Here is a 55,554-nt window from a genome sequence, read left to right on the forward strand (position 1 = left end):
CATCGCCGCCAGCAATCTTGAAGTTGCTGATGGTGATGGTGGTGATGGGCAGTCGGAATGCATCGTCGGTGCCCGCTACGGCGGTGGCGTTACCCAGCGGAATCACCTGCACACCGGCCACGGAGAACGAATCCATGGCTACGGCGGAGAACTTCTGGACCGAATCGGCCACCAGGAAGTTGGTGGGAATGGTCAAAGTGAGTGCCTGAGCGCTCAGCGATGCGGCGGCCAGGCCAGCGGCGAGAACGAAAGGGCGAAGTGCGGAAACCTGCATGGACAACTCCTGTTGAGATCAGTTTTAAGAACCAGTCGTCAGGCTTTACAACTTCGCCTGACTTGTGGTCATGATGACCGTCCGAACACACATGCAGCAGTCGGTGTAATGCCTGATCCCTGACGCGATCAGGCAAAAACCCGGGTAAGCGATGACTGCTCAAACAACCGCGTTACCCGGGGTTCCACCAGGGAACCGACGTTTTCCGGATTACGGTTGATAGGGCGCGGTCGGCACCGACTTACGGAAGGTGACCTTGATGTCCTGGGTCAGCGAACCGAAGGTGGTGATGGCATCCAGCGCCCCGATCTCGAAGGCGCGCAGTTGCAGCGCGTCGATCTGGGCCTGACGCGACTCGGGGGTCAGCGTCAGTTGATCCAGCACTTCGCGACCCGTCACGGTCAGGGGGAACTTGTACTTGATGCCCAGGGGGGTGGCCACGTTGAAGTTGAACAGGCCCACCTTCTTGGCAGTCACGCCTCCGATCGGGGTGAAGTCGGCAAACACCTTCTTGGCGTTGTAGTCGATGGCAAAGTTAGCCAGCACAATGCCGACTTTCTGACCAGCAGACGGGGTACGCGGCGGAGCGATGCGGGCGATCTCCAGTGCCGAACCAGAGGCCTCGCCACCGGCGATGTGCAGCTTCGAGTCCACCGTGATCGAAGTGATCGGGAAGGCAAAAGAATCGGTGGTGTTCGCCACGGCCTTGGCATTGCCCAACGGCGAGATGGTGACGCCGGTCAGCTCGAAGCCGTCCATGGCTTCTTGAGAGAACTTCTGCACCGAATCCGCCACCAGCGCATTGGTGGGGATGGTGAGCGCGCTGGCAGCGGCACTGGCAACCAGCAAGGCGGCGGCGATGGCGGTGCTACGGACGTTGAGAACTCGCATGAATCAGCTCCTTTGGAATTCGCCTTGCAACGCGCAAAGCGGTGTTGACGTGTGTTTAATGTTGCCCGCATCGCGTTCTGTGAACCCCCCGCGGATCAGGGGGAGATGGGAGCAAAATGGGATCCCGCCACGACAAACCGAGGGAAAACTAGGAACGGGTGATTCCCCAAGGGGATCCGGGATACCACCATATGTCGCATTCACACCCCACCTTTCACCACATACGCCCCATGTGCGCGGCCGACTTGCGTGCCGTGATGACCATTCAGGCTGCGTGTTACCCACAGGAATACCTGGAGCCACCCGCATCGTTTGCGAACAAACTGATCAACGGCTCAACGTGCTGGGTCGCCGAAGCCGAGGGTCAAGTGGCGGCTTATCTGGTGGCACTGCCCACGCACGAAACCGCACTGCCGGCGCTGCATGCGGACGATTGGCAGCCGCCGGCCCACCCCACGCTGCTCTACCTGCACGACATGGCCGTGGGGCCAGCACTGCGTGGCATGGGCGTGGCGCACAGCCTCCTGGACGCCGCCCGGCGCGCAGCGCGACAAAGGGGCCTAGCCGAGCTGGCGCTTGTGGCTGTACAGGGCTCCGTCCCGTTCTGGGCGCGCCATGGCTTCGTCGTCGACCCGGCACCAGCAGCATGGGTACGAGCCAAGCTGACCACCTTTGGCGGCGATGCCCGGTACATGACCCAGCCGCTCATCCTTGAGGCGCATCAAGTGCCATGACAACGCGCGGGGGACAATGTCCCACAAGATGTCGCGACATCGCTTCGAGGAATCTGCATGCCGCATACCCGCGCCGCGAGCCTGAGCCCCTCCCCTGCAGCCGTGCCCGATTGGACACAATGGACCCAGGCACTGGATCGCCACGCCCATGCACTGGTCGGCCAGGCCGTCAACGGCATTTCGCCCATCCAGACCGGACTGGTCTACCTGGACTGGCTGTCCCACCTGTTGATCTCGCCAGGCAAGCAGCTGGATCTGATCAAGCAGGCAGCAGAAGACGCCGGTGGGGCTGCGCAGCGCCTGATGCAAGCTCGCGCCGGATGTTGCGACCCGTCTGCACCAGACGACCGGCGATTCCGCGCACCCGAATGGCAGCAGTGGCCGTTCTCGGCCTATGCGCAGGCCTTTCACGTGTTGGAGCGCAGCTGGGACCGCGCCACCCGCGACGTGCCGGGGCTGACCCATCGCCACGCGGACATCGCCCACTTCGCCGCGCGACAGTGGCTGGATGTGTTCAACCCCGCCAACATGCCCTGGCTCAACCCGGAGGTGCTGCGCGCGACCGCACAGGAAGGCGGCGCCAATCTCGTGCGTGGCGCCATGAACTGGGCCGACGACCTGCAGCGCCTGATGCGCGGTCTGCCCCCTGCCGGGACCGAGGCCTACCGCGTGGGCGAGAACGTGGCGGTCACGCCGGGCAAGGTCGTGATGCGCAACGAGCTGATGGAGCTCATCCAATACAGCCCCGCCACCGAACAGGTTCATGCCGAGCCGATCCTGATCGTGCCAGCGTGGATCATGAAGTACTACATCCTTGATCTGTCGCCGCACAACTCGCTGGTGCGTTACCTGGTGTCTCAGGGGCACACGGTCTTCATGATCTCGTGGAAGAACCCCACCGAAGAAGACCGCAACCGCACGCTCGATGACTACCGCAGGCTCGGGGTGATGGCCGCCCTGGATGCGATCAACCGCATCGTGCCGGATCGCAAGGTACACGCCACCGGCTACTGCCTGGGTGGCACGTTGCTGATGATTGCTGCCGCCACGATGGGGCGCGACGGCGACGAGCGCCTGGCCTCGATGACGCTGTTTGCCGCGCAGGGCGACTTCACCGAAGCCGGCGAGTTGCTCATGTTCATCAACGAGAGCGAGGTCGAGCTGATCGAAGCCATGATGGCGCAGCAGGGTTACCTGAAGGGCTCGCAGATGGCGGGCACCTTCCAGCTCCTGCATGCCGATGACCTGATCTGGTCGCGCGCCATGCGCCACTACCTGCTCGGCCAGCGCGATCAGCCCAATGACCTGATGGCCTGGAACGCCGACACGACCCGCATGCCCTACCGCATGCATTCTGAATACCTGCACCGGCTGTTCCTGCACAACGATCTGTCGCAGGGGCGCTATGAGGTCGACGGTGAGCCCATCTGGTTCACCGACATCCGCGTGCCCTGCTTTGCCGTGGGCACAGTGACCGACCATGTCGCGCCCTGGAAGTCGGTCTACAAGCTGCACCTGCTGCCGCTGGACCTGACTTTCGTGCTGACCAGCGGCGGACACAATGCCGGCATCGTGAGCGAGCCCGGCCACAAGGGCCGCCATTTTCAGATCCACCATCGGCCGCCCACCGAGCCCTACAGCTCGCCCGATCGCTGGCAGGCCGAGACCCCCCACAGCGAGGGTTCTTGGTGGCCGTCCTGGCAGGCCTGGCTGGCTGAACATTCGTCGGGCCTCGTGCCACCGCCGCGCATGGGCCTGCCCGGCGGACGCCGCGGTGGCAAGCTGCCCGATGCGCCGGGCGACTACGTGCGCCAGTCCTGAAACGGCACAGGCCGCGAAGGTTGCCCCTCGCGGCCTGCTCACAGCAACGGCCCGAAGGCCGTCTGCGGTGTAGATCAGTTCTTCGACTGGTCGACCAGCTTGTTCTTGGCGATCCAGGGCATCATGGCGCGCAGCTCGGCACCCACGGTCTCGATGGGGTGAGCGGCGTTCAGGCGACGGCGGGCCGTCATGCTCGGGTAGTTCGTCTTGCCTTCCAGGATGAACATCTTGGCGTATTCGCCGGTCTGGATGCGCTTCAGGGCGTTGCGCATGGCTTCACGCGACTTCTCGTTGATCACCTCGACGCCGGTCACGTACTCACCATACTCGGCGTTGTTCGAGATGGAGTAGTTCATGTTGGCGATGCCGCCTTCGTACATCAGGTCGACGATCAGCTTGAGCTCGTGCAGGCACTCGAAGTAGGCCATCTCAGGCGCGTAGCCGGCTTCCACCAGGGTTTCGAAGCCCATCTTCACCAGCTCCACGGCGCCGCCGCACAGCACGGCCTGCTCGCCGAACAGGTCAGTTTCGGTTTCTTCGCGGAAGTTGGTTTCGATCACGCCACCCTTGGTGCCGCCGTTGGCAGCGGCGTACGACAGGGCGATGTCCTTGGCCTTGCCCGACACGTCCTGGTACACAGCGATCAGCGAAGGCACGCCGCCGCCCTTCAGGTATTCAGAGCGCACGGTGTGGCCAGGGCCCTTGGGGGCGACCATGATCACGTCCAGGTCAGCGCGGGGCACGACCTGGTTGTAGTGCACGTTGAAGCCGTGGGCGAAAGCCAGCGTGGCACCCTTCTTGATGTTGGGCGCGACGTTGTTGTTGTACACCTCGGGGATGTTCTCGTCGGGCAGCAGGATCATGACCAGGTCGGCGGCCTTGACGGCCTCATCGACCTCAGCGACCTTCAGGCCAGCGCCTTCGGCCTTGGACCACGATGCGCCGCCGCGACGCAGACCGACGGTCACGTTCACGCCGGAATCGCGCAGGTTCTGGGCATGGGCATGGCCTTGCGAACCATAGCCCACGATGGTGACGTTCTTGCCCTTGATCAGGCTCAGATCGGCGTCCTTGTCGTAGTAGACCTTCATGTTGTTTGCTCCGTCGGTAAAAGGGGTGGCCTGAAGCAGGCCGAAAGGGTTGGATGGCGGGAAAGGGTGATCCGGCGGCTGCCGGATGCGTCAGACGCGCAGGATGCGCTCACCGCGCCCGATCCCGCTGGTCCCGGTGCGCACGGTTTCAAGAATGGCAGCGCGGTCAATGGCTTCCAGGAAGGCATCCAGCTTGGCCGCGTCGCCAGTGAGTTCGATGGTGTAGGTCTTGTCGGTGACGTCGATGATGCGGCCACGGAAGATGTCGGCCATGCGCTTCATCTCTTCACGCTCCTTGCCGACTGCCCGCACCTTGATGAGCATCAGCTCACGCTCGGTGTAGGGGCCTTCGGACAGGTCGACCACCTTGACCACCTCGATGAGGCGGTTGAGGTGCTTGGTGATCTGCTCGATCACGTCGTCCGAACCGCGTGTGACCACGGTCATGCGCGACAGAGACGGGTCTTCGGTGGTGGCCACCGTCAGGCTCTCGATGTTGTAGCCGCGAGCGGAGAACAGGCCCACGACGCGAGAGAGGGCGCCTGCTTCGTTTTCGAGCAGCAGGGCGATGACGTGTTTCATTTGGATCGTCCTTTCGGGGCTCCTGGGCCAGACGGCGGTAACCGGCAGGCTGTGGCCTCGGGTGCGATGGATGCGGGTTGAGTCCTGACCTGCCGCTCAGGGCGCCTGCCCGACGCGACCCCGGCAAGGGTCGGCCTGCAGACGCCGGTTGCGGCTGGCCGTCGGTTGGAGTGGCGCTTCAGAGTTCCTCGGAGCCCAGCAGCATCTCGGAGATGCCCTTGCCGGCCTGCACCATGGGCCACACGTTTTCGGTGGGGTCGGTGCGGATGTCCAGAAACACGCTGCGATCCTTCAGCTTGATGGCCTCGCGCAGCGCGCCTTCGACATCGCTCGGGCGCTCGATCAGCATGCCGACGTGGCCGTAGGCCTCCGCTAGCTTGACGAAGTCGGGCAGCGCATCCATGTAGCTGTGCGAGTAGCGGCCGCCGTAGTCCAGCTGCTGCCACTGGCGCACCATGCCCAGGTAGCGGTTGTTGAGCGACAGCACCTTGACCGGGGTGTTGTACTGCAGGCAGGTCGACAACTCCTGGATGCACATCTGGATCGAGCCTTCGCCCGTCACGCAGAACACGTCGGCATCCGGCTTGGCCAGCTTGATGCCCATGGCGTAAGGCAGGCCCACACCCATGGTGCCCAGGCCACCGGAGTTGATCCAGCGACGCGGCTCATCGAAGCGGAAGAACTGCGCGGCGAACATCTGGTGCTGACCTACGTCGGAGGTGACGTAGTAGTCGGTGCCACGGGTCAGCTCCCACAGCTTTTCGACCACCATCTGGGGCTTGATGACCTCGTCGGAGTGCTTGTACTTCAGGCAGTCACGCTTGCGCCACTCGTTGATCTGGCTCCACCAGGCGGCCAGTGCGTTCTGGTCGGGCTTGAGCTGCGATTCCTTGATCTGTGCCAGCATCTCCTGCAGCACGTCCTTCACGTCGCCGACGATGGGGATGTCGACCTTGACGCGCTTGGAGATCGACGAGGGGTCGATGTCGATGTGGACGATCTTGCGCTCGACCTGGGCGAAGTGCTTGGGGTTGCCGATCACGCGGTCGTCGAAGCGGGCGCCGATGGCGATCACCACATCGGCGTTTTGCATGGTCATGTTGGCCTCATACGTGCCATGCATGCCCAGCATCCCCAGGAACTTGGGATCGGTGGCCGGATAAGCGCCCAGGCCCATCAGGGTGTTGGTGCAGGGGTAGCCCAGCAGGTTGACCAGCTCGCGCAGCTCTGCGCAGGCCTCGGCCATGATCACGCCGCCGCCTGTATAGATGTAGGGGCGCTTGGCATTGAGCAGCAGCTGCACGGCCTTGCGGATCTGGCCGCCATGGCCCTTGCGCACCGGGTTGTACGAGCGCATTTCCACCGATTCGGGGTAGTGGAAGGCGGTGGTCTTGAGCGACACGTCCTTGGGCACGTCGACCACCACGGGGCCGGGGCGGCCGGTGCGGGCGATGTGGAAGGCCTTCTTCATCGTCGCGGCCAGTTCGGACACGTCCTTGACGAGGAAGTTGTGCTTGACGATGGGACGGGTGATGCCAACGGTGTCGCACTCCTGGAAAGCGTCCAGGCCAATGGCGGCCGTGGGCACCTGCCCGGTGATGATCACCATGGGGATCGAATCCATGTAGGCCGTGGCGATGCCGGTGATGGCATTGGTGACGCCCGGGCCCGAGGTGACCAGGGCCACGCCGACGTCGCCCGTGGCGCGCGCGTAGCCGTCGGCTGCATGCACAGCGGCCTGCTCATGGCGCACCAGAACGTGTTCGATGGTGTCTTGCTTGTACAGCGCGTCGTAGATGTACAGCACGGCCCCGCCAGGGTAGCCCCAGATGTACTTGACGTTTTCGGCTTGCAGGCAGCGGACGAGGATGTCCGAGCCATTGAGGATTTCGCCGGATGGCGAGGATGCTTGGGCGTCGGCCGAGCCGGCGCGTTTGATGTCCGCGGACGAAAATTCCATGACTGGATGACCTTTCAGATTTTCTCTAACGAAAAACGATCGGTGCCCCTCCACACGGACACGGCCGGAGCCCATGTCAGCAACACTGCGACCACGGATGGTCGTGCGCTCGCCCTTGTGAGGCGGTTTTGGAGCCTGCGCGGCCTGGATCGCGGGTCGGTTGACCTGCCAACAACAAGCCAGATCGAGATGGCGCAAGACTGCCATTATCTCATCCCGCCACGGCAATTCAAGGTTTCCCGCCCCCCGGGACCGGATGGCGAGGCGCAGTGACATAATCCAGCCCACCTCAGTGGCCGCCCAGGCGCCGTGTCTTTGTCTTCGTCGAACCCCCTGCCCGCCTCGCAAGAAGCGCTGCTCAACGACTTCCTCAAGGGTGTCGAACGCCGCGCCTTCAAACGCACCGCTTATGCCGTACGCGACGACGACGCCGCGCTCGACATCGTCCAGGACGCCATGATCCGCCTGGTGCAGAGCTACGGCGAGCGCCCGTCCACGGAGTGGCCCATGCTGTTCCAGCGCATCCTGTCAAATGCGACGCTGGACTGGTTCCGGCGCCAGAAGGTGCGCAACGCGGTGATGATGAACCTCGGCGACTTCGAGTCTGGCGATGGCGAAGACGAGGGGCAGGATTTCGACCTGCTGGCTGCGCTCAAGGTAGATGACCAGATTGGCGAGGGCGCGGACGACGGCGCCAGCCGGGCCCAGACCCTGGCACAAATCGAAGAAGAAGTTGGAAAGTTGCCCGCACGTCAACGCGAGGCCTTTCTGTTGCGTTATTGGGAGGAGATGGACGTGGCCGAGACCGCCGTGATCATGGGCTGCTCAGAAGGCAGCGTGAAAACCCATTGTTCGCGTGCGGTGCAGGCGCTCGCCCGTGCCCTTCAGCTTCGCGGAATCACGCTGTGACACACCCGGTCGATCACCCCTTGCACAATGCGCAAGCCGAAGCCCTTGAGGCCCGGTTCGCACTGCGCGTGGGCGCTCGCCTGAGCGAGGGCGCCGCGCAACTGCCGCACGACATCACGGAACGGCTGCGCGTGGCCCGCCAGCAGGCGCTGGCACAGGCTCGTGGTCAGGTGCTGGCGCGTCCGGCCCACGAGGCAGCGTCTGCCACGGGCGTGGGTTTGACCATCGACGTCCAGGGTACCGCCACCGCGTCCGGGTGGGGTGGTCACCCGCTGGCCTCGCCCACCTGGCGCAAACTGGACGACGGGCCCGTGTCCTGGCGCTGGCGCCTGGCATCGCTGGCCCCGCTGGTGGCGCTGGTAGCCGGGTTGTGGGCCATTCATGCCTATCACAAGCACGAACGCATTCGCGCCACGGCCGAGGTCGACATGGCGCTGTTGACGGACGACCTGCCACCAGCCGCCTACGCTGACCCCGGTTTTGAAGAGTTCCTGCGCACCGGCGCCTCGGATCCTGCCCCGCCGACGGACATGCCGCTGTGGGTGGAGGACCTGATTGCCGAAGCCCTCAGCAACACGGCTGGGGAGTCGCAGCCGTGACACACAAGCGCCTGCGCAAGCTCGCCGGCCCCCTTCTGTCTGCCACGCTGATCTCGCTGACGGCCGGCCTGACCTTGCCCCCGGCCTCTGCCTGGGGCTCGCCCGGGCGCGTGGACATGGCCGAAGACAGTCCCAGTTGGACCCAGCTCAGCGCCGAGCAACGACGCGTGCTGCAACCCCTGGCTGCGCAGTGGGACAGCATGGACGAAACGAGCCGTGGCAAGTGGGCCACCGTTGCCTTGCAGTACAAGCGCCTGAGTGCCGCCGAGCAGCGACGTGTGGACGAACGGCTGGCGCAATGGGTTCGCCTGGCCCCCAAGGAACGGGGCGAAGCCCGCCTGCGCTTCCAGCAGACCCGTGAATGGACGCCGGAAGAGCGTCAACGTCGATGGAACGCGTATCAGGCGCTGTCTGAAGACGAACGGCGCGAGCTGGCGCGGCAGGCTCAGCGACGCGCGCAACCGACGCACCTGCCGGACAAGGCACCGGGGCCGCGTGATGCACGCGAGCTCGAGCGACGCCAGCGCCAGGCGGAGCAGCAGGCGCGCAAATCGAACGATGTGCCGCCGGCCCTGCCCCTGCGCTCCACGGGCAAGGCCGTGACGCCGGCCACCGTCAAAGCAGCGTCAGGCGCCACGACCCGCCTGGTCACCGAGCAGCCGGCACCGCCGTTGCATCAGCATGCAGGCTTACCGAAGATTGCGGCCACGGAAGGCTTTGTGGATCCTGTGACACTGCTGCCGCGCAAGGGCCCGCAAAGCGCAGGCATGGTGCCGCCGCCCGCTCCTCGGGACGGCAAGGGGCGCGACCAGCCCGAAAAAGACCGGCGTAACGGCAAGCCATGACGCCGGTGGTATGGTTGCGCGCTTGTCCGAGTCTGCCACCTGCTGCCCATGTCGTTCTGGCGCCCGCCCACTTACCGCCCCCTGACTTCCGCCGAATGCACCGAGCGCGCCAGCGCCCAGGCGCCGAGTCTGCGACGCAGATTGACCGCATTCGTCTATGAAGGCGTGCTGCTGTTTGGCATCGTCGTGCCTGTGGCATTGGTTTACGGGGTATTGACCAACCAGCGTCATGGCATGGAAGGCCGCCTGGGCCTCGGGCTCACGCTGTTTGCCACCTTGCTGATCTACTTCGTGTGGTGCTGGCGACGCTCTGGTCAGACGCTGGCCATGAAGACCTGGCACCTGCAACTTGTCGACGCCGGTGGTGCCCGCCCGCCCATCTGGCGGGCCATGCTGCGCCACTTGCTGAGCTGGCTGTGGTTCGCTCCCTCACTCGTCGCGGCCTGGGCATTCGACTGGCACAGCACCAGGCAGATCATGGGCGCACTGGTGGGCTGGATCGGGGTCTACAGCTTGCTGAGCTACCTGCTGCCGCGGCGCCAGTTCCTTCACGACGTGCTCAGCGGCACCCGACTGATCGACGCGCGTCCCTGACGCGTCACTTCTTCCAACAGAGCATCCCCCATGCCCTTGTCCTTGTGCGTGTACTGCGGCTCACGCGATGGCGCCGCCCCCATTCACCGTCAGACGGCCATCGAGGTCGGTCGGCAAATCGGCGAGCGGGGCTGGCAGTTGGTCTATGGCGGTGGCAGCACAGGCCTGATGGGCACGGTGGCCAATGCCGCGCTGGCAGCGGGCGCGCCCGTGGTGGGCGTCATCCCGCACAAGCTGATGACCCGGGAGTTGGGCCACGGCGGCGTGAGCGAGCTGATCGTGGTCGACAGCATGCATGAGCGCAAGCACACGATGGCCGTGCGCTCGGATGCCTTCCTGGCCCTGCCCGGCGGCATCGGCACCATGGAGGAGATCTTCGAGGTGTGGACCTGGCGCCAGCTGGGCTACCACCGCAAGGCGTTGGGCCTGCTCAATGTCGGCGGCTACTACGACGACCTGCTGCGCTTCATCGATCGCAGCCGCGACGAGGGTTTTCTGTGGCCCGATGTCCAGCAGTTGCTGCTGGTTGACGACGACGTCACCCGCTTGCTGGACCGGATGGCCGCCGAGCACGACGCGCTCGTCGCCACGGCGCCGCCAGACGAGCGCGTTGGCCTGGCCAGCGTGTCCGATCAGATCTGAGGCCGCCCCGCGTGTAGGCGCGTGGGGCGACCCGCGCACATCATCAGACGGCGGCTTCGTCGGTTTCGCCCGTGCGGATGCGCACCACTTGCTCGACCGGCGTGACGAAGATCTTGCCGTCGCCGATCTTGCCGGTCTTGGCCGCCTTGACGATGGCCTCGATGCAGCGCTCGACGTCGTCGTCCTTGACCACCACCTCCACCTTCACCTTGGGCAGGAAGTCGACCACGTACTCGGCGCCGCGGTACAGCTCGGTGTGGCCCTTCTGACGACCAAAGCCCTTGACCTCGGTCACGGTCAGGCCCGTCACGCCCACTTCGGCAAGCGCCTCGCGAACTTCTTCGAGCTTGAAGGGTTTGATGATGGCGGTGATCTGTTTCATGGTCGAGGCTCCGGAGTCATGTGCCTGATGGCAGAAAATGCAGCGGCGCATGTTGCAGCGCAATGCTGGCTATTTAAGCACGTCTGCGCGTGTTTCCACAGGCCGGTGTGGCATCCGGCAAGCGCCGGACGCCCTTGCCTGTCATCTCAGGCGCGAAAACGCGAGGTGATGGGGTAGCGCCAGTCGCGGCCGAACGCCCGGTGGGTGATGCGGATGCCCACCGGCGCCTGACGGCGCTTGTACTCGTTGAGCTTGATCAGCCGGGTGACCTTGTCGACATCTGCGCGATCAAAACCGTCGGCGACCAGTTCCTCGATCGAGCGGTCGTGTTCCATGTAGCCGTCCAGGATCGCGTCGAGCACCTCGTAGGGCGGCAGGCTGTCCTGGTCGGTCTGATCAGGGCGCAGTTCGGCCGACGGCGGGCGCGTGATGATTCGCTCCGGAATGGGCTCGACCTGGCCCTGCTCGGCCGCCTGCGCATTGCGCCAGCGCGCCAGCCGGTAGACCAGCGTCTTGGCCACGTCCTTGATCACGGCAAAGCCGCCGGCCATGTCGCCATACAAGGTGCAGTAGCCCGTGGCCATCTCGCTCTTGTTGCCCGTGGTCAGCACGATCGCGCCTGTCTTGTTGGACAAGGCCATCAGCAGCGTGCCCCGGATGCGGGCCTGGATGTTTTCCTCGGTGGTGTCCTCTGCCAACCCGGCGAACAAGGGTGCCAGCGACGCCTTGAACGCATCGAACTCGGGCGCGATGGCGATCTCGTCGTGGCGCACCCCCAGGCGGTCGGCCATGTCGCGCGCGTCGATCCACGAGATGTCGGCGGTGTAGGGCGACGGCATCATCACGGTGCGCACCTTGTCGGCGCCGAGCGCCTCGACCGCGATGGCCAGCACGAGCGCCGAGTCGATGCCACCCGACAAGCCGATGATGGCGCCGGGAAAGCCGTTCTTGCCCACGTAATCGCGCACGCCGCACACCAGCGCCGCCCAGACCTCGGCCTCTTCACCCAGAGGCTCGGCCACGGCGCCCGACACGCTGCCATCGGGCGCCAGACGCAGCAGCAGCGTCTGCGCGACGAAACTGCCGGCCCGGGCCTTCACCGCGCCAGTGGCGTCCACGGCAAACGAGGCGCCATCAAAAACCACTTCGTCCTGCCCGCCCACCATGTGGGCATAGACCAGCGGCAAGCCCAGGGTGTGGGCGCGCTGGCCCATGCGGGCCTCGCGCTCGACACGCTTGCCCGCATGGAAGGGCGACGCATTGAGCACCACCAGCACATCGGCCCCCATGGCCGCCGCAGCCGACGACGGCTCGTCGAACCATGCGTCTTCACACACCAGCAGCGCCACGCGCCAACCTGCCACGTCCACCACCACCGGGCCCAAGCCCGCTTCGCGGCCCGAGACAAAGTAGCGACGCTCGTCGAACACCTGGTAGTTGGGCAGCTCGCGCTTGGCGTAGCTGGCCCGAATCTGGCCGCCCTGAATGAGGCTGGCAGCGTTCAGCCTGCGGGGCACCGACCACGAGCGCGTGCGAAGGTCGTCGCCCAGCGCCTGCAGCGGGTGGCCCAGCACCAGGTGCAGATCGGGCAAATCGGCCAGCGCCTCGGCAATCTGGCCCGCGGCGGCGTCACAGGCTTGCATGAAGGCCGGGCGCAACAGCAGGTCTTCGGGCGGGTAACCGCACAGGGCCATTTCCGGGGTGACGACAAGGCGTGCGCCTTGCGCGTACGCTTGACGGGCCAGATCGATGATGGCGCGGGCGTTGCCCGTGAGGTCACCGACCACCGGATTGAATTGCAGCACGGCCACGGCCAGCGAGGCCCTGGCGTCGGAAGTCGACTCGAGGTTCATGGAAGCATTCGACACACATGGCGCACATGCGCCAGACAGCATGGTAGCCGGCCTGACGGCGCGTTGGCACGACAGCCTGGACACCATCGCCGCCCCTGCCTGGGATGCACTGCTCGACGGTGTGCCGGGCGCCCGGCCCTTTCTGACACACAACTGGCTCAAGGCGCTCACGGATCACGGATGCGCGGCGCCCGACACCGGTTGGCAACCGCTGTACCTGACCCTGGAAGACGCCGATGGCCGCCTCTGGGCCGCCTGCCCGCTCTACCTGAAAGCACACTCGTATGGCGAGTACGTGTTCGACTGGTCATGGGCTGACGCGCACGACCGCGCACTGGCCGCGCAGGGCCATCGCTACTACCCGAAGCTGGTGTCTGCGGTGCCCTTCTCCCCCATCCCGGGGCAGCGCCTGTTGACGGCCCCGGGCGCAACTGAGGCGCGCTGCCATGCACTGCGGGCGCGGCTGCTGGCCGCTGTGCGCGCCCGTTGCACGCAAGAGGGATGGTCTGGCGCCCACCTGCTCTTCTTGTCCGAGGCCGAGGCCGGGCAAGCCTGTCAGGCCGGCTGGCTGGTGCGCCACGGCGTGCAGTTCCACTGGCTGAACCGCAGCCCCGCCCCCTATGCCGACTTCGATGACTTCCTGAGCAGCCTGCACCGCGACAAGCGCAAGAAGATCCAGCAAGAGCGCCGCAAAGTGCGCGAGGCGGGCGTCAGCTTCTCGGTTCTCGAAGGTCAGTGCATCCGGCCGCAGGACTGGGCTTTCTTCTACGGCTGCTACGCGCGCACCTATCTGGAGCACGGGCAGCACCCTTACCTCAGCCGCGACTTCTGGATGGCTGTGGGCGCGAACGCGCCGGAGCACTGGGTCATGTTCGTGGCCGAGATGCACGGCGAACCCGTGGCCGCCTCACTGGTGGCGCTGGACCACCAGACCGGCACGGCCTACGGTCGCTACTGGGGCAGCATGGCCCAGGTGTCGTGCTTGCATTTCGAGGCGTGCTACTACCAGCCGCTGGCCTGGTGCATCGCTCGGGGAATGGCTCGCTTCGAAGGCGGCGCCCAGGGCGAACACAAGCTGGCACGGGGCCTGCTCCCGGTCGGCACACGCTCGGCTCATTGGCTGGCACACGATGGTCTGCGCACCGCCGTAGCAGACTTTCTGGGCCGAGAAGACGCGGGCCTGTCGCACTACGTGAACGAATTAAACGACCGAATGCCGTTCAAACCCCAAGACTGAGACGGCGGCGTTGGTGCGACACTCGCGCGAGCAACCGGGTCGTCAAACGACCGTTCCAATCATCCGCACACAACGTCACACAGGGTCCTCCAACATGTCTGCCAACACACCGCCTCCCGATCCGGCCCGGCCGTTGCCACCCGCCATACTTGACATTGAGGCATCGGGCTTCGGGTTGGGCAGCTACCCGGTCGAGATCGGGTTCGTGCTCGCTGACGGCGAGAGCGGATGCTGCCTGATCCGGCCTGAACCGGACTGGCAACACTGGGACCCGAACGCGGCCGCCGTGCATGGCATCACGCGCGAGCAACTGGCCCGACATGGCCGCAGTGTGCTGGATGTGTGCGAGATGCTGAATACGCGCCTGCGCGGCCTGACGGTCTACTCCGATGCCTGGGCCCATGACTACACCTGGCTGAACCGGCTGTACGAGGCCGCAGAACGGACGCCCGCCTTCCGGCTGGACAACCTCCGGGCGCTGCTGGACGACGCCGAGGCCGCGCGCTGGCACGAAGTGAAACGTCGGGTTGCCGCCACTGCGGGACTGCAGCGCCACCGCGCCAGCGGCGACGCACGCTTGCTGCAACAGACCTGGTTGCGACTGCGCAGCCCGCTGCAAGCTGCCGCCTGAACGGCTAGACAACCCGATCAGGGGGGTGAATCCCCGCCATTTCCCGGTCAAGTTGCTTCCGGGCAGTCCGAAATTCCTTGAACTGTTTCTTGCAGTCGGGGTGTCCATGTTCTCTGCCGTTTCCACGGCGGTCATGGGGGCGCCCACCATCATCCGCCAGGCGGCGTGCACAGCCCAGGGGCTGCTTGCAGGCTGCGCCATCGGCGCGGGGTTCGTGTTGTCGTCCTCTGATCGGCCCTTATTCCAGCTTCTCGGCGCCACTTGCCTGGGTCTCAGCATCTGGCATGTGTGGCGCGAGCGCCGTCGGCTCGACCAGCAACTGCACACCGGGCGCCTCGCCGAAGACCGATGGAGTGCGCTGGTGGCCGGCACCCAGGACGCCGTGCTGGTCCTGCGCCACAGGGTGGATCTGTTCGGCCGTTTCATGGGCTTCGAAATTGCAGACGCCAACGCCTGTGCCCACACGGTCTATGGCGGCGGCGGAGCGCCGCTGCAGGGCCGGCTTGTGTTCGACGTGCTGCCGGGCAGCTGGCCGCCGAGTTTTCAGGAGCGGCTTGACCAATGCTGGCAAACCGGCCTGAGACAAGAAGACGAGCACGCCTGGACCACCCTGCGCGCAGACGAGGCCGAGCCGCAGACCCGCTGGCTGCACCATCAGTTCATTCGTCTTCCAGACGGCGTGGCCATCGTGAGCCGTGACACCACGGCCATGCGGCACTCCCTGCAGGCCCAGCATGAGCAGGAGGTGTTCTATCGCACGCTCGTGGACAGCCTCCCGATGGCCGCGTTCGCCCGCAGCATGCGTCCGCACAACCGCGGTCGTTACGTGGTGTGGAACCAGGCCGCCGCCCGCATCATGCAGCAACCGACTGAAGCGGTCCTTGGCAAACTGCCGACGGACGTGCTGCCGCGCGAGGTGGCCGAGCGTGCCGAGGCACAGGACGTCGAAGTGGCCCGCCAGGGTTGCCCGGTGGTACATGACAACCTGACTTACACCACGCCCGATGGCGACCGTCTGGTGAACGTGATCAAGACACCGGTGTACGGCGCGGACGGCGCGCTTGACCACATCCTCACGATTGCCACCGACGTGACCGAGCAGCGACAGGCCGCCGATGAGCTTCGGCTGGCCTCGCGGGTGATTGAAGAAGCCGGTGAGGCCATCGTGATCACCGACGCACTCGACCGGGTGGTGCGCGTGAACCCCGCCTTTCTGCACCTCAGTGGCCTGACGCCCAGCGAGGCGCTGGGCCATCCCGCCGAGTTGCTGGGCATGCCGCCTTTGCGCGAAAGCCATCTGCCCGGCATCCGGCAGGCGTTGCATGGCGCCGAACGCTGGACCGGCGAAAGTCAGCAGGTTCGAGCCGACGGGCGCACACTGGACATCTGGCTCAGCGTGAGCACGCTGCGCAATGTGCACAACGGCATCACACAGCACATCCGCGTCTTCAGCGACATCTCGGTGCTCAAGGCGCAGCAGCGCGAGCTGGCGGAGCAGGCCCGCCACGACGTGCTGACCGGACTGCCCAACCGAAGGGCCTTCAGCGAGCGGCTGCGCCAGGCAATGGCCCGCGCACGGCGCCGCCCCGAAACCCTGGCCGTGCTGTTCATCGACCTGGACGGATTCAAAGCCGTCAACGATGCGCTGGGCCACGCGGCCGGCGACCGGCTGTTGCAGGAAGTCGCGCTGCGCCTGCAGCAATGCGTGCGCACCACCGATTGCGTGTGCCGGCTGGCCGGCGACGAGTTCACGGTCATTCTCGAAGGCGCGGGCCACCCCGGCGAAATCCATCGCATCGGACAGCGCATCATCGATCGCGTGAGTGCGGATGTGACCCTGCTGGGCCAAGCGGTGCGGGTGACACCCAGCATCGGCGCGGCGTTGCTGCAGGCCGACGAAGACGAGGAAACCCTGTGCGCACGGGCCGACGCGGCCATGTACGACGCCAAGCGCAACGGCAAGGCCCGGCTGGTCATGTCGGAACTTCCACCCAAATCAGATAACGTGTGTTGTCTGAAAGAAGCAGCAAATTGACGACAGATCCCCACAGATGCGGGGTCGCACCATGACGGTGCAATGGGCTTGACAGGGGCGGCGACTGGTATAACCCTCAACCTTTCGCCTGACGCCTGTCCATGACAGTGCGGCGGCCTTGCCACCCCCACTGTCCCGCTCAATGTCCCACGCTTCGACCAAGCCCGTCGCCACGCCAGCCACCCCCCGCCTGTCGGCGCCCTCGGCCCGCCCGCGCGTCGTGATCATCGGCTGCGGCTTCGGCGGCCTTGAGGCGGCCAAGGCGCTGGACGGGGCCAATGTCGAAGTCATCGTCATTGACCGGACGAACCACCACCTGTTCCAGCCGCTGCTCTACCAGGTGGCCACCGCCGGGTTGAGCGCCCCCGCCATTGCGGCCCCCATTCGCCACGTGCTGCGCACGCAAATCGCGCGCGGCGACCTCACCGTGCTGATGGGCGAGGTCAACGCGATCGACACATCCACCAGCTGCGTGGTGCTGGACGGCGGCGAGCACGTGCATTACGACCACCTCATCGTGGCAGCCGGCGCCACCCACAGCTACTTCGGCCGCGATGAATGGGCCAAGTACGCGCCGGGGCTCAAGACCCTGGGCGATGCTTTCACCATCCGCCGTCGGGTGCTGAGCGCGTTCGAGCAGGCCGAGCGCGAAACCGATCCGGACAAGCGCGAGCCGTGGCTCACGTTTGCCATCGTCGGCGCCGGCCCCACGGGTGTCGAGATGGCCGGCACGCTGGCTGAGATCTCGCGCGAGACCTTGAAATCCGAGTTCCGCCGCATCGACTCGCGCGTGGCGCGCATCATCCTGCTGGAAGGCGCGCCCCGCGTGCTCGGCGCGTTCCCGGAGGACCTGTCCGAGCGCGCTCGGGAGCAGTTGGAAATGCTGGGCGCCGAGGTGCTGCTGGGGGCGAAGGTGACCAACATCACCGCGTTCGGCATCCACTACGAACTGCAGGAAACGCAGCCCGACGGCAGCAGCAAGATGGTCGCCCACTTCCTGCCCAGCCGCACCGTGGTGTGGGCCGCGGGCGTGGCCGCCTCACCGCTGGGACGCGCGCTGGCCAAGACCACCGGCTGCGAGCTCGACCGGGCCGGCCGCGTCGTCGTGCAGCCGGACCTGACCATCCCGGGCCACCCCAACATCTACGTGGTGGGCGACCTGGCCTCGGCCAAGAGCTACCTGGATCCCGCCCACCCCACCCCAGTGCCCGGCGTCAGCCCGGGCGCCAAACAGATGGGCCGCAAGGCAGCGTTCAACATCTTGCGCCGCATGAAAGGCCTGGATGGTCAGGCCTTCCGCTACTTCGATTACGGCTCGCTGGCCACCATCGGCAAGCGTGCGGCCGTCGCCTCGGTCGATGTGCCCTTCTTCAAGCGCAACATCAAGTTCAGCGGATTCTTGGCCTGGCTGTTCTGGCTGTTCGTGCACGTCTATTTCCTGATCGGCTTCCGCAACCGCACGGTGGTGCTGATGGACTGGGCCTGGGCCTACTTCACCTCGCAGCGCCATGCCCGCGTCTTCCCTGATCCGCACGCGCTGGAGCCCACCGCCATGCTGGTGCGCGTGAAAGAGCCGGGCAGCCCGCCCGCCCCCTGACGCCTGCCGGCGTGCGACTCATGGCACCATAGCTGCCATGCTGTCGACCATTTCTTCCCGCCTGGCGGCGCTACGCGCCCACATGGCCCAGCAGGGCTGGCACGCCGTGCTGGTGCCCAGCAGCGACCCCCATCTTTCCGAGTACCTGCCCGACCGCTGGCAGGGGCGCGTGTGGCTCAGCGGCTTCACCGGCTCGGCCGGCACGCTGCTGGTGTCGGCCACGCGGGCAGCCCTGTTCACCGACAGCCGCTACTGGGAGCAGGCCGAGACCGAACTGGCCGGCTCGCCGGTGGCGTTGGTCAAGCTCGACGGGCCCGCCGTGCCCGCCTATCTGGCGTGGCTGAAAGCCGAAGCGTCAGGCTCTGACGCGGGCACCCTGGCCGTGGACGGCGCGGTGCTGGGTCTGGCCCAGGCCACACAGCTGCGCGACGCCCTGCAACGCGGCGGATGGCAACTGGACACCGCATCGGACGGATTGGCCACCATCTGGGCTGACCGCCCTGCCCTGCCTGCCGCCGCCGTGTATGAGCACGCCTTGCCGCATGCCGCCACGCCTCGTACGACCAAGCTGGAAGCCCTGCGTGCAGCGATGCGCGACAAGGGCGCCACCCACCACTGGATCGCCACGCTCGACGACCTCGCCTGGCTGTTCAACCTGCGCGGTGCCGACGTCGACTACAACCCGGTGTTTCTGGGCCATGCGCTGATCGACCTGCAGACCGCCACGCTGTTTGTGGGCGCCGGCAAGGTGCCGGACGCGCTGGCGCAACGTCTGCGCGACGATGGCGTCACGCTGCGCGATTACGACATGGCCCTGGGCGCCCTGCGTGGCCTGCCGGCAGGCAGCACGCTGCTGGTCGACCCGAAACGCATCACCTGGGGTCTGCGCGAGGCCGTGCCCGACGGCGTGAAGGTGATCGAGGCCACCAACCCGACCACGCTGGCCAAGGCGTGCAAGACCGAGGCCGAGGCGGCTTTCATCCGCGAGGCCATGGAAGCCGATGGCGCGGCCATGTGCGCCTTCTATGCCTGGCTCGAACACGCCCTCGGCCGCGAACACGTCAGCGAGCTGACCATTGACGAACGCATGACCGCAGAGCGGGCGCGTCAGCCGGGTTATGTGTCGCTGAGTTTCCCGACCATTGCCGGTTTCAACGCCAACGGCGCACTGCCCCACTACCGCGCCACCGCGCAGTCGTACAGCGTGCTGAGCACCCCTCAGGGGCTCACGGCCGAAGGCCTGCTGCTGATCGATTCGGGCGCACAGTATCTGGGCGGCACGACCGACATCACCCGCGTGTGGGCCATTGGTACGCCCAGCGCCGCGCAAAAGCGCGACTTCACGCTGGTGCTCAAAGGCACGATGGCGCTGTCGCGCACGCGCTTTCCGCGCGGCACGCTGGCCCCGATGCTGGACGCCATTGCGCGCGCGCCGCTGTGGGCCGAGGGGCTGGACTTCGGGCATGGCACCGGGCACGGCGTGGGCTACTTCCTCAACGTGCACGAAGGGCCGCAGTCGATCTCGAAGGCCGTGCCCGTGCCAGACATGGCCATGCAGCCGGGCATGATCACCTCCATCGAGCCTGGCTTGTATCGGCCGGGCCAGTGGGGCATTCGCATCGAGAATCTGGTCCTCAATGTGGCCGTGCCCCCGGCGGTGGCCGATGCCGCGCCAGGCACGCCCGAACATGGCGACTACTTGGCGTTCGAGACGCTGAGCCTGTGCCCGATCGACACGCGCTGCATCGACCGCAACCTGCTTCGTGACGACGAGGTGCAGTGGCTCAACGCCTACCACGCCGAGGTGCACCGCAGTCTGGCGCCCCATGTCTCGGGCGACGCGTTGAACTGGCTGACGGCACGCACGCGCCCGATCTGAGCTGGCGAGGCGGCTGGACACAGTTGTTTGCACACCTTACCCGCCGCTGTTTCTTGCAGAACGGGATAGGTGGCCTACTGAACGCCTGTCCGACTTGGCGCCAGCCCTTTGCCTCATGCCTCAGCTCAACGTGCCCGCGTCCGCGCCCGTGGACCACAAAGCAACCGCCATCCGCTCGCATGTGAGCGCCCTCGCGCTCGTCTTCTGCGCCAGCCTGTCGCACCACGCGCTTGCGGGCGTGACCGCTCAACCGCTCGCCGGTGGCGGCCTGGTTCATTGGGAGACAGCGCGCACGGTGTCCATTTCAGGCCAGGCGAGTCTGTTTGGCGGCGACCCCTTTCAGAGCGTCGAGGTCAGCTACGCCCGCACCCTCAGCGGCGACCTGCACCCTGCCGAGCTGCGGGCGGGCATGGCGCTGCGCTTGCCCGAAGACCAGCCGCTGGGCTGGGGCGGTGTCGACGGGCAGGCCCGGCAGTGGCTGGACACCGACGCGGGTGGGCTGTCTTTCAACGGGCTGGCCGACGTGTTCGCGTCCGGTGGCACCAGCGACTGGGGCGTCAGCTTCGAGGGCCAAGGCCGGTCGCAGGTGCAGCTGGTCCACCGCTTCGACCTGCTTGACAGCCGCCCCATGCAGCTGCGCATGGACAGCACCGTCGGCCAGTGGCGCGACGACGATTACCGCTTCGCGCTGCGCTACATCGACCCCAAAGGCGGCCCCGCCCACACTGTCTGGCAGGACACCGTGGTCTACGACGACGACTGGCGCCCCTTGCGGGATTTCAGCCAGGTGCTCGAGCTCAAAGCCGGCGGCTATGAGCTGGAGGTCAGCCTGAACGCGGCCAGCTGGAGCAATGGCAACTGGCAGACGGCGGGGCGCACGCTCGCCAGCTTCAGTCTGCAGTCCATCTGGCGCGACGGCGGTGTTCGGGCATCCATGCCCGGCGTGCTGAGCCCCGTGCCCGAACCCACGGCCCTATGGCTGGTCGGCGCAGGCCTGCTGGTGCTCGCAATGCGCGGCAGGCAACGCACCACATCCGCGCCCGACGCTCAAGCGGCTCGCTGCTGAGCAGACGAGGCGCACCGGCACTGTGCGTGGCGCGCGCCCCTGCGCACCGCCACAGGCTCTTGCGGCTCACGCAAGGGCGTCAGGTGCTGGCACGGGTCGTGCATACAAGGTGCATGAGAGGAACGGCGAGGTCGTCGCTCCCCGAAAGGGCAGCTAGGGTTCCGGCTCTGATGCATTCAGGGTGTCTGGTCCGAGAGCTGCCGGCTCAGGTCGGCGCATACCGGCATGGGCTCCACGGCGGGACAAAAGCCCGGGAGGTTCGCTTCGGCTTCACGAAGTGTCCTCTCACGTGCGTTCAACCTGCCAGGAGCCCTGCATGCGATCTGCCTCTTTCGCCCTCTCGTCGGCGCGTTTGCCGTTGTTGTCTTCCGCCTCCGGGCTGAAGGCCCGTGTGCTCGGTGCCATGGCCGCGGTCGCCGCCGCCATGGCACTCGCAGCACCTTCGCCCGCACGGGCCGAAGTGAAGGTAGGCGTATCGGACTGGCCGGGCTGGGTGGCTTGGTATGTGGCCGAGCAAAAAGGCTTCTTCAAGAAGCACGGCGCCGACGTCAAGCTCGTCTGGTTTGCCAACTACACCGACTCCATCTCGGCCTTGTCCGCCGGCCGGCTGGATGCCAACTCACAGACTTGGTCCGACACCATGGGGCCGCTGGCCAAGGGCCTGCCGCTGAAGGCCATCCTGGTCAACGACAACTCGGCCGGCAACGACGCCGTGGTGGTGTCACCGAAGATCCAGTCCATCAAGGATCTCAAGGGCAAGACGGTGGCGCTGGAAGAGTTCAGCGTGTCGCACTTCGTGCTGGCCACCGCGCTGGCCAAGAACGGCATGAAGCCATCTGACGTGAAGATCACCAACCTGAGCGCTGGCGATGCGGCCGCCGCCTTCATGGCTGGTCGGGTGGATGCCGCCGTGGTGTGGAACCCCTGGATCCACCAGATCGTCTCCAGTGGCAAGGGCAAGGCGGTGTTCACCTCGAAGGACATGCCCGGCCTCATCCCGGACCTGCTGGTGGCCCAGGACAAGGCCATCCAGACCAAGCGCAAGCATCTGGTGGGCATGATCAAGGCCTGGTTCGACACCGTCGCCTTCATCCAGCAGAACCCCGACGAAGCCGCCAAGATCATGAGCAAGGTCGTGAGCATGAAGCCCGACGAATACAAGGTCTTCTTGCCGGGCACCCGCTTCTTCGACGCCGCAGCCAACCAGACCGCGCTGGACCCGAAACACCCGCAGTCGCTGGTGGCGGTGGCCCCCACGATCGCGAACTTCCTGCTGGAGCACAAGCTCATTGACGGCCGGCCCGACCCCGCCAAGGGCGTGGACGCGACGCTGCTGGCCGATGCGCTGAAGAAGTGAGCGCGGCATGAGCAGGCCACCGGCCCCTTTGCCCCCCGGGCTCCTGGACGGGCGCGCCAGCGCGCCGCCGGTGATGCGTCCGCGACGGCTGCGCTTGCTGGGCGTGCGCACCGGCATCCCCGGTGGCATCTATCTGGCGCTGGCCCTGCTGGGTCTGGCGGTGCCCGTGCTGCTGTGGACGCTGGCTGCCGTGAGCGGCGCTGACCCGGTCTTCATGCCTGGCCCCGACAAGGTGTGGGCCCAGGCCCAGGCCTGGTGGGACGATGGGCTGCTCGGCGATGCCGGCATCAGCACCTTCCGCGTGGTGGCCGGCTGGGGGCTGTCGGCCCTGATCGCCCTGCCTCTGGGGCTGCTGATCGGCACCTGGCGTGCCGTACAGGCCATGCTGGAGCCGCTCACCGATTTCATCCGCTACATGCCCGCGGTGGCCTTTGTGCCGCTGGTGATGGTATGGGTGGGCATCGACGAGAGCGCCAAGGTGGCCGTGATCTTCATCGGCACCTTCTTTCAGATGGTGCTGATGGTGGCCGAAGACGTGCGCCGCGTGCCCATGGCCCAGATCGAGGCTGCGCAGACCATGGGGGCCACGCGCTGGGAGGTGGTCGAGAAGGTCATCGTGCCCTCGGCCAAACCGGCCCTGCTCGACACCTTACGCGTGACCATGGGCTGGGCCTGGACCTACCTGGTGGTGGCCGAGCTGGTGGCCTCGAGTTCGGGGCTGGGCTACGCCATCCTCAAGGCGCAGCGCTTTCTGCAGACCGACAAGATCTTCGCCGGCATCCTGATCATCGGCCTGATCGGGCTGCTGATTGACCAGCTCTTCCGCCTGGCGCACCGCAAGTCCTTTCCGTGGCTGTATGGCCGCCATTGAATGATGGAAGACCGACGGAGTCGCGCATGACGCCCACCCCATACGCCATGGACATCCGCTGCGAACAGCTGTGGAAGACCTACCCGGGTGCCGCTGCGCCCGCGCTGCAAGCCATCGACCTGCACATCCAGGCCAATGAGTTTGTGGTGATGGTGGGCGCCTCAGGGTGTGGCAAATCGACGCTGTTGCGCACGATGGCGGGGCTCGAAGACTACGACGCGGGCACGCTCACCGCCGGTGGCCTGCCCATCGACGGCCCGAGCCTGACGCGCGCCATGGTCTTCCAGCACTACAGCCTCTACCCCTGGCTGACGGTGCTCGACAACATCAGGTTCTGCCGGCAGCTGAAGGCGCACACCGCCGAGCGCACCAGCGCCGACGTGGAAGACGCGGCCGGCCGCGCCGATGCCTTGCTGCGTCTGATGGGGCTGACCCATGTGGCCCACGCTTACCCCAGCCAACTGTCGGGCGGCATGCAGCAACGCGTGGCGATTGCGCGAGCTCTCATGAGCCGCCCGCCCATCCTGCTGATGGACGAGCCCTTCGGGGCGCTGGACGCGCAGACACGCGAGGTGATGCACGACCTGATCCAGCACGTGCACCGGCTGGAGCGCACGACCATCGTCTTCGTGACCCATGACGTGGAAGAGGCCATCTACCTGGCAGACCGGGTGGTGCTGATGGCCCCGCGACCAGGGCGCATCGACTCGATCCACACCGTGCCCCTGCCCGAGCGCCGCACGCAGGACATGAAGCTCTCGCCCGAGTTCCTGCAACTCAAACGCCACCTGCTGGACCGCATACGCGACACCTCGGGGATGAAGACCGACCTCGATCTGCTGGAACAGCTCAGCCGATCGGCCGCCGATGTGGCTTCAGGCGCCTCGGGCGCCACCCCACGCTGACGACTTGCCTGGACGACCCCATGACCCCGAGCTTTGACATTCCCGCCAATCCACCCGGCACCCAACCCGTGGATGCCCCCAACGTCTGGCAGCGCTTTGCCCCTGACCTGCCCGCTGAGCGGGTGATGTGGTCCGAGATCGTGCCCGGGGGCTGCCACTGGTCCTGGGTGATGCCCCGGGGCAGCCGCCTGCGCATGGTGGCGCTCGAAGCCGGCGCCAACCTGAGCATGGTGCTCTACCACGCCCGCGAGAAGCTCGAGCGCTACAACATGCCCGACTCGCTCAAGGCGCAGCACACGGCCCACTACACCCGGGGCCACGTGCTGATGAGCGACATGGGCCGCGCGCTGGCCAGCATCACCGCCGACACCGTAGGCTGGCACGACCCGCTGGGCGCCTTGCTGGACGCCGAACGCCTGCACGCCAAGTATGGCGATCAGAGCTTCCACACCCACCGCAACAGCATGTTCCGCAGCGGCAAGGACGGCCTGCTCATCGAGATCGGCAAGTACGGTCTGGCCCGCCGCGACCTGATTGCGCCGGTCAACTTCTTCAGCAAGGTGGCGGTGGACGCCGAAGGTCGTTTCCAGTTTGCGCCCGAGCATGCGCCGGCTGGCGCGATGGTCGAGTTGCGCTTCGACATGGACACGCTGATCGCCATCTCCACCGCGCCCCACCCGCTGGACCCGAACCCCACCTACGCACCGCGCAAGGTGGGGCTGGCCGCGTGGAAATCCGGCCCCGCCGACGCGCACGACTTCAACCGGCGCTTCCGCCCAGAGTGCGCCCGTGCGCTGCACAACGCCGACATGGCCTACCTCTGATCTGAGCAGGAGCACGCGATGACCGCCACCGCCATCCGCATCCAGGAAAGCCCCCTCGACCCGGCCCAGGCCGTGGTCAACCACGTGCTGCCATCGGGCGAGCCTTACTTGCTGCACTTCAAGCAGGGCCAGACCCTGCGCATCGTCGACCTGGAGGGCAACCAGGCCGTCGACGTGATCTTCTACAACGCGCAAGACCTGGCCGAGCATTACAGCGCCACCGACACCATGCTGGCGCAAGGCGGCATCTACCTGACCACCGGCTCGGTGCTGATGAGCAGCGAAGGTCGGCCCATGCTCACCATCGTGGCCGACACCTGCGGGCGGCACGACACGCTGGGCGGCGCCTGCGCGGCCGAGAGCAACACGGTGCGCTACGCCCTGCAGAAGAAGTACATGCACAGCTGCCGAGACAACTACCTGATCGCACTGCAGCACGCCGACCTGGCCTTAAGCAAGCGCGATCTGGTGCCCAACGTCAACTTCTTCATGAACGTGCCGGTGACGGCCGATGGGCAACTCACCTTCGCCGATGGGGTATCGGGCCCGGGCAAGTACGTCGAGCTGCGCGCCGAGATGGACATCCTGATGCTGGTGTCCAACTGTCCGCAGCTCAACAACCCCTGCAACGCCTACAACCCCACCCCGGCGCAGTTCCTGGTCTGGGATGCCCAAGATGTTTGACACCGTCCTGATTGCCAACCGCGGCGCCATTGCCTGCCGCATCATCCGCTCGCTCAAGGCCATGGGCCTGAAGTCGGTGGCGGTGTACTCCGAGGCCGATGCCGATTCGCGCCATGTGGCCCTGGCCGATGCCAGCGTGTGCATCGGGCCGGCACCGGCGGCCCAGAGTTACCTGAACGTCGAGCGTATCCTGGAGGCCGCCCGAGAGACCGGGGCCGGTGCCATCCACCCCGGTTACGGCTTTCTGTCGGAGAACCCCGGTTTTGCGCAGGCCTGCGAAGACGCGGGCATCGCCTTCATCGGCCCCACGCCCGAGCAGATGCGGGCCTTTGGCCTGAAACACACGGCACGGGCGCTGGCCGAACAGCACCAGGTGCCCTTGCTGCCCGGCAGTGGCTTGCTGAGCGATGCGACCCATGCGCGCACCGAGGCCACACGCATCGGCTACCCGGTGATGCTCAAGAGCACGGCCGGCGGTGGCGGCATCGGCATGCGCCTGGTGCGCAATGAAGCCGAGCTGGATGCCGCCTGGGAGGCCGTGGAACGCCTGGCCCGCGCCAACTTCAAGGATGCCGGGCTGTTTCTGGAGAAGTTTGTCGAGCGGGCCCGCCACATCGAGGTGCAGCTGTTTGGCGATGGCCAAGGCGCCGTGGTGGCCCTGGGCGAGCGCGATTGCTCGGCCCAGCGCCGCAACCAGAAGGTGATTGAAGAAACCCCGGCACCAGGCCTGAGCACCAACACCCGCGAGGCCTTATTGGCCGCCGCCGTGCGCCTGGGCCAGGCCGTGGCCTACCGCTCGGCCGGCACGGTCGAGTTCGTGCTGGATGCCGACACCGGCGCCTTCTACTTTTTGGAGGTCAACACCCGCCTGCAGGTGGAACACGGCGTGACTGAACAGGTCACGGGCGTGGACCTGGTCGAGTGGATGGTGAAGCTGGCGCGGGGCGACCACTGGCCGCTGGTGGCCCCCGCACCACAAGGCGCGGCCATCCAGGTGCGGCTGTACGCCGAAGACCCGGCACGCGGCTTTCAGCCCTGTGCGGGCGTGTTGACCGAGGTGAGCTTTCCGCCGGGCGTTCGGCTGGATGGCTGGGTGGACACGGGCACCGAGGTGCCCCCGCACTACGACCCCATGCTGGCCAAGCTCATCGTCACGGCCGACACGCGCGAGCAGGCAGTCCGCCAGCTGCAGCAGGCCCTGGCTGAGACCCGACTGGCCGGCATCGAGACCAATCTGCGTTACCTGCGCGCCGTCACGGCCGCGCCGGTGTTCGTGCAAGGCCAGGTGGTCACGCGCAGCCTGGGCGATTTTGTGTGGCAGCCGCGTGCGCTGGAGGTGATCGACGGCGGCGTGCAGACCACCGTGCAGGACTGGCCCGGCCGGCTGGGCTACTGGGACGTGGGCGTGCCGCCCTCCGGCCCGATGGACGACCTGCACCTGCGCCTGGCCAACCGCCTGGTGGGCAACGCGCCGGGCGTGGCCGCCCTGGAATGCACGGTGGCCGGCCCCACCCTGAAGGCCCACGCCGACCTGCGGGTAGCCCTGTGCGGCGCCCCCATGCCGGTGTGGGTAAACGGCCAGCCCCTGCCCGCTGACGAGGCCATGAACCGAGCCTGGACGCTTCGGGCCGGCAGCACCCTGAAGCTGGGCACCGCGCCCCTGGCCGAGGGCGGTGCGCGCACCTACCTGGCCGTGCAAGGCGGGCTGGATGTGCCCTTGTACCTGGGCAGCGCCAGCACCTTCACCCTGGGGCAGTTTGGCGGGCACGCCGGTCGTACCCTGCGCACCGGCGATCTGCTGCATGTGCATGGCGCCGAGGACAACGCAGCCACTGAACCAAGCACTCTGCCCGCCCACGTTCCAAGCTCCCCGCCCACCCTCACCCGCCACTGGGACATCGGCGTGCTCTATGGCCCCCACGGCGCACCGGACTTCTTCACCTCCGAGGACATCACCACCTTCTTTGGCACCGACTACCAGGTGCACTACAACAGCAGCCGCACCGGCGTGCGCCTGATCGGCCCCAAGCCGCAGTGGGCCCGCACCGATGGGGGTGAAGCCGGCCTGCACCCCTCCAACATCCACGACAACGCCTACGCCATTGGTGCCATCGACTTCACAGGCGACATGCCCGTGATCCTGGGCCCCGATGGCCCCAGCCTGGGCGGCTTTGTCTGCCCCGCCGTGGTGGTGGCCGCCGAGCGCTGGAAGTTGGGCCAGCTCAAGGCGGGCGACACGGTGCGCTTCCACGCCATCCACATCGAGCAGGCGCTGGCCTTGCAGGCGGCCCAGGACGCCTTCCTGGCCGGCACCGGCCCCGCCCCGGTGCTGCCGGCTGGCGTGCCCGCGCATGATGTCGATCAGGTGCTGAGCCCCATCCTCGATCAACGCCCCGCCCAGGGTGACACCCCCGCGCGCTGCATCCGCCAGGCCGGCGACCGCTATGTGTTGATCGAGTACGGCCCGCTGGTGCTGGACCTGGAGCTGCGCTTCCGCGTGCACGCGCTGATGCAGGCCTTGCAGGCTCAGCGCGATCAAGGCCGGCTGCCAGGCGTCGTCGACATGACGCCAGGCATCCGCTCACTGCAACTGCATGTGGACCCGGCCGCCCTGCCCCGGCCACAGCTGCTGGCGGCCATCAACGAGGCCGAAGCCAGTCTGCCCGCCATCGACGACCTGACGGTGCCGACCCGCACCGTGTGGCTGCCCCTGTCGTGGGACGATCCAGCCACCCGCGAGGCCATCGACAAGTACATGCAGTCGGTGCGGCCCGATGCGCCCTGGTGCCCCAGCAACATCGAGTTCATCCGCCGCATCAACGGGCTGGACAGCATCGACGAGGTGCAGCGCATCGTCTTCGAGGCCAGCTACCTGGTCATGGGCCTGGGCGATGTCTACCTGGGCGCCCCGGTGGCCACACCGCTCGACCCGCGCCACCGTCTGGTCACCACCAAGTACAACCCCGCCCGCACCTGGACGCCCGAGAACGCCGTGGGCATCGGTGGCGCCTACCTGTGCGTGTACGGCATGGAAGGCCCGGGGGGCTACCAGTTCGTGGGCCGCACCGTGCAGATGTGGAACCGCTGGCGCGATGCGCGACACGGCGCACGCGACTTCGAGCCCGGCAAACCCTGGCTGCTGCGCTTCTTTGACCAGATCCGCTTCTACCCCGTCAGCGAAGCCGAGCTGGCCCGGATGCGCCGCGACTTCCCCGCGGGTCGCTGCCATGTGAAGATCGAGCACGGCAGCTTCAGCCTGGGCGCCTACCGTCGCTTTCTGCGCGACGAGGCCGACAGCATCGAGGCCTTCAGGGTGCAGCAACGCCAGGCCTTCCACGATGAGCGTGAGCGCTGGAAGGCCTCTGGCCAGGATGGCAGCCTCAGCGAGCTGACGATGGACGCGCCGCCTGAGGACGACACCTTGCCCGAGGGCGCCACGGCGGTGGGCAGCCCGGTGCCCGGCAGCGTGTGGAAGGTGCTGGTGGCAGCGGGCGATGCGGTGGCCGAGGGCCAGACCCTGGCCGTGGTCGAGTCGATGAAGATGGAGTTTCCGGTGCTCGCGCCGATGACGGGCCAGGTTCAGGCCGTACGCTGTGCCGAAGGCGGCGGCGTCACGGCCGGGCAGACCGTGGTGGTGCTGGCCTGAAGGGCCGCACCGTTCAGCACGGCTCAGGCCGCCTGGGCCAGTCGCCCCACATCGGGGATGTGGATGTCGCGCCGGTTCACGGCGATCAGGCCCCGGGCCTGCAACTCGTGCAGGATGCGCGAGAAATGCTCGGGCGTGACCGACAGCAGCGAGGCCAGCGTGCTCTTGCTGAAGGGCAACGACACCGTAACCTCCGCGCCCGCCTGCTCAGGCGAGCTCTGTCGGGCCTGGGCGCGCAGGAGGTAATCCACCACCCGTCGCACGCTCGAGCGCAGCGTCAGCGCCTCGATGTCACGCACCCGATCATTGAGTCGGCGCGACAGGCCAGCCAGCATGCGCGCCGCCAGCCCCGGATCTCGCGCGAGTTCGTCCAGCACCACGGCCGCCGGCACCCGCAGCACCGCGGCTTCAGTGAGCGCGCGGGCGCAGGCCACGTGCACGGCCTGGTCGAACACGATGGATTCGCCCAGATGACCGTGCTGCGGCACCACCTCGATGACTTTCTCCTGCCCGTTGTCGGCGCGGGCAAACAGCTTGATCTGGCCGCTGAGCACGATGTAGAGCCCCTCGGTAGGCTGGCCGGCTTCGAACAATGTTGCGCCGCGAGGCAAGCGGCGGATCTCGGATGCAGCGGCCACGCGAGCGCGCAAGGCCGCGGACGTGCCGCCAAACAGGGTCGTCTGGGCGAGGCCGTCTGCCACCACCTCGGTCACCTGTTTGTCGTCCACGTTGCTCATGTCCCGGATCCTTTTGTCAGCCTGTCGTCCGGATTGTGGTGGGGCACGGGGGGCGCTTCTTTGATGCGCCGCAAGTTTTCCCCACGCGCGGCGCCCTGCGCTCAGCGGCCCCGCTCGGGCGCCACGCGCTCGTAAGGGTCTACCCTGATGGCATCCAGCCGGTAGCCGCTGACACCCATGTCGGACTGGTTGCGCGCCGCGCTGAGTCGCCCCTGCACCCAGACCGTGTCCATGGTCTGAAAGCCCTTGACCGGTTTGCTCAACACCACATGGATGATCTGATTGGCGGGTGGTGGCGGGGAGTGGATGCAGGCGCCGTAATAAGGCACCAGCAGGAAGGACTTCAACCCGGCACGCGAGTCTTCCAGCGGCACGACGTAACCCGGCACCCGGCCCGTCACGCCGTCCATGGCGGGATTGACCGGCGCGTTGTCCCAGATGGTGCGCAGCTCTTCCATCATGGCCTGCACGCGAGGGTCCGCGTCGTTGAGCACAGCCAATTGCGGGTCGTTGAACTTTTCTCTGAGCAACTTGGCCGGGTCCCAGCCTGCCGGCACCAGTTCCTGCCATTTGATGTGGCGCACGGCCCCGCCGCCTCGTGCCGCCCTCTCCTGTGCCTGCGCGGCAGGCAGTCCCCAAGCCGCGAGGCCCGCTGCGGCCAGCGCGTGCAAGGCGCGGCGCCGCGCGGGGGCAAATGAGCGTGCGGTCATGCGTGTCGTTTTCATGTCGGCCTTGTCACGTGTGTCTGTTCACGTTGTCTCTTTCACGTCTGCGTCGCCAGTGTGCCCCGTGCGCGCCCGCCCCATCAGGCCCGTGGGCTCAGGCCATCGGCCAGCGCCATGCGGTAAGCCCGCCAGCCAGGCCACAGACAGGCCAGCCAACCGGCCAGCAGCAAGGCGGCCAATGCGGTCAGTTGCTCGGGCGTCACGACCCACGGCCGCAGCACCACGCCGGCCTGTAGCCACACTGCGTCCATCAAAGCCACGCTGGCTGCGACCGAGGCCAGCCAACCCAGCGCCACCCCCAGACACACCAGCAAGCCGCCTTCCAGCGACAGCAAGGCCCAGATGTGCCGCCCGGAAGCGCCCACCGCGCGCAACACAGCGAGCTCGCGCCGCCGGCTGTCCAGCCCCGCCAGGATGACGGCCACCAGACCGGCCAGCGACACCGCGGCCACCAGGGCGCTGATGCCCTGCAGCACGCGCTCGCCCACCCCGACCACCTGCCACAGCTCATCAAGCACCACACCGGGCAAGATGGCCATCAGGGGCTCGCCCCGGTGTGCACTGACCGCGCGCTGCACGGAGAACACGGCGGTGCGGCTGTGCAGCCCCACCAGCGCCGCCGTCACTTCACGCGACATGCCGGGCAAGCCACCCAAGCCCCAGCTGCCGCCCTGGTGCAGGGCATCCATCGCGTCCAGGCTGATGTGCAGCGAACGGTCGACCGGGGTGCCGGTGGGCGCCAGGATGCCCACGACCTGAAAGGGATGGTCGTCATGGTCGGTGCCTTCGAGCGCCCCGTCACCATGGGACAGAACCAGCTCGCTGCCCAACCGGTATCCAAGCCGACGGGCCACCTCGGCGCCGAGCACCACATCATGCAAGCCTTCGAAGCGGCGCCCCTCGGCCATGCGCAGGGCCTGGCCGTCGCCATGACGGAAATGATCGAAGTAGGCCGAGACCGTGCCCACCACGGGGAAGCTGCGGTGGCTGTCGCCCAATGACAGCGGCACCACCCAGGCCACGGCCCGATGACGGTGCAGCACCTCCAGGCTGTCGAGCCGGATGTTGTGGCTGGCCTGCCCCACCCGGAAGACCGAATACAGCAAGAGCTGCAAGGACCCCGAACGCGCGCCCACGATCAGATCGGTGCCCGAGACGGCCTGCGTGAAGCTGTGCGCCACATCGGCCCGCACGCGCTCGATGCTGGTCAACAAGAAGGAGGCCAGCGCCACCGACAGCACCGTCAACGCGAGAACAAACCGGCGGCTCCACGCGCTGCGCCACGCCAGCCCCCACAGCCCGCTGGTGACGCCCGTCATGCGGTCTCCTCCAACCAGCGGCCGTGGTCCAGGTGGCAGACGCGGTCGAAGTGATGGCGCAGGCGTCGGTCATGGCTGACGAACACCAGCGCCGCACCGGCCGTCTCACAGGCCTCCAGCAAGACCTGCATGTACTGGTCGCGCGTGTCGTCGTCCAGCGCCGAGGTGGGCTCATCAGCGATCACCAGCCCAGGCTTGCCGATCAGCGCACGGGCCGCGGCCACCCGCTGCTGCTGCCCCACCGAAAGCTGATCTGCACGCTGCGACCAAAGCCCCTCGGGCAGGCCGAGGGCGGCCAGCAGTTCGGCCCCCGCCCGCGCCGGATCGCCTGCGCGTTGGCGGCGGCTGCGCGAGAACCGGCAAGGCAAGGTGACGTTGTCCAGCGCAGAGAGATAAGGCAGCAGGTTGAACTGCTGGAAGACATAGCCCACGTGGTCGGCGCGCCAGGCATCACGCCGCCCGGATGGCAGACCCGCCCAGTCGGCACCCATCACGGCCACGCGCCCCTGCGCGCTGATCCGCACGCCGGCCAGCAGCGACAGCAGCGTGCTTTTGCCGGAGCCGCTGGGGCCCAGCACCAGCACACGCGTGCCGCCACGCAACTCCCAGCGCGGAATGTCCAACAGACGGCCACTCGCACCAGGCCATTCGAACTGCAAGCCTTCGACCGACACGGCCACGGGTGACGTGCCGACCATACCGCCCATCCCGGTCATGGCGCGCCAGCACCCCAGCGCAGCACCGCGGCCTCGCCCGAGGCGGGTCGGCGCAAGACGACCTTGCGCGACGCCTGGGGGAGCACCACCGCTGCCTCCAGACGCTGTAGGCGGGGTATGACCGGCCACAGCGTGACGCGCAGGCTGCGCAGCAGCGCGGGCTGGGCACAACGCCACTGCACGGTGAGCTCGATGTCCGCGTGGCTGTCATTGCCCTCACGCTCATGCTCGACGTCCTGATACTCACGGGTGCAACCCGCCTCCGGGTTGGGCGTGAACCACTCGCCACCGCTGCGCAAGCGCTGCAAGGCTGCGTCATATGCCCTCTTCTCGCGCTCGGTGCGCGGGGCATGCTCAAAGCCCAACACATTGTCCAGCGGCCCATGCACACTGACCTGCAACACGGGCCCGTCTACGGCGAGCTCCAGTTGCGCCACGCCATGGACGTGCGCCCGGTGAGCCTGTGCCAGCGGCGCCGCACACAGCGCCACCCACGCAACGCTTGCAGCGCCCCAGATGCGTACCGCGCGCAATGCGCGGCGTGAAACCGTTTTGCCAACCATGTTGCAGTCACGCTCCTGAGGTTGAGTTGCAGAAAAAAAGGGGGCCCTTGCAAACGAGATGCCGGCCTCTTCGGCGGGTCATTGTGCCGCGCCTGGGCAATCCGACCCCTGCTTCCTAGAATGGTTTCATGCCTAGAACCTTCTCACACTCCTCCTCTCGCCCATCGTCTCGCCAGGCTCCGCCGCGTGGACGAAGCCGCCGTCGCGCCGGTCCGGATGCCGCGACGCTGTTGCAGGGGGCCGGCCTGCGCGTGACACCGGCGCGGGTCGCCGTCTGGGACACGCTGCAATCCAGTGATGCGCCCATGAGCCATGCGGACCTTGAGCAACTGCTGCCCGAAGCAATGGACCGCGTGACGCTTTACCGGACATTGGATCGGCTGCACGATGCCGGGCTGCTGCACCGCAGCGTGGGCGACGACCGCGTGATGCGGTTTGCGCCCCACCAGGTGGAGAGCGTGCACGCGCGCCACGCCCACTTCCGTTGTGACAACTGCGGCCGGCTCTATTGCCTGGACGCCAAACTGCCTCGCAAGCCCGCCTTGCCGGAAGGTTTTGTCGTCGAAGGCGCTGAGTGGACCCTGCACGGCCGCTGTCCACACTGCGACTGACATAACTGCAAAGTCTGCCGCAGCATTTACACGCGGGACTGGAGGGCTTGACCGACGGCGATTTGTTACCCAAAATGGCACTCATTGCATTTTTAGGTAATGAGTCGTGTCGCCTACGCCCAAGTCGCTCATCCTGAACCTCCTGACTGCCGCAGAGGGCGCGCCCCTGTGCGCGAGCGAAGCGGTGGGCGCCGCGAGCCTGTTCGGCATCCGCGAGAACAGCGTGCGGGTGGCCTTCGTACGCTTGGGCGCCGCGGGCCTCATCGAGTCCGCCGGCCGCGGCGCATACAGACTGGGGCCCCAAGCCGCAGGATTGGCCGCAGACCTTTCGCGGTGGCGCCACGCGGAGACCCGCGTGGTGGACTGGGCGGGCGACTGGGTCATGGTCTGTTCCGCCGATCTGGGTCGCAGCGACCGTTCGGCCCTGCGGGTGCGCCAGCGCGCCCTCGCACTTCTGGGCTTTCGGCCACTTACCGCCAGCCTGCACGTGCGGCCAGCCAACCTGGACGGCGGGGCGGCCGGCATCCGGGAACGCCTGCAGCGGCTCGGGCTCGAGCCCGAGGCAGCAGTGTTCATTGCCCACGATCTGGCGCCCGCGCTCGACCAGCAGGCTCGTGGCCTATGGGACGGCCCCGGGCTGAATCGTGCCTACGAAGCCACGCATCGCCAGCTCCGCGACTGGCTGGCGCGCCACGCCGAACTCGACCTTGAGACCGCCGCGCGTGAGTCCTACCTGCTGGGCAACGAAGCGATCCGGCAACTGGTCTTCGATCCGCTGCTTCCCGACCCACTCGTGAACGTGGCGGCGCGCCGCGCCTTCACCGATACGGTGATCGCCTTTGACCGTGCAGGCCATGCCATCTGGCAACGGCTGCTTGACGCCCTACGCCAAGGGCACGGCCTGACGGGCAGCGCAGCAGACAGCGTCATGCCGACACCGGCAAGGCACATCACCCACTGACAACCCGTCAGGCCGCACCCATTCGACCGAGGAGACAACACATGGGCCACAGTGACCCCCACCTCACCGCCACACCGCAGGCGCAAGACCTGCCTGCGCCCACACGCCGCAAGCTCAACGAACTGTTCACACGGGAACAGATGGCATGGCTCACCCAGCGCTCCGACTGGCGGGGCGCCTGGGCCATTGCCTCCACCTGGGGTGTGATTGCGCTGGCCTTCACCGCGCTGGCGCTGTGGCCTGGCGTGCTCACCTTTGTGCTGGCCTCGGCCGTGATCGCCGGCCGCCAGCTGTGCCTGGCCATCCTGCAACACGAAGGCTCGCACGGCACGCTGTTCAAGAACCGCTGGGCCAACGATGTGCTCACCGACTGGCTGTGCGCCCGGCCCATCTGGCAGAACCTGCCCAAGTACAAGGTGCACCACCTGGGCCACCACACCCGCACCGGCACCGATGCCGACCCCGACATCTCGCTGCACGACGGTTACCCGGTCACCCGCCGCTCGCTGGCGCGCAAGATGCTGCGCGACGTCAGCGGCCTGACCGGTCTGAAGATCGCCTACGGTCTGGTGATGATGGATGCAGGCGTGTTCAAGTGGACAGTGGCCAACCACATCGAGCGCCTGCCACAGCAAGGCCGCACCTGGCGCGATGTGGTGGCCTCGCTCGTGGTGAACATGGGCCCGATGGTGCTGACCAACCTGGTGCTGTTCGGCATCCTGGCGGCCACCGGCCACGCCTGGCTGTATTGGGCGTGGGTGCTCGCCTTCTTCACCTTCCTGCCGCTGTTCGTGCGCATCCGCTCGGTGGCCGAGCACGGCTGCCTGGCGCGCACGCCCGACATGTTCCTCAACACGCGCACCACGCGCGCCGGCTGGCTGGCGCGCATGACGGTGGCGCCCGTCAACGTGAACTACCACCTCGAACACCACGTGATGGCGTCTGTGCCGTACTACCGGCTGCCCCAGATGCACCGCTGGCTGCGCGAGAAGCACGCGGCGCCCGTGGCGCCGGGCTACCTCGACGTGCTGCGGCTGGCCAGCAGCGGCAGCAGCCCTGTCAGGACATGATGACCGGCCCGCCCTTGGCCAGCGCGCGCTGGTAAGCCGGGCGGGCTTCCATCTTCTTGAAGTAGGCCTTGATGTGGGGGCACTGGGCCGCCATGTCGCCACGCGACATCAGCGCGGCCACGGCAAAGCTCATCTGGAAATCAGCCAGCGTCAGGCGATCGCCCGCGAACCAGGCCTGCTTGGCCAGGTGCGACTCGATGAAGCCGGCCGCCGCCGTCAGATTTGGGTCGATCAGCTTGGCCTGCACCTGCTGACACAGGATGCGGGCGATCGGGCGCGCGAAAAAGGGCATGGGCTGGGTCGGGATGGTCATGAAGACGAGCTTCATCACCAGCCAGTTCATCAGCGAGCCCTCGGCGTAGTGCATCCAGTAGCGCAGCTGCATGTGCTCGGGCGTGCCGGGCTGGGTCAGCAACTGGGCAGCCTCGCCCTGAGCCTGGGGGCCATAGCGCTCGGCCAGGTATTCGAGGATGGCGCCGGATTCAGCCACCACCAGATCGCCATCGGTGATCACGGGCGACTTGCCCAGCGGGTGGATCTTCTTCAGCTCGGGCGGCGCCAGCTTGGTCTTGGGATCGCGCTTGTACAGCTTGATCTCATAAGGCAGGCCGAGCTCTTCGAGCAGCCACAGCACGCGCTGCGACCGGGAGGTTTCAAGGTGGTGGACGGTGATCATGCCGCGCAGCATACACAGGCTGGGCTGTGCGCGGTGACTGGCCTGCGGGAAGACCGAGGCGCTTCGTCGTGTTCCGTTCTTTCGTCGATTGCCACGCTCTGACGAAAAACCGGAACGTTTTGACCATGGGCTGTTGGTGACGCCGGTGGCACGCGATGCGCCACAAGCTGCTGCGCCCGCCCCTCGGGACCGAACGCATTCGGACCCGGTATCGACGCGGACAGGATGGCCAATAGCCAGCATCCGCCTCACTTGCTGGGTGTAGCGCATTTGTGCTACATTTTTTCATCCGCCTTGTTCATGACGGACGAAAAGGTTTGCCGTGAGTACAACGACCATCCGTATCGAAGACTCGTTAAAGGCGCGCATATCTGCGGCAGCCGAACGCGCGGGCACCACGACGCATGCCTTCATCCTTGAGGCCATCGAGCGAACCGTCGAGCAGGCTGAACAGGAAAAGGAATTCCACGAGTTGGCGGATGCTCGCTGGACACGACTTTTAGAAACCGGGAAGACCGTCTCGTGGGACGAGGCGAAAAGCTACGTTGCCGCGCGCGTGCGTGGTGAGCATCCTTCCAAGCCAACTGCCCGAAAGCCGAAGGGCGCATGACGCGGATCGAGCTTGCGCCCGAGGTTCTGGAGGACTTCGATCGACTCATTGAACATCTGACGAAGTTCGAAGTACCGGACGCAGCGTCGCGCATCACCGAAGTGCTCGATGCAATCCAGATTTTGTCGCATAGCCCTCTCATCGGACGGAGGGTCAAAGGCGGCAAGCGAGAGCTGGTGATCGGTAGAGCATCCCGTGGATACGTCGCGCTGTACCACTACGTAGACGCGATCGATGTGGTCTTCATTCTGGCTGTGCGTGGTCAGCGCGAGTCAGGCTTCAAACGAAAGCAACGACAGTGAGTTCTCGTCAAGAGCCGCGCATGTTGCTTGCGCAACACCGCCAAGCAACCTCTGGCAATTGACCGCTCCTGGCCGAAAGCAGGCTTTGTGAGTCGGTGGGTGAAGGGCCGCAACCGCTGCAAAGCCGCCCGTCGTCCGCCACACATGTTTCAAGCCGCGGAGGTCGGGTGGACAACGCAGCGAGGTAAAGGAGGAGGGGCGGACGCAGTCCGCCCCGGGGGACACGAGCGGAGTTGTCTACCCCACACCCCCACCCAACGCCTGAAACAGCGTGGCGCGGGCCTGCAGTCGGTTGAGGCGGTTCAGCGCCAGGCTGTTCTCGACCTGCCGGCGGCTTTCCTGGGCATCGAGCCAGGTCTTGAGAGCCACGGCGCCTGCGCGGTAGCGGGCTTCGCTCAGACGCTCGGCGTCGCGCGCGGCCTGCGTGGCGGCCAGCAGTTGCTCGCCTTGCACGTCGTACTGCTGCAGGGCAGACAGCGCGTCTTCGACATCGGCCAACGCCTGGTACCAGGTCTGGCGGTATGACCAGACGGCCAGCTCCTGGTCGGCCTGCGCCACGGCGATGTTGCGTTGCATGTCGCGCCACTGCACAAACGGCAGCAGCAGGCCAGCGCCCAGGGTGCCCACCGGGTTGCGCAAGACATCGGCCAGCTCGGTGGATGAGGTGCCCACGCTGCCGGTGAGCGTGAGCGCGGGGTAGAACGCGCGGCGGGTGGCGTCCACCGATGCCACTGTTCGGCGCAGGCGGTGCTCGGCGGCCACGATGTCGGGGCGGCGGGTCAGCAAAGCCGCAGGCAGCCCCGGCGCCACGGGCGGCAGATCGGCCTGCGGCAGTTGTGCCGGTGTGGGCAAGGCCGCACTGGGCTCGCCGCCCAGCAACAGAGCCAGGGCGTGACGCGTTTCGACGCGCTGCTGCAGCCACTGCGTGTGGGCCGCCTGCTGGTTGGCCAGCAGCTGGGTGGCCTGGGCGCGCTCCAGCCCCGAGACCGCGCCGGCCCGGTACTGGGCTTCGACCAGCGCCTGTGTGCGCTCGGCGTAAGCGATGCTCTGGAGGCTGGCATCCACGCGTTGGTTCAGGTAGCCGAGCTGCCAGTACAGCCGGGCCACGGTGGCCGTCAGGGCCAGTGCCACGCCTTGCCGGTCGGCCTCGGTGGCTTCGGCCTCCCACTGGGCGGCATCGCGCGCCGCGGCCAGCCGGCCCCACAGGTCTGCCTCCCAGCTCACGGTGCCGGTCAGGCCATGCTGGCGCACGGTGGCCGCGCCCGATGTCAGCGCGCGGCTTGCGTTCGTGCTGCCCCGCACACTGACAGAGGGCAACTGATCACTGGCTGCCAGCCCCGCCTGCAGCTGCGCCCGCCGAACCCGGATCGCCGCGCGCGCCAGATCGGCGTTGTGTTGTGTGGCCTGCTGCAGCAAGGCAGACAGCGCCGGGTCGCCCAGCGCTTGCCACCAGGCCAAGTCGCCCGGTGCGCCAGCTGGCCGGGCCGCCTCGGCATCGGTGGAGGCTGCTTGCTGCCAGCCTGCCGGCACACGCAGCGCGGGATCGACCGGCGGCGTGGTGCCCGCACAGCCGGTCAGCGCCAGGGCAGCGAGCACGGCCAGCGTGCCCGCAGGGCGCCTGCGCAGCCCATGGCCATGGGTGGTGGTGGCCTGCGGGGCCAGCCGTGTGCTCGTGTGTATGCTCATTTGGCTGTCTGGTCGTGATGCTGTGTGTGCCGGCATGTCCATCGTGGCCTCACTCGCGCGACAGCGCCACGACCGGGTCCAGCAGCGCCGCCCGTCGCGCCGGCAGGAAGCCGAACACCACGCCGATCAGCGACGAGACGGCAAAGGCGGCGACGATGGACGACGCGGAGTAAATCATCTGGAAGGTGCCGCCGATCTGGGCGAACACGACGCCCACGCCCAAGGCCAGCGCGATGCCCAGCACGCCGCCGATCAGGCACACCATCACCGCCTCGATCAGGAACTGGGTCAGGATGTCGCCTTGCCGGGCGCCCACCGCCATACGCACGCCTATCTCCTGCGTCCGCTCGGTCACCGACACCAGCATGATGTTCATCACCCCGATGCCGCCGACGATCAGCGAGATCACCGCGATCGACGAGATCAGCAGCGTCATGGTTTGCGTGGTGCTCTCGATGGTCTGGCGGATGCTGTCGCTGTTGCGGGTGAAAAAATCCTTGGTACCGTGTCGCTGCGTGAGCAACTGCGTAATGCCCTGCTCGGCTGCGGCGGGCGGCGCACTGTCGCTGACGCGCACGGTGATGTTGCGCAGCCAGTACTGGCCGGTGATGCGGCGCATCGCCGTGGTGTAAGGCACCCAGACGTTGAGGTTGTCCGACATCATGAAGCCGCTTTCCTGCGGCGCCGTCACCCCCACGATGCGCACCGGCACCTGCCCCAGAAAGATGACCTCGCCCACCGGGTTCTCGTCATCCTGGAACAGCGCGCGGCGCGTGTTGGGGTCGATCACCGCCTCTTGCGTCTGACGGCGCACGCTGCCGCTGTCAAAGGCCACGCCCGAGGCAATGGTGTAGCCCTTGACCCGAAAGAACTGGTCGCCCACGCCGTTGACGTTGGCCGTCACTTCAACATTGCCGCGGCGCAGGGTCACGCTGGTGCTCACGCTGGGCGAGACACTGTCGACATAGCTCAGCGCCGCCAACGCATCCGCGTCGGCCGGCACGAGCGTGCGGATGCGGGCCGACTGCCGGTCGCCAAAGTTGCGCCCGGGAAAGATGTCGATGGTGTTGGTGCCCATCGCGCTGATGTCCTTGAGCACGCGTTGGCGCGAACCCTCGCCCAGCGCCACCATGGACACCACCGAGGCGATGCCGATGATGATGCCCAACATGGTCAGCAGCGTGCGCAGCCGGTGGCCGGCCATGGCCCGCAGCGCCATCGCAAACGCCTCGGCGAAACGATCCCAGCGGCTGCGCCAGGCCGAGACAACGCGGGCGGGCTGGCGCGGCGTCACCGCGCGCTGTTGCGCGCCATCGCCTGGCTGCCGGGTGTCGGCCACCACATGCCCATCGGCGATCTCGATCACCCGCTGGGCGTGCTGGGCCACCTTGGGATCGTGGGTGACCAGAATCACCGTGTGCCCTTCGGCGTGCAGCTCCTGCAGGATGCGCATGACCTCGGCGCCACTGGCGCTGTCGAGCGCGCCCGTGGGCTCGTCAGCCAGGATCACGTCACCGCCATTCATCAGCGCCCGCGCGATGCTCACGCGCTGCTGCTGCCCACCGGACAGCTGCCCTGGCCGGTTGCCCAGCTTGTCAGCCAGCCCCAGGCGGCCCAGCAAGGCCGCGGCGCGCTCGCGCCGGTGCTGGGCCGTCTGCCCCGCGTAGATGGCCGGGATCTCGACGTTGCCGGCCGCGCTCAGGTTGCCCAGCAGGTGGTAGCGCTGGAAGATGAAGCCGAAATGCTCACGCCGCAGCCGCGCCAGCGCGTCGGGTGTCATCTCGGCCGTGGGCTGCCCGGCCACGCGGTAGCTGCCCCGGCTGGGCCGATCCAGGCAGCCGAGGATGTTCATCAGGGTCGACTTGCCCGAGCCCGAGGCGCCCATGATGGCGACCATCTCGCCGGCCTCGATGCGCAGGTTCACGCCCTTGAGCACGGCGATGACGCCGTCGCCTGAGGGGAACTCGCGCCAGACGTCCCGGACGTCGAGCAGCGCCGGGCGGTCTCCCTTGACCTTGTCGTCCTGCATGGGTCAGAACATCCCCGGCGAGCGACGCATGCCGGCGCCACCGCTGTTGGCAGAGGCATCGCCGACCACCACGCGGTCGCCCTCGGCCAGACCTTCGAGCACCTGAGCCTGCACGCGGTTGTTCAAACCCACCTTGACGCTGCGGCTCACGACCTTCTGTTCCCGAGGCTCGTCGGCCGGGCCTTCGAGCACCTTGACCTCATGACGGCCGGTCTTGCGGTCGTAGCGGCCCAGCGCCGAGGCGGGAATGACCAATGCGTTGTCGATCTTGTCCAGCACGATGGAAACCTGTGCCGTCATGGCCATGCGCAGCTTGCCGTCCGGATTGGGCACCTCGAACAAGCCGTTGTAGTAGATGGCCGCGGTGGTGGACGACGACGAGCTGGTCGCCGTGCGCGTGGTCGCGTCGGCCTGGTCGGCTTGGGTCGAGGGTTCGATGGTGCGCAATTGGGCCTCGTACCGACGCGCCGGCTCGCCCAGAATGGTGAAGTAGACCGGCAGCCCAGGGCGCACGCGCACCACATCGGCCTCCGAGATCTGGGCCTTCACCAGCACGCGATCGAGCTTGGACAGGCGAATCAGCGTGGGCGCGGACTGTGCGGCGTTCACCGTGCGGCCTTCTTCGACCAGCACGGCCGTGACCACGCCGTCCATCGGCGCGGCGATGCGCGTGTAACCCAGGTTCACCCGCGCCGTGTCCATCGAGATCGTGGCCTGGCGGATCTGCGCCTGCAGCACGGCCACTTCGGCCCGTGTGGTGGCCAGCGTGGCTTCGGCCTCATCGAGTTCGGCCTTGGCCGCCGCGTCGGCCTCGAACAGCGCCTTGCGGCGTGCGTGCACGATCTCGGCCTGACGCAGCAAGGCCTCCTTCGCCTTGCGTTGGGCCTCCAGCAATGCCACCTGCGCCTCGGCATTGCGCAGCGTGTTGGTCTGGGTGGTGGAGTCGATCTCGGCGATCAGCTGCCCTTGCCGCACCTGGTCACCCAGTTGCACATGCAGGCGTTTGATCTGGCCCGAGACCTGCGCCCCCACGCTCACGTCTTTTTCGGCCTCGATGGTGCCGGCAGCCAGCACGGTGTCTTCCAACTCGGCGCGGCGCGCCTCGACCGTGATCACCTGGGGCGGCGGTGGGCTCGAAAAGAAGGCTGTCCGGATCCCCCACCCCAGCAGGGCCAGGGCCGCCACCGCGGCAGGCAGGCGCCATGTCCGCCACCACGCTTGTCTGTTCGAGCTTGTCATGTCCAGCAGTGTCCGTCTTGAGGATGTCGCGCAGGCGAAGCCGAGGTTAAGGCCATGTAAAGTCCGCACCATGCAGCCCACCACCCTCGTCACCGGCGCGAGCCAGGGCATCGGCGCCGCCACGGCCCGCCTGCTGGCGCAACAAGGCCACGCCCTGCTCATCCACTACGCCCATCGCCAGGATCTGGCCGAGCAGGTAGCGCAGTCATGCCGCGACCTGGGTGCCCCACACGTCATCATCGCTCAAGCCGACCTGGCCGATGAGGGCGACGTCCACAAACTGTTCGCTGCAGCCGACAGTGCGCTGCCACCCTTGACGGGCCTGGTCAACAACGCCGGCATCATCGACCGCACCGCCCGACTCGACGAAATGGATGGCGCCCGCCTGCAGCGCATGCTGGCCGTCAACGTGCTGGGGCCCATGCTGTGCGCGCGCGAGGCCGTGCGCCGCATGTCCACGCGGCATGGCGGCCACGGCGGCGTGATCGTCAACGTCTCCAGCAGCGCGGTACGCAGTGGTTCACCGGCGATGTATGTCGACTACGCCGCCGCCAAGGGGGCCATCGACGTGTTCACGCAGGGGCTGGCACGCGAGGTGGCGGCCGAAGGCGTGCGCGTGGTGGCAGTGCGGCCCGGCATCACCGATACGGGCATCCACGCCACGGGCGGCGAGCCGGACCGTGCCCAGCGCATGGCCTCGGCGCTGCCCATGGGGCGTGCGGCGCAGCCAGAAGAGGTGGCTCAGGCAATTGCCTGGTTGCTGTCGGATGCGGCCAGCTACACGGCCGCGGCCATCCTGGACGTGACGGGCGGGCGGTGAAGCCATCGCCCGGCGTGCCGCCAGGCGATCAGAACGAGAGCTGGCCAGACAGGTACCAGCCCGCCTGTTTGTCCTTGCCGGCGATGTTGCCCAGGTTCACCCAGGCCAGGGTCAGGCTGCCCAGACGGCCGGGAAACCAGGCAACAAACACATCCCAGGCGTCGTCTTCCTTCAGGAAGGCCGTGCCCTGGTTGTAGGCCAGGTTGTTCGGCTTCATGCGGTATTCGGCGCCCAGCACCAGGTCATCGCGGAGCATCAGCCCCAGGCTGCCTTCAAGCTGCAGGCGGTGTTTCTCGCCGCCTTGCCCGCCGAAGCCGATCAGACCGAACTGGTTGGCGCGGGTCAGGCGCACGGCACCCGACGCAATCAGGTTGCGCCCGGCCGCCGCCCCAAGCCAGAGCTTGGTCGCGGTGGCATAGACGTCGATGTCGCTGGTGGCGCTGGCGCCCAGCGCCTTGACCAGATCCCGGTCCTGCGCCGATTTGTACTGCGCGCCGACGCTGATCTGCGGCATCCACGTGTCCTGGTCATAGACGGCATCGCCAGCCAGCCGCACCTTGACGCTCGCCACATTCATCTCGAGCGAGCGCCCGGGCACCACATCCGCCAACCTGAAGCTCCAGCGCGCCATGCCCAACTCCACACGGTCATGGACGCCCACGGCGGCCCCCACGATGCGCAGCTCGTAGTCGCCCTGGGTCTTCATGCGGGTGACGTAGGCCGAACCACCGATCTGGTTGCTGCTGCCGGTGCCCGTGATGGTGGCCCAGGGTGCCAAGCCGCCGCCCCCTGCCCCTTCGACCTGGCTCACGCCCCAGGTGCCGAGCAGGCGGTCGCCCGCGTGGGCGACTGAGCCCAGCACAGACAAAGCCACCAGGACGCTCACTGGTCTGCCGGCCGCGCCGCGAGGCATGGCCCTGGTTGACCTTCTTCCCACGTGTTCACTTTGCGTCGACAACATCGGGGTTTCCCTTAACAGCCAGAGGGGAGCATCGGCTCCAATTCCGCTTGTATCGTCCGATAACCTGGGAACATGAGCCCTCGTCTGGCCATGATGCCCAAGTCAGCCAAAGGACACGTGATGGTTTTCGCTCACAAACGCCCACTTCTCGACGCATTCCCTCGGCTGGCCTGGGCCACGTGCCTGGCGCTGTCCGTCATGGCTGGCGGCTGCGCCAGCCTGCCGCGCATGGACAGTCGCCCGCTGTATCAACAACTGGGCGGCACCGAGGCGCTGACCCGGATCACCGACCGCACCATGGACCGCGTCTCGACCGACCCGCGCACCCGCCGCACGTTCGACGGCGTGAAGATGAGCACGCTGAAAGCCAGCGTGGCGAGCTACGTCTGCAAGGTGGCCGACGGCCCGTGCACCTACGAAGGCGAAACCATGGCCCGTTCGCACGCCGATCTGGGCATCACCGGCGCCGAGTTCGACCTGATGGTGTCCATGCTGCGCGACGAACTCAACGCAGCGGGTGTCTCCGAAGGCGCCAAGAACGAGCTGCTCAAGCGGTTGGCGCCTTCGCGGCGGGACATCGTCAAGCGCTGAACGCCGACACGGAAAGGCCAACCATGCGACCCACCTCTGTGCATGCGTCGGCCCGACGCGCCGCGTCAGCCTGTCTGCTGGCCCTCTGGGCCGCCTCGGCCCACGGGGCACCGCAAACCATCCAGGTCATCAACTTCGAAGGCCAGCCCCAGGTTGGCGCCGCGGTTTCGGTGATGGTCAGGGGTACGCGTCCCGCCGCACCGCCCGGCACGCTGGCCGAGATGGGCCAACGCCAGCGCGCCTTCGTGCCCGCCTTACTGGTGGTTCAGACCGGCACAGCCGTGAACTTCCCGAACTTCGACACGGTTCGTCACCACGTCTATTCGTTTTCGCCGACCAAGCCCTTCGAGATCAAACTGTACGCCGGCACGCCTGCGGCGCCGGTCGTCTTCGACAAGGCCGGCACCGCCACCCTGGGCTGCAACATCCACGACCGCATGCTGGCCCACATCCACGTGGTTGACACGCCCTTTTTCGGTGTGACCGACGCACTGGGCCGCGTCACGATTGATGTGCCCGACGGCGAGCACCGCGTGCGAGTCTGGATGCCGGCGATGGGCGAAGGCCGGCCCGGGGTGGAACAGGCGCTTCGTACCGCTTCCACGCCGGTGATCGTGCGCCTGGCTGCGCCCTGATGCTTCAGCCCGCCATCAGATAAGCCAGTACATCAGGCCGTTGTGGCGGGGCCAGCAGCTGCAGTGTCAGCGCCACACGGGTTTGCCCGACCGTCAGCCCGCCGGTGGCCGGCCATGGCGCATCGTCTGCCGGCATCACGCCCCCGCGGGCGACGCGCGTGCTGCGCCAGATGGTCACACCCTGCGCCTGGGCGTCCTTCAACGCCGCTTCGAGCGCCTCATGAACGGTGCCATGGCCGGTACACGCCACCACCAGGCCCTTCAACGGCGCATCGGGCTGCGACGCCGCCAGGGCAGCGTGCACCAGCCAGCCATCAGCATCGGCATGGCTGAAGACGCAGGCCACGCGCGGCGGCGTCTGCCTGGCCAGCCAATGCCATAACGGGGGCTGTTCAGCGCGCGCGCCCCAGTTTTCGGCAGCTTGCCAGCCACCGGCCTCATCCCAGAGCGCTGCGGGGGCCGCGCCCCCTCCGTCGAAGGCATCGATGGCGTGGCTGTGTGCCTTGCGCACATCGCGTGCGCGCCACAGGCGCCCGTGCACAGCCACCCAGATGCCGCCCAACCCGGCCGCAGCCAGGCTGGCCACGGCGGCCAGCGCCTGCTCCAGATTGGCAGGGCCATCGGCATCTGCGGCAGTCGCTGGTCGCATCGCCGCCGTCAGCACCACGGGGCGGCGCTGATCATGGAGCACATCCAGCAGGCAAGCGGTTTCTTCCACCGTGTCGGTCCCATGGGTGACCACCACACCACCCACATCCGGCTCGGCCAGATGGCGCGCCAGCGCAGCTGCCAGCGCCTGCCAATGTGCCCACGTCAGATCCTTGCTGTCGATGGCCACCACCTGCTCGGCGCTGGCCTGCCATCCTTCGGGCAGGCGCCGGCCCGCCAGCAAGGCATCCACCGGCAACACCCCAGCCTGGTAACGGCCCTCGGCCATGCCCGCCTGCGCCACCCCGGCAATCGTGCCACCGGTGCCCAAGACCACCACGCGTTGCATCAGCACCCCACCTCGCTCACTAAACCACTGGACAAAACAACAGCCCTGTATAAAATGCCAGACATCGAGACGCTTGTTTCGCCCCGACCGCCCACACCATGGCCAACGATAGCCCCAAACTCACCCCTCGGCAGCAGGAAATCTTCGAGCTGATCCAGCGGGCGATCGCGACCACCGGCGCGCCGCCGACACGGGCCGAAATCGCAGCACAGCTGGGGTTTCGTTCAGTCAACGCCGCTGAAGAACACCTGCAGGCCCTGGCCCGCAAAGGCGTGATCGAACTCGTGGGCGGCACCTCGCGTGGTATTCGCCTCAAGGCCGGCACGCTGCGCGGCCTGCATGACGGACGCCGCGGCAGCAGCCGCAGCGCTGCCGGCCTGGGCACCTCTCTGCCCTTGCCCGGGCTCGAACAACTGGCCCTGCCACTGGTGGGTCGGGTGGCAGCCGGTCAGCCCATCCTGGCGCAGGAACACGTCGAGCAAACCTACTCGGTCGAGCCCAGCCTGTTCGCCCGCAAGCCGGATTACCTTCTGCGTGTGCGCGGCATGAGCATGCGCGACGCCGGCATCCTTGATGGTGATCTGCTGGCCGTGGCGCGTGCGCGCGAGGCTCGCAACGGCCAGATCGTCGTGGCGCGACTGGGCGACGAGGTTACCGTCAAACGTTTTCAACGCAATGCACAAGGCATCGCGCTGCTGCCTGAGAACCCCGATTTCGAGCCCATTGTGGTCGGCCCTGATACGGCCGACTTCGAGCTGGAAGGCTTGGCCGTGGGTCTGATCCGCAACGGCTTCTGAGCGCCCTGTGTTCCCCCACCACGCGGGTGGCGGGCATTCGCATCGTCCACAAGACGCTGCAATCCCGTGTGGTGGCCCTGTCATGAATCCTGCCGAACTTCCCTGATGTCAAAGGAGTTCAACATGATTCACCATTTCGCACGCGCCCTGTTCGTTCGCAGCGCCATGGCTGCACAGGCCTCTGAGGCACAGCCCCCCGCCGCGCGGCCCTCGTCCGGTCAACCGGTGCGCCCGCGCCCCATTACCCCGTGGACGGTCCCGGCAAATCAGGGTGCGCGCGCAACCCCTCCTCAAAAGGCACCTGGCACCCGTGCGGGCGCCAAGGTGGTCGCGTTTCCCGCCGCCAGCGCAGGCGGTCGGGTGCGCATCAGCAGCGACCCCAGCGACGCGCGACGCACCGTGATCAGCGGGCGCTTCGCCGAAGTCTGTGCCGCGCTCGACCGCCTCGTGCGCGAGCAGGAGGCGGCCGCCTGAGCGGCATCAGCCCATGTGCAGGCCGCCGTTGACCGAGAAATCGGCGCCGGTGGCAAAGCCGGCCTCGTCAGAGGCCACCCAGGCCACCATGGAGGCAATTTCCTCCGGCGTACCCAGGCGCTTGACGGGGATCGTGGCCACGATCTTTTCCAGCACGTCGGGACGAATGGCGCGCACCATCTCGGTTCCGATGTAGCCCGGCGACACGGTGTTCACCGTCACACCTTTGTTGGCAACTTCCTGGGCCAGGGCCATCGTGAAGCCGTGCATGCCCGCCTTGGCGGCCGAGTAGTTGGTCTGACCGAACTGGCCCTTTTCGCCGTTGACCGAGCTGATGTTGACGATCCGGCCCCAGCCCCGCTCGACCATGTCGTCGATGACCTGCTTGGTCACATTGAACAGGCTGTTGAGGTTGGTGTCGATCACCGCATCCCAGTCGGCTTTGGTCATCTTGCGGAACATGCCGTCGCGCGTGATGCCGGCGTTGTTGACCAGCACATCGATCGGGCCATGCTCGGCCTTGGCCTTGCGGAAGGCCTCGACCGTCGACTCCCAGTCGGACACATTGCCCACCGAGGCGTAGAACTCGTAGCCGAGCGCCTTCTGCTCGTCCAGCCACTTGTTGTAGTCGCGGCTGGGGCCGCAGCCTGCCAGCACGGTGAAGCCGTCCTTGTGCAGCCGCTGGCAGATGGCCGTGCCAATGCCACCCATGCCACCGGTCACGTACGCTACTTTCTTGCTCATTCAATGCTCCTCAATGAGGTGTTCGTCAGGAGATAGGGCTCAATCACGCTCGATGGTCAGGGCCACGCCCATGCCCCCACCGATGCACAGCGATGCCAGGCCCTTCTTGGCGTCGCGTCGGCGCATTTCATGCAGCAGCGTCACCAGCACACGGCAGCCGGAGGCGCCGATGGGGTGACCGATGGCAATCGCCCCGCCGTTGACGTTGACCTTGCTGGTGTCCCAGCCCATTTCCTTGTGAACCGCGCAGGCCTGGGCCGCGAACGCTTCGTTGATTTCGAGCAGATCCAGGTCGGCTGGCTGCCAGCCCGCGCGCGCCAGGGCCCGGCGAGAAGCAGGCACCGGACCCATGCCCATGGTGGCCGGATCCAGACCCGCGCTGGCGTAAGAAGCGATGCGACCCAGCGGCGTCAGGCCGAGTTCCGCCGCTTTCTTCGCGCTCATCACCATCACGGCGGCCGCGCCGTCGTTGATGCCAGACGCATTGCCCGCCGTCACGCTGCCAGCCTTGTCGAAAGCAGGCCGCAACCCAGCCAACGCTTCCGCGGTGGACTTGCGGTTGATGAACTCGTCGGCGTCGAACACGATCGGGTCGCCCTTCTTCTGCGGGATCACCACGGGCACGATCTCATCCTTGAAGCGGCCGGCTTCCTGCGCCGCAGCGGCCTTCTGCTGCGAGGCCAGCGCCAGCGCGTCCTGCTCCTCGCGGGTGATGCCGTACTGTTTCGCCACGTTTTCTGCGGTGATGCCCATGTGGTACTGGTTGTACACGTCCCACAGGCCGTCGTTGATCATGGTATCCACCATCTGCCAGTTGCCCATGCGCATGCCATCACGCGAGTTGGGTACGACATGGGGCGACAGACTCATGTTTTCCTGGCCGCCAGCGATCACGATCTCGGCATCACCATCGCGGATGGCCTGGACGGCCAGCATCACGGCCTTCAGGCCGGAACCGCAGACCTTGTTGATCGTCATGGCCGGCACGCCGTTGGGCAAGCCGGACTTGATGACGGCCTGGCGCGCCGGGTTCTGCCCGCAGCCGGCCTGCAGCACCTGGCCCAGGATCACTTCGCTGATCTGCTCGCCCGGCACGCCGGTGCGCTTGAGCAGATCCTGGATGACGATGGCGCCAAGCTCGGCCGCTGGGGTCTTGGCGAGGGTGCCGCCAAATTTGCCCACTGCGGTGCGGGACGCTGCAACGATGACGATGTCGGTCATGGATTTTCTCCTTCAGTCGTACACATGCCTGCCCGCCTTGTGGGTGGGTCAGGCCTTCTTCAACACATAACGCCCGGGTGCGGGCTCGATGGGTCGGTGGGCCGCGCTGCCGGGTTGGCGGGGGGCGGCCACCTTGGCGCCAGATTGGCGCGCCAGCCATTCTGCCCACACCGGCCACCAGCTCCCTGGTTGCTCCTGAGCGGAGGCAAACCACTCCTTGGCCGTGGCCGGCAAGGCGCGCACGCCCGGGCCAGTCAGCCAGTGGCTGCGCTTTTTCTTTTCAGGCGGGTTGATCACGCCGGCGATGTGGCCGGAAGCACCCAGCACGAAGGTCACGTCGCCCGAGACCAGCTGGGTCGAGGCATAGGCCCCCTCCCACGGCACGATGTGGTCTTCGCGTGAGCCATAGATGAACACCGGCATGTCCAGCACGCCGAAGTCCACCGGCTCGCCGCAGACGGTGGTGGACCCGGGCTTGCACAGCCTGTTCTCAAGGTAGGTGTGGCGCAGATACCAGGCGTACATGGGGCCCGGCAGATTGGTGCTGTCGCTGTTCCAGTAGAGCAGGTCGAACGCCGGGGGCATCTCGCCCTTGAGGTAGTTGCCCACCACGTAGTTCCACACCAGGTCGTTGGCGCGCAGGAACGAGAAGGTGGCCGCCAGTTCGGCGCCGCGCATCAGCCCGCCGCCTCGAGGGCTGTCGGGCCCCAGCGTCATCTCGCGCATGCGCACCATGGCCTCGTCAACGAAGACGTCCATGATGCCGGTGTCGGCAAAGTCCAGGAAGGTGGTCAGCAGGGTCAGGCTGGCCACGGGCTTGCGCCCCTTGGCGGCCAGCACGGCCAGCGCAGTGGCGATGAGAGTGCCGCCCACGCAAAAGCCCAGGGCGTTGATCTGCGGGGTGCCGGCGATCTCGCGGGTAACATCAATGGCGCGGATCACGCCCTCTTCGATGTAGTCATCCCATGTGACCTTGGACAGCGACTCGTCGGCATTGACCCAGCTCACCATGAACACGCGGTGGCCCTGCGACAGCAGGTAGCGCACCACCGAGTTGTCAGGCTGCAGATCGAGGATGTAGTACTTGTTGATGCAAGGCGGCACCATCAGGAAGGGCACGGCGTGCACCTTGTCCGTCAGCGGCTTGTACTCGATCAACTGGAACAGGCGGTTCTCGAAGACCACCGTGCCTTCGGTGGTGGCCACGTTGCGGCCCACTTCGAAGACGCGCTCGTCGGTCTGCGACATGTGGCCCTGCTTGAGGTCGTGCATCAGATGCTGCAGCCCTTGCTGCAGGCTCTCGCCCTTGGTCTCGATCGCCTTCTTGAGCACCTCGGGGTTGAAGGCGAGGTAGTTGGCCGGTGAAGCAGCATCGGCCCACTGCTGGACGGCGAAGCGCACGCGCTGGCGGGCCTTCTCATCGCCCTGAAGCGATTCGGCCAGGCGCTGCAACGTCTGGGCGTTGAGCAGGTACACGGCGGCCATGAAGGAGCTGACCTTGCTGTCGCGCCAGGCGGGCGCAGCGAAACGTTTGTCGTTCAAGCCGATGTCAGCCGATTGCGCCAGGGCCTGGTTCCACAGTTCGGTGACCTGCTTGAGGTAGTCGTCCTGAATGGCCTTGAGCTTGTCGGAGGGCACGGTCAGGCCCGCGACCGATTTCAGTGTCTCGGCCATGCTGCTGCCGATGGCCGCCATGGCTTCGCCAAGGTTGCCTGGCAGCCCCGAGAGACCCGGCACGCCCGTCAGACCGGGCAGGCCGCCGGGCATTTGAGGCGGGAAGGCCTTCATCCAATCCTGCCAGGTGGGCAGGCCGGCTGCAGGCTTCACGAAGGCAGCCCAATCTGGCAACGCCTGCGCACCGAACGCGGCACCGGCGGTCTGGAAGGCCTCGCGCGCCGAAGCCTGTGGCGCAGCCGACGCCTCTGGCCCAGGGGCCGCGGAGGGCGTGGCAGATGTCGACGCCTTCACGCCCGGCTTGGCCCGACTGCGCCCCGCGGCGGTCTTGCGGGAAGCCGTCTTGCTGGGGGTGCCGCTGCCAGCGCGCACGCGCGGGGTGTCTGCCATATGTCTCCTTCGTGTTGCGTATATCGCCACAGACCGAAAAGCTTACCCGTGGCATGTTGCCGTATTCTGACGCCATGTCAGCGCGCCGGGCGCATGTCGCAGCATCCTCACGACATTCCCGCACGTTCGGACGCCGGGGCGGGCTTGTTTGTACATGGCCTGCGGGAAAGCAACCTCAGTGCCAACATCAGGATTTCGCATGTGGATCGTCGCCATCGCCTGGATGTACGTGGCCGTGATGATGACGTTGGCTGAAGCCACGCATCCTCAGGGCAGCATCCTCGGCGCCATCATCACTTTCCTTTTCTACGGCCTGGCGCCCGTGGCCATCGTGATGTACATCCTTGGCACGCCTGCGCGGCGTCGCGCTCGCCGGGCGGCCGAAGCCCGCGAACTCGCGCTGGCTGCTGCCACCGAGGCCCCCTCACTGCCTGCCGATGGCAGCGGCCTGCCTGCCGGTGACCCCATCGCGGCGGAAAGAAAAGAACCGGGCGGGGTCTGAGACCGTGCAATCGCCTTGCGCGTGGATGTGACGCACGCCCAGGCGGCCCAGCCGCGCATGCGCGAGGGCATGCAGATCTGCGCGCCACTTGGGTGCCTCCCCCCCGTTTAGCAGGCGAAACGCCGGATGCGGCTCTTGCTGCCCCACACCAAAGGCTTCGAGCACCGGTGCTCCGACCTCGAAGGCCGTCGGCCCGATGCAGGGCCCGAGCCACACAGTGATGTCGGCCGGCTCACAGCCAGCCAGTTCGCACAGCGCCGGCACGCCGGTCTCCAGGATGCCCTGCCCCGCCATCTCGCCTGCCCCCGACAAGCCTCGCCATCCCGCGTGCAGCGCTCCCACGGCGCGGCCTTCGGGCGCCGCCATGAGTACTGGCAGGCAATCAGCCACCATCACGACGCATCCAACGCCGCGCTCGGCCGTGATGGCACCGTCGGCAGGCTGGGCACGCAAGGTCTGTGCGTCAACCGTCAGCACCCGGTTGCCGTGGACCTGGTCCAGCCAGACACACGACATGCCCAGTCGCCGCTCAAACTCGGCGCGGTTGCGCTGCACGGCCAGCGGATCGTCGCCCACATGCAGCCCGAGGTTGCTGGTGGCATATGGCGCCACGCTGTGCCCGCCGGCACGGGCGCTGCTGAGGCTGCTCACACCGGGCAGCTGCGCCAGCGGACGCAGCCAGCCTGCAGGCAGCGGCTGGTCGGAAAGACGGGTGGGCGCAAGAGACATGGCAAACGTGCAACGGGCGCTGGCGGAACCCATGGAAGGGGCACCGCTATGATTGTGCGCGATGCGTGGTCCACATGCCTACCGATCCCCTCTTCCGCTGGCACGGCATGCGTGTGCACATGGCCGCCTGCCGGAATGGCTGACAGCGCCCGGCTCGCTGACGGCGCGACTGCGTCGGCATGGCACCGTGCGGGTTCAGGTTCTGACGCAGGGAACACGGCGCCTGTGGGCGCATGAGCGGGGCGTTCTGGGCGTCGCGCATGGCCACGTGCGCGAGGTGGTTCTGTGGCTGGATGCCCGGCCTGCTGTCTGGGCGCGCAGTGCCACACGGCTCGCCGATGCGCGGGGCCCCTGGCGCGCCATACGCGGCCTGGGCAACCGGCCGCTGGCCGAAGTGCTGTTCAATGGCGCGGGCATCCGCCGGGATCCGCTGCATGTGCATCGCTGGCCCATGACAGGCCCGGAGCATGGTCGTTGCCGTCGTCAATGGGCTGCGCTGCCCGGCCCGACGGACGACGACGCGCCAGTCTGGGGCCGCAGCTCGGTGTTCCGCCACCGCGGCGCACCGCTGCTCGTCACCGAGTGCTTTGCCGCCGCGCTGTCCCGGTTGTCAGCGCTGCCCGACGGTTGAGCCCGGGGTCTTGCCCTACACTGCCTGCATGTTTTTTACCCGGCGCATCGAACACTGTCAGGTCTGTGGCACCCCGGTCGAGCACAAGGTGCCCGAGGGGGACAACCGCGACCGGGCCATCTGCCCGGGCTGCGGCCACATCCACTACGTCAATCCGCTGAATGTGGTGGGCACCCTGCCCGTCTGGGAAGACCGGGTGCTGCTGTGCCGCCGCAACATCGAACCCCGCAAGGGCTTCTGGACGTTGCCAGCCGGCTTCATGGAGCTGGGGGAAACCACCGAAGAGGGCGCCAGGCGCGAAACAGACGAAGAAGCCGGCGCGCGCATCGAGATGCTGGGGCTGTACTGCGTGCTCAATGTGGTGAGCGCCGGGCAGGTACACCTGTTCTACAGGGCGCGGCTGCTCGATAACGATTTTGATCCCGGCCCGGAGACGATCGAGGCCCGGCTGTTCCGGGAGGAAGAGATTCCCTGGGACGAACTGGCCTTCCGAACGGTGCGCATGACGCTGGAGCGTTACTTCGCCGAACGACAGGCCGGTCAATTTGGCGTGTATTGCGCCGATATCCGCTGAAGCGCCCAGAAAACCGATTCAGTCAACCGCATTGGTCGAACCCTGGGCGTGGTCCCCGACAAGCGCAGCATGAACCCTGTAGACGCCCCCGAACCCGCGGACACCGCCACGGCCGAGCCCCGGCTGCGCGATGACCTCATCACGCCCGACCCGCTGCTGGACTGCCTCGTCGAGGTGGCGCGCCTGCACGGCCAAGTGGCCAGCCGGGCCGCCTTGTCCGCCGGGCTGCCGCTCGAGCGCGGCGCACTGCCCTTGTCGCTGGCCGAGCGGGCAGCAGAACGAGCCGGGCTGACCACCCGCCTTCAGCGCCAGGCACTCACCGAGATCGACGCCGCCACACTGCCAGCCATCCTGCTGCTCCAGGGCCAGCAGGCCTGCGTGCTGCTGTCGCGAGAAGGCGCGCGCTGCAAGGTGCTGCTGCCCGAGACCGGCCAGGGCGCCGTGTCGATGGAGCTGAGTGCCCTGCAGGCGCGCTACAGCGGCGTGACCCTGTTCGTTCGCCCCCATTTCCGGCTCGACGAACGCACGCCACGCCCCCGCCCGCAGGCGGCCGACCACTGGTTCTGGGGCCCGGTGAAGGCCCAGCGCTTCGTCTACCGCGATGTGTTGTGGGCCGCGCTGCTGATCAACCTGTTCGCGCTGGCCCTGCCGCTGTTCTCCA

At 67.0% G+C, this 55,554-nt stretch carries 56 protein-coding genes and 1 riboswitch (2 of these 57 only partly in view); of the genes, 34 read left to right on the forward strand and 22 right to left on the reverse strand.

Annotation, left to right across the window (positions count from 1 at the left end):
* Both GTZ97_RS15250 and GTZ97_RS15255 read right to left on the reverse strand, forming a co-directional pair.
* Positions 1–274 carry the beginning of a hypothetical protein gene (locus GTZ97_RS15250; RefSeq protein ID WP_161651608.1) on the reverse strand. Its footprint begins 419 nt before the window's first position, so only the first 274 of its 693 coding nucleotides appear in the window; the start codon lies at positions 272–274; its stop codon lies beyond the left edge, outside the window.
* A 210-nt stretch (positions 275–484) separates the two neighbouring features.
* A complete protein-coding gene (locus GTZ97_RS15255; protein ID WP_161651610.1) occupies positions 485–1,165 on the reverse strand; it encodes a hypothetical protein in 681 nt (226 codons plus the stop codon).
* A gap of 191 nt (positions 1,166–1,356) precedes the next feature.
* Between GTZ97_RS15255 and GTZ97_RS15260 the strand changes: the two genes are divergently transcribed.
* Together GTZ97_RS15260 and GTZ97_RS15265 are read left to right on the forward strand one after the other, a co-directional pair.
* Positions 1,357–1,899 carry a GNAT family N-acetyltransferase gene (locus GTZ97_RS15260; RefSeq protein ID WP_161651612.1) on the forward strand — a complete coding sequence of 181 codons (543 nt, stop codon included), beginning with the start codon at positions 1,357–1,359 and terminating at the stop codon, positions 1,897–1,899.
* Positions 1,900–1,956: 57 nt separating this feature from the next.
* Positions 1,957–3,720, forward strand: a complete 1,764-nt coding sequence (locus tag GTZ97_RS15265) for a PHA/PHB synthase family protein (protein ID WP_161651614.1) — start codon at positions 1,957–1,959, stop codon at positions 3,718–3,720.
* Between the two features lie 74 nt (positions 3,721–3,794).
* Here GTZ97_RS15265 and ilvC read toward each other — a convergent pair whose 3' ends face one another.
* The 3 genes from ilvC to GTZ97_RS15280 form a co-directional block, all read right to left on the reverse strand.
* Positions 3,795–4,811 (reverse strand): ketol-acid reductoisomerase, encoded by a 1,017-nt coding sequence (gene ilvC, locus GTZ97_RS15270; RefSeq protein ID WP_161651616.1) that lies wholly within the window; start codon positions 4,809–4,811, stop codon positions 3,795–3,797.
* Between the two features lie 90 nt (positions 4,812–4,901).
* Positions 4,902–5,393, reverse strand: coding sequence for an acetolactate synthase small subunit (gene ilvN / locus GTZ97_RS15275; RefSeq protein WP_161651618.1), 492 nt, complete (start codon positions 5,391–5,393; stop codon positions 4,902–4,904).
* A gap of 178 nt (positions 5,394–5,571) precedes the next feature.
* Entirely contained in the window at positions 5,572–7,353 is a 1,782-nt protein-coding gene (locus GTZ97_RS15280; protein ID WP_161651620.1) for an acetolactate synthase 3 catalytic subunit, read from the reverse strand.
* A gap of 6 nt (positions 7,354–7,359) precedes the next feature.
* Between GTZ97_RS15280 and GTZ97_RS15285 the strand changes: the two genes are divergently transcribed.
* The 6 genes from GTZ97_RS15285 to GTZ97_RS15310 are packed head-to-tail and all read left to right on the forward strand — an operon-like array spanning position 7,360 to position 10,942.
* Positions 7,360–7,626: a hypothetical protein gene (locus GTZ97_RS15285; protein ID WP_161651622.1), complete on the forward strand. Its 267-nt coding sequence runs from the start codon at positions 7,360–7,362 to the stop codon at positions 7,624–7,626.
* 36 nt (positions 7,627–7,662) lie between these two features.
* A complete protein-coding gene (locus GTZ97_RS15290; protein WP_330863623.1) occupies positions 7,663–8,262 on the forward strand; it encodes an RNA polymerase sigma factor in 600 nt (199 codons plus the stop codon).
* Positions 8,259–8,861: a DUF3619 family protein gene (locus GTZ97_RS15295; RefSeq protein WP_330863624.1), complete on the forward strand. Its 603-nt coding sequence runs from the start codon at positions 8,259–8,261 to the stop codon at positions 8,859–8,861. The genes GTZ97_RS15290 and GTZ97_RS15295 overlap by 4 nt, the downstream gene beginning before the upstream one ends.
* Positions 8,858–9,706 (forward strand): DUF3106 domain-containing protein, encoded by an 849-nt coding sequence (locus GTZ97_RS15300; protein ID WP_161651624.1) that lies wholly within the window; start codon positions 8,858–8,860, stop codon positions 9,704–9,706. Before GTZ97_RS15295 ends, GTZ97_RS15300 begins: the two co-directional genes overlap by 4 nt.
* A gap of 48 nt (positions 9,707–9,754) precedes the next feature.
* Positions 9,755–10,300 (forward strand): RDD family protein, encoded by a 546-nt coding sequence (locus tag GTZ97_RS15305; RefSeq protein ID WP_161651626.1) that lies wholly within the window; start codon positions 9,755–9,757, stop codon positions 10,298–10,300.
* 30 nt (positions 10,301–10,330) lie between these two features.
* The gene (locus GTZ97_RS15310) at positions 10,331–10,942 is read left to right on the forward strand and encodes an LOG family protein (RefSeq protein WP_161651628.1); all 612 of its coding nucleotides are present in this window, start codon (positions 10,331–10,333) and stop codon (positions 10,940–10,942) included.
* A 43-nt stretch (positions 10,943–10,985) separates the two neighbouring features.
* On the opposite strand, the gene GTZ97_RS15315 is transcribed toward GTZ97_RS15310, so the two are convergent.
* Together GTZ97_RS15315 and GTZ97_RS15320 are read right to left on the reverse strand one after the other, a co-directional pair.
* On the reverse strand, positions 10,986–11,324 hold the full coding sequence (locus tag GTZ97_RS15315) for a P-II family nitrogen regulator (RefSeq protein ID WP_161651630.1): 339 nt from the start codon (positions 11,322–11,324) through the stop codon (positions 10,986–10,988).
* A 146-nt stretch (positions 11,325–11,470) separates the two neighbouring features.
* Positions 11,471–13,177, reverse strand: a complete 1,707-nt coding sequence (locus GTZ97_RS15320) for an NAD+ synthase (protein ID WP_161651632.1) — start codon at positions 13,175–13,177, stop codon at positions 11,471–11,473.
* On the opposite strand from GTZ97_RS15320, the gene GTZ97_RS15325 reads away from it, so the two are divergent.
* From GTZ97_RS15325 to uca, 12 genes are all read left to right on the forward strand, one after another.
* Positions 13,176–14,414: a GNAT family N-acetyltransferase gene (locus GTZ97_RS15325; protein ID WP_236651245.1), complete on the forward strand. Its 1,239-nt coding sequence runs from the start codon at positions 13,176–13,178 to the stop codon at positions 14,412–14,414. The genes GTZ97_RS15320 and GTZ97_RS15325 overlap by 2 nt on opposite strands.
* 94 nt (positions 14,415–14,508) lie before the next feature.
* Positions 14,509–15,045: a 3'-5' exonuclease gene (locus GTZ97_RS15330; RefSeq protein ID WP_161651634.1), complete on the forward strand. Its 537-nt coding sequence runs from the start codon at positions 14,509–14,511 to the stop codon at positions 15,043–15,045.
* Between the two features lie 106 nt (positions 15,046–15,151).
* On the forward strand, positions 15,152–17,080 hold the full coding sequence (locus GTZ97_RS15335; protein ID WP_161651636.1) for a sensor domain-containing protein: 1,929 nt from the start codon (positions 15,152–15,154) through the stop codon (positions 17,078–17,080).
* Between the two features lie 142 nt (positions 17,081–17,222).
* Positions 17,223–18,677 (forward strand): NAD(P)/FAD-dependent oxidoreductase, encoded by a 1,455-nt coding sequence (locus tag GTZ97_RS15340; RefSeq protein ID WP_161651638.1) that lies wholly within the window; start codon positions 17,223–17,225, stop codon positions 18,675–18,677.
* Positions 18,678–18,714: 37 nt separating this feature from the next.
* Complete coding sequence (locus GTZ97_RS15345; protein ID WP_161651640.1) at positions 18,715–20,556, forward strand: aminopeptidase P family protein; 1,842 nt, start codon at positions 18,715–18,717, stop codon at positions 20,554–20,556.
* A 115-nt stretch (positions 20,557–20,671) separates the two neighbouring features.
* Complete coding sequence (locus GTZ97_RS15350; RefSeq protein WP_161651642.1) at positions 20,672–21,622, forward strand: PEP-CTERM sorting domain-containing protein; 951 nt, start codon at positions 20,672–20,674, stop codon at positions 21,620–21,622.
* Positions 21,623–21,764: 142 nt separating this feature from the next.
* A riboswitch (guanidine-I (ykkC/yxkD leader) is annotated at positions 21,765–21,881 on the forward strand.
* A gap of 57 nt (positions 21,882–21,938) precedes the next feature.
* The gene (locus GTZ97_RS15355; protein WP_236651246.1) at positions 21,939–22,979 is read left to right on the forward strand and encodes an ABC transporter substrate-binding protein; all 1,041 of its coding nucleotides are present in this window, start codon (positions 21,939–21,941) and stop codon (positions 22,977–22,979) included.
* A gap of 7 nt (positions 22,980–22,986) precedes the next feature.
* Positions 22,987–23,850, forward strand: a complete 864-nt coding sequence (locus GTZ97_RS15360) for an ABC transporter permease (protein WP_161651644.1) — start codon at positions 22,987–22,989, stop codon at positions 23,848–23,850.
* Positions 23,851–23,876: 26 nt separating this feature from the next.
* Positions 23,877–24,755 carry an ABC transporter ATP-binding protein gene (locus GTZ97_RS15365; RefSeq protein WP_236651247.1) on the forward strand — a complete coding sequence of 293 codons (879 nt, stop codon included), beginning with the start codon at positions 23,877–23,879 and terminating at the stop codon, positions 24,753–24,755.
* Between the two features lie 125 nt (positions 24,756–24,880).
* The gene (locus tag GTZ97_RS15370) at positions 24,881–25,579 is read left to right on the forward strand and encodes an urea amidolyase associated protein UAAP1 (RefSeq protein WP_407926746.1); all 699 of its coding nucleotides are present in this window, start codon (positions 24,881–24,883) and stop codon (positions 25,577–25,579) included.
* Positions 25,580–25,597: 18 nt separating this feature from the next.
* Positions 25,598–26,263, forward strand: coding sequence for an urea amidolyase associated protein UAAP2 (locus GTZ97_RS15375; protein WP_161651647.1), 666 nt, complete (start codon positions 25,598–25,600; stop codon positions 26,261–26,263).
* Positions 26,256–29,909, forward strand: coding sequence for an urea carboxylase (gene uca / locus GTZ97_RS15380; protein ID WP_161651649.1), 3,654 nt, complete (start codon positions 26,256–26,258; stop codon positions 29,907–29,909). Before GTZ97_RS15375 ends, uca begins: the two co-directional genes overlap by 8 nt.
* Positions 29,910–29,932: 23 nt before the next feature.
* Here the strand turns inward: uca and GTZ97_RS15385 are convergent, their stop codons facing one another.
* From GTZ97_RS15385 to GTZ97_RS15405, 5 genes are all read right to left on the reverse strand, one after another.
* A complete protein-coding gene (locus tag GTZ97_RS15385; RefSeq protein WP_161651651.1) occupies positions 29,933–30,646 on the reverse strand; it encodes a Crp/Fnr family transcriptional regulator in 714 nt (237 codons plus the stop codon).
* A 101-nt stretch (positions 30,647–30,747) separates the two neighbouring features.
* Positions 30,748–31,356, reverse strand: coding sequence for a DUF3299 domain-containing protein (locus tag GTZ97_RS15390; RefSeq protein WP_161651654.1), 609 nt, complete (start codon positions 31,354–31,356; stop codon positions 30,748–30,750).
* 95 nt (positions 31,357–31,451) lie between these two features.
* On the reverse strand, positions 31,452–32,690 hold the full coding sequence (locus GTZ97_RS15395; RefSeq protein WP_161651656.1) for an ABC transporter permease: 1,239 nt from the start codon (positions 32,688–32,690) through the stop codon (positions 31,452–31,454).
* Positions 32,687–33,397, reverse strand: coding sequence for an ABC transporter ATP-binding protein (locus tag GTZ97_RS15400; RefSeq protein ID WP_161651735.1), 711 nt, complete (start codon positions 33,395–33,397; stop codon positions 32,687–32,689). Before GTZ97_RS15400 ends, GTZ97_RS15395 begins: the two co-directional genes overlap by 4 nt.
* A 5-nt stretch (positions 33,398–33,402) precedes the next feature.
* Entirely contained in the window at positions 33,403–33,969 is a 567-nt protein-coding gene (locus GTZ97_RS15405) for a ZrgA family zinc uptake protein (protein WP_161651658.1), read from the reverse strand.
* Between the two features lie 128 nt (positions 33,970–34,097).
* On the opposite strand from GTZ97_RS15405, the gene GTZ97_RS15410 reads away from it, so the two are divergent.
* The 3 genes from GTZ97_RS15410 to GTZ97_RS15420 all read left to right on the forward strand — a co-directional run bounded on the left by GTZ97_RS15410 (position 34,098) and on the right by GTZ97_RS15420 (position 36,611).
* Positions 34,098–34,580, forward strand: coding sequence for a Fur family transcriptional regulator (locus tag GTZ97_RS15410; protein WP_161651660.1), 483 nt, complete (start codon positions 34,098–34,100; stop codon positions 34,578–34,580).
* A gap of 106 nt (positions 34,581–34,686) precedes the next feature.
* Positions 34,687–35,541 (forward strand): PaaX family transcriptional regulator C-terminal domain-containing protein, encoded by an 855-nt coding sequence (locus tag GTZ97_RS15415; protein ID WP_161651662.1) that lies wholly within the window; start codon positions 34,687–34,689, stop codon positions 35,539–35,541.
* Positions 35,542–35,681: 140 nt separating this feature from the next.
* Entirely contained in the window at positions 35,682–36,611 is a 930-nt protein-coding gene (locus GTZ97_RS15420) for a fatty acid desaturase family protein (protein WP_407926747.1), read from the forward strand.
* Here GTZ97_RS15420 and GTZ97_RS15425 read toward each other — a convergent pair.
* Entirely contained in the window at positions 36,601–37,287 is a 687-nt protein-coding gene (locus GTZ97_RS15425) for a glutathione S-transferase family protein (protein ID WP_161651666.1), read from the reverse strand. The genes GTZ97_RS15420 and GTZ97_RS15425 overlap by 11 nt on opposite strands.
* Before the next feature lie 322 nt (positions 37,288–37,609).
* Between GTZ97_RS15425 and GTZ97_RS15430 the strand changes: the two genes are divergently transcribed.
* Entirely contained in the window at positions 37,610–37,897 is a 288-nt protein-coding gene (locus GTZ97_RS15430; protein WP_161651668.1) for a CopG family ribbon-helix-helix protein, read from the forward strand.
* Positions 37,894–38,199 carry a type II toxin-antitoxin system RelE/ParE family toxin gene (locus GTZ97_RS15435; protein ID WP_161651670.1) on the forward strand — a complete coding sequence of 102 codons (306 nt, stop codon included), beginning with the start codon at positions 37,894–37,896 and terminating at the stop codon, positions 38,197–38,199. The genes GTZ97_RS15430 and GTZ97_RS15435 overlap by 4 nt, the downstream gene beginning before the upstream one ends.
* Positions 38,200–38,436: 237 nt before the next feature.
* On the opposite strand, the gene GTZ97_RS15440 is transcribed toward GTZ97_RS15435, so the two are convergent.
* The 3 genes from GTZ97_RS15440 to GTZ97_RS15450 are packed head-to-tail and all read right to left on the reverse strand — an operon-like array spanning position 38,437 to position 43,153.
* Positions 38,437–39,885, reverse strand: coding sequence for an efflux transporter outer membrane subunit (locus GTZ97_RS15440; RefSeq protein ID WP_161651672.1), 1,449 nt, complete (start codon positions 39,883–39,885; stop codon positions 38,437–38,439).
* Positions 39,886–39,934: 49 nt separating this feature from the next.
* Positions 39,935–41,914, reverse strand: coding sequence for a MacB family efflux pump subunit (locus GTZ97_RS15445; RefSeq protein WP_161651674.1), 1,980 nt, complete (start codon positions 41,912–41,914; stop codon positions 39,935–39,937).
* 3 nt (positions 41,915–41,917) lie between these two features.
* Positions 41,918–43,153, reverse strand: coding sequence for an efflux RND transporter periplasmic adaptor subunit (locus GTZ97_RS15450; protein WP_161651676.1), 1,236 nt, complete (start codon positions 43,151–43,153; stop codon positions 41,918–41,920).
* A gap of 70 nt (positions 43,154–43,223) precedes the next feature.
* Here GTZ97_RS15450 and GTZ97_RS15455 point away from each other — a divergent pair, with 70 nt between their 5' ends.
* The gene (locus GTZ97_RS15455; protein ID WP_161651677.1) at positions 43,224–43,973 is read left to right on the forward strand and encodes an SDR family oxidoreductase; all 750 of its coding nucleotides are present in this window, start codon (positions 43,224–43,226) and stop codon (positions 43,971–43,973) included.
* A 28-nt stretch (positions 43,974–44,001) separates the two neighbouring features.
* Here the strand turns inward: GTZ97_RS15455 and GTZ97_RS15460 are convergent, their stop codons facing one another.
* On the reverse strand, positions 44,002–44,847 hold the full coding sequence (locus tag GTZ97_RS15460) for a DUF3034 family protein (RefSeq protein WP_201748310.1): 846 nt from the start codon (positions 44,845–44,847) through the stop codon (positions 44,002–44,004).
* Between the two features lie 159 nt (positions 44,848–45,006).
* Between GTZ97_RS15460 and GTZ97_RS15465 the strand changes: the two genes are divergently transcribed.
* A complete protein-coding gene (locus GTZ97_RS15465; RefSeq protein ID WP_201748311.1) occupies positions 45,007–45,525 on the forward strand; it encodes a group I truncated hemoglobin in 519 nt (172 codons plus the stop codon).
* Between the two features lie 23 nt (positions 45,526–45,548).
* Positions 45,549–46,160, forward strand: a complete 612-nt coding sequence (locus GTZ97_RS15470; RefSeq protein WP_161651681.1) for a methylamine utilization protein — start codon at positions 45,549–45,551, stop codon at positions 46,158–46,160.
* Between the two features lie 4 nt (positions 46,161–46,164).
* On the opposite strand, the gene GTZ97_RS15475 is transcribed toward GTZ97_RS15470, so the two are convergent.
* Positions 46,165–47,157 carry an asparaginase gene (locus GTZ97_RS15475; RefSeq protein WP_161651683.1) on the reverse strand — a complete coding sequence of 331 codons (993 nt, stop codon included), beginning with the start codon at positions 47,155–47,157 and terminating at the stop codon, positions 46,165–46,167.
* Positions 47,158–47,255: 98 nt separating this feature from the next.
* Here GTZ97_RS15475 and lexA point away from each other — a divergent pair, with 98 nt between their 5' ends.
* Together lexA and GTZ97_RS15485 are read left to right on the forward strand one after the other, a co-directional pair.
* On the forward strand, positions 47,256–47,954 hold the full coding sequence (gene lexA / locus GTZ97_RS15480) for a transcriptional repressor LexA (RefSeq protein ID WP_161651686.1): 699 nt from the start codon (positions 47,256–47,258) through the stop codon (positions 47,952–47,954).
* A gap of 123 nt (positions 47,955–48,077) precedes the next feature.
* Complete coding sequence (locus GTZ97_RS15485; RefSeq protein ID WP_161651688.1) at positions 48,078–48,428, forward strand: hypothetical protein; 351 nt, start codon at positions 48,078–48,080, stop codon at positions 48,426–48,428.
* A gap of 6 nt (positions 48,429–48,434) precedes the next feature.
* Here GTZ97_RS15485 and GTZ97_RS15490 read toward each other — a convergent pair whose 3' ends face one another.
* From GTZ97_RS15490 to GTZ97_RS15500, 3 genes are read right to left on the reverse strand one after another with little or no spacing between them, the layout of a single operon-like run.
* On the reverse strand, positions 48,435–49,172 hold the full coding sequence (locus GTZ97_RS15490; RefSeq protein ID WP_161651690.1) for a 3-ketoacyl-ACP reductase: 738 nt from the start codon (positions 49,170–49,172) through the stop codon (positions 48,435–48,437).
* A gap of 39 nt (positions 49,173–49,211) precedes the next feature.
* On the reverse strand, positions 49,212–50,393 hold the full coding sequence (locus GTZ97_RS15495) for an acetyl-CoA C-acetyltransferase (protein WP_161651693.1): 1,182 nt from the start codon (positions 50,391–50,393) through the stop codon (positions 49,212–49,214).
* Positions 50,394–50,441: 48 nt separating this feature from the next.
* The gene (locus tag GTZ97_RS15500) at positions 50,442–52,088 is read right to left on the reverse strand and encodes a PHA/PHB synthase family protein (RefSeq protein ID WP_407926748.1); all 1,647 of its coding nucleotides are present in this window, start codon (positions 52,086–52,088) and stop codon (positions 50,442–50,444) included.
* A gap of 568 nt (positions 52,089–52,656) precedes the next feature.
* On the opposite strand from GTZ97_RS15500, the gene GTZ97_RS15505 reads away from it, so the two are divergent.
* Positions 52,657–52,959: a hypothetical protein gene (locus tag GTZ97_RS15505; protein ID WP_161651695.1), complete on the forward strand. Its 303-nt coding sequence runs from the start codon at positions 52,657–52,659 to the stop codon at positions 52,957–52,959.
* Here GTZ97_RS15505 and pgeF read toward each other — a convergent pair.
* A complete protein-coding gene (pgeF, locus tag GTZ97_RS15510) occupies positions 52,882–53,688 on the reverse strand; it encodes a peptidoglycan editing factor PgeF (RefSeq protein ID WP_161651697.1) in 807 nt (268 codons plus the stop codon). The two genes, GTZ97_RS15505 and pgeF, sit on opposite strands and share 78 nt — an antisense overlap.
* 61 nt (positions 53,689–53,749) lie before the next feature.
* On the opposite strand from pgeF, the gene GTZ97_RS15515 reads away from it, so the two are divergent.
* The 3 genes from GTZ97_RS15515 to GTZ97_RS15525 form a co-directional block, all read left to right on the forward strand.
* Positions 53,750–54,319, forward strand: a complete 570-nt coding sequence (locus tag GTZ97_RS15515) for a chorismate--pyruvate lyase family protein (protein WP_161651699.1) — start codon at positions 53,750–53,752, stop codon at positions 54,317–54,319.
* Positions 54,320–54,347: 28 nt separating this feature from the next.
* Positions 54,348–54,893 (forward strand): NUDIX hydrolase, encoded by a 546-nt coding sequence (locus GTZ97_RS15520; protein WP_161651701.1) that lies wholly within the window; start codon positions 54,348–54,350, stop codon positions 54,891–54,893.
* A gap of 69 nt (positions 54,894–54,962) precedes the next feature.
* A protein-coding gene (locus GTZ97_RS15525; protein ID WP_161651703.1) for a type I secretion system permease/ATPase crosses the window boundary here: on the forward strand, positions 54,963–55,554 show its beginning. Its footprint extends 1,589 nt past the window's final position; 592 of the gene's 2,181 nt are visible here — the first part of the coding sequence; the start codon lies at positions 54,963–54,965; its stop codon lies off the right edge, out of view.

It is taken from the genome of Aquabacterium fontiphilum, from assembly GCF_009909205.1.
Classification (GTDB): domain Bacteria; phylum Pseudomonadota; class Gammaproteobacteria; order Burkholderiales; family Burkholderiaceae_C; genus Aquabacterium; species Aquabacterium fontiphilum.

Excerpts from the sequence above, each read along its gene's own strand:
- GTZ97_RS15500 (WP_407926748.1), bottom strand. The coding sequence starts at position 52,088 with ATGGCGGCCATCGGCAGCAGCATGGCCGAGACACTGAAATCGGTCGCG.
- GTZ97_RS15465 (WP_201748311.1), top strand. The coding sequence starts at position 45,007 with ATGAGCCCTCGTCTGGCCATGATGCCCAAGTCAGCCAAAGGACACGTG.
- GTZ97_RS15355 (WP_236651246.1), top strand. The coding sequence starts at position 21,939 with ATGCGATCTGCCTCTTTCGCCCTCTCGTCGGCGCGTTTGCCGTTGTTG.
- ilvC (WP_161651616.1), bottom strand. The coding sequence starts at position 4,811 with ATGAAGGTCTACTACGACAAGGACGCCGATCTGAGCCTGATCAAGGGC.
- GTZ97_RS15385 (WP_161651651.1), bottom strand. The coding sequence starts at position 30,646 with ATGAGCAACGTGGACGACAAACAGGTGACCGAGGTGGTGGCAGACGGC.
- GTZ97_RS15285 (WP_161651622.1), top strand. The coding sequence starts at position 7,360 with ATGACCTTTCAGATTTTCTCTAACGAAAAACGATCGGTGCCCCTCCAC.
- GTZ97_RS15490 (WP_161651690.1), bottom strand. The coding sequence starts at position 49,172 with ATGAGCAAGAAAGTAGCGTACGTGACCGGTGGCATGGGTGGCATTGGC.
- pgeF (WP_161651697.1), bottom strand. The coding sequence starts at position 53,688 with ATGTCTCTTGCGCCCACCCGTCTTTCCGACCAGCCGCTGCCTGCAGGC.
- GTZ97_RS15325 (WP_236651245.1), top strand. The coding sequence starts at position 13,176 with ATGGAAGCATTCGACACACATGGCGCACATGCGCCAGACAGCATGGTA.
- GTZ97_RS15335 (WP_161651636.1), top strand. The coding sequence starts at position 15,152 with ATGTTCTCTGCCGTTTCCACGGCGGTCATGGGGGCGCCCACCATCATC.
- GTZ97_RS15360 (WP_161651644.1), top strand. The coding sequence starts at position 22,987 with ATGAGCAGGCCACCGGCCCCTTTGCCCCCCGGGCTCCTGGACGGGCGC.
- GTZ97_RS15420 (WP_407926747.1), top strand. The coding sequence starts at position 35,682 with ATGGCATGGCTCACCCAGCGCTCCGACTGGCGGGGCGCCTGGGCCATT.
- GTZ97_RS15445 (WP_161651674.1), bottom strand. The coding sequence starts at position 41,914 with ATGCAGGACGACAAGGTCAAGGGAGACCGCCCGGCGCTGCTCGACGTC.
- GTZ97_RS15515 (WP_161651699.1), top strand. The coding sequence starts at position 53,750 with ATGCGTGGTCCACATGCCTACCGATCCCCTCTTCCGCTGGCACGGCAT.
- uca (WP_161651649.1), top strand. The coding sequence starts at position 26,256 with ATGTTTGACACCGTCCTGATTGCCAACCGCGGCGCCATTGCCTGCCGC.
- GTZ97_RS15450 (WP_161651676.1), bottom strand. The coding sequence starts at position 43,153 with ATGACAAGCTCGAACAGACAAGCGTGGTGGCGGACATGGCGCCTGCCT.
- GTZ97_RS15475 (WP_161651683.1), bottom strand. The coding sequence starts at position 47,157 with ATGCAACGCGTGGTGGTCTTGGGCACCGGTGGCACGATTGCCGGGGTG.
- GTZ97_RS15455 (WP_161651677.1), top strand. The coding sequence starts at position 43,224 with ATGCAGCCCACCACCCTCGTCACCGGCGCGAGCCAGGGCATCGGCGCC.
- GTZ97_RS15365 (WP_236651247.1), top strand. The coding sequence starts at position 23,877 with ATGACGCCCACCCCATACGCCATGGACATCCGCTGCGAACAGCTGTGG.
- GTZ97_RS15470 (WP_161651681.1), top strand. The coding sequence starts at position 45,549 with ATGCGACCCACCTCTGTGCATGCGTCGGCCCGACGCGCCGCGTCAGCC.
- GTZ97_RS15400 (WP_161651735.1), bottom strand. The coding sequence starts at position 33,397 with ATGGGCGGTATGGTCGGCACGTCACCCGTGGCCGTGTCGGTCGAAGGC.
- GTZ97_RS15405 (WP_161651658.1), bottom strand. The coding sequence starts at position 33,969 with ATGGTTGGCAAAACGGTTTCACGCCGCGCATTGCGCGCGGTACGCATC.
- GTZ97_RS15260 (WP_161651612.1), top strand. The coding sequence starts at position 1,357 with ATGTCGCATTCACACCCCACCTTTCACCACATACGCCCCATGTGCGCG.
- GTZ97_RS15390 (WP_161651654.1), bottom strand. The coding sequence starts at position 31,356 with ATGACCGCACGCTCATTTGCCCCCGCGCGGCGCCGCGCCTTGCACGCG.
- GTZ97_RS15520 (WP_161651701.1), top strand. The coding sequence starts at position 54,348 with ATGTTTTTTACCCGGCGCATCGAACACTGTCAGGTCTGTGGCACCCCG.
- GTZ97_RS15255 (WP_161651610.1), bottom strand. The coding sequence starts at position 1,165 with ATGCGAGTTCTCAACGTCCGTAGCACCGCCATCGCCGCCGCCTTGCTG.
- GTZ97_RS15305 (WP_161651626.1), top strand. The coding sequence starts at position 9,755 with ATGTCGTTCTGGCGCCCGCCCACTTACCGCCCCCTGACTTCCGCCGAA.
- ilvN (WP_161651618.1), bottom strand. The coding sequence starts at position 5,393 with ATGAAACACGTCATCGCCCTGCTGCTCGAAAACGAAGCAGGCGCCCTC.
- GTZ97_RS15350 (WP_161651642.1), top strand. The coding sequence starts at position 20,672 with ATGCCTCAGCTCAACGTGCCCGCGTCCGCGCCCGTGGACCACAAAGCA.
- GTZ97_RS15440 (WP_161651672.1), bottom strand. The coding sequence starts at position 39,885 with ATGAGCATACACACGAGCACACGGCTGGCCCCGCAGGCCACCACCACC.
- GTZ97_RS15495 (WP_161651693.1), bottom strand. The coding sequence starts at position 50,393 with ATGACCGACATCGTCATCGTTGCAGCGTCCCGCACCGCAGTGGGCAAA.
- GTZ97_RS15410 (WP_161651660.1), top strand. The coding sequence starts at position 34,098 with ATGCCTAGAACCTTCTCACACTCCTCCTCTCGCCCATCGTCTCGCCAG.
- GTZ97_RS15340 (WP_161651638.1), top strand. The coding sequence starts at position 17,223 with ATGTCCCACGCTTCGACCAAGCCCGTCGCCACGCCAGCCACCCCCCGC.
- GTZ97_RS15505 (WP_161651695.1), top strand. The coding sequence starts at position 52,657 with ATGTGGATCGTCGCCATCGCCTGGATGTACGTGGCCGTGATGATGACG.
- GTZ97_RS15265 (WP_161651614.1), top strand. The coding sequence starts at position 1,957 with ATGCCGCATACCCGCGCCGCGAGCCTGAGCCCCTCCCCTGCAGCCGTG.
- GTZ97_RS15375 (WP_161651647.1), top strand. The coding sequence starts at position 25,598 with ATGACCGCCACCGCCATCCGCATCCAGGAAAGCCCCCTCGACCCGGCC.
- GTZ97_RS15395 (WP_161651656.1), bottom strand. The coding sequence starts at position 32,690 with ATGACGGGCGTCACCAGCGGGCTGTGGGGGCTGGCGTGGCGCAGCGCG.
- GTZ97_RS15330 (WP_161651634.1), top strand. The coding sequence starts at position 14,509 with ATGTCTGCCAACACACCGCCTCCCGATCCGGCCCGGCCGTTGCCACCC.
- lexA (WP_161651686.1), top strand. The coding sequence starts at position 47,256 with ATGGCCAACGATAGCCCCAAACTCACCCCTCGGCAGCAGGAAATCTTC.
- GTZ97_RS15320 (WP_161651632.1), bottom strand. The coding sequence starts at position 13,177 with ATGAACCTCGAGTCGACTTCCGACGCCAGGGCCTCGCTGGCCGTGGCC.
- GTZ97_RS15315 (WP_161651630.1), bottom strand. The coding sequence starts at position 11,324 with ATGAAACAGATCACCGCCATCATCAAACCCTTCAAGCTCGAAGAAGTT.
- GTZ97_RS15345 (WP_161651640.1), top strand. The coding sequence starts at position 18,715 with ATGCTGTCGACCATTTCTTCCCGCCTGGCGGCGCTACGCGCCCACATG.
- GTZ97_RS15435 (WP_161651670.1), top strand. The coding sequence starts at position 37,894 with ATGACGCGGATCGAGCTTGCGCCCGAGGTTCTGGAGGACTTCGATCGA.
- GTZ97_RS15310 (WP_161651628.1), top strand. The coding sequence starts at position 10,331 with ATGCCCTTGTCCTTGTGCGTGTACTGCGGCTCACGCGATGGCGCCGCC.
- GTZ97_RS15280 (WP_161651620.1), bottom strand. The coding sequence starts at position 7,353 with ATGGAATTTTCGTCCGCGGACATCAAACGCGCCGGCTCGGCCGACGCC.
- GTZ97_RS15425 (WP_161651666.1), bottom strand. The coding sequence starts at position 37,287 with ATGATCACCGTCCACCACCTTGAAACCTCCCGGTCGCAGCGCGTGCTG.
- GTZ97_RS15485 (WP_161651688.1), top strand. The coding sequence starts at position 48,078 with ATGATTCACCATTTCGCACGCGCCCTGTTCGTTCGCAGCGCCATGGCT.
- GTZ97_RS15370 (WP_407926746.1), top strand. The coding sequence starts at position 24,881 with ATGTGGTCCGAGATCGTGCCCGGGGGCTGCCACTGGTCCTGGGTGATG.